53 protein-coding genes (2 of these 53 cut by a window edge) are annotated in these 57,147 nt (G+C 60.3%); 16 read left to right on the forward strand and 37 right to left on the reverse strand.

All coding sequences use genetic code 11. The annotated features are described in order from the left end of the window. Positions 1-1,520, reverse strand: the 5' portion of a protein-coding gene (gene cyoB, locus AS026_RS01225; RefSeq protein ID WP_025658241.1) for a cytochrome o ubiquinol oxidase subunit I. Its footprint begins 484 nt before the window's first position; 1,520 of the gene's 2,004 nt are visible here — the first part of the coding sequence; the start codon lies at positions 1,518-1,520; its stop codon lies off the left edge, out of view. 45 nt (positions 1,521-1,565) lie between these two features. Further along, on the reverse strand, positions 1,566-2,741 hold the full coding sequence (gene cyoA / locus AS026_RS01230; protein WP_062368419.1) for a ubiquinol oxidase subunit II: 1,176 nt from the start codon (positions 2,739-2,741) through the stop codon (positions 1,566-1,568). A 379-nt stretch (positions 2,742-3,120) separates the two neighbouring features. Here cyoA and AS026_RS01235 point away from each other — a divergent pair, with 379 nt between their 5' ends. Next, positions 3,121-4,452: an MFS transporter gene (locus AS026_RS01235; protein ID WP_062368420.1), complete on the forward strand. Its 1,332-nt coding sequence runs from the start codon at positions 3,121-3,123 to the stop codon at positions 4,450-4,452. Between the two features lie 936 nt (positions 4,453-5,388). Here AS026_RS01235 and AS026_RS01240 read toward each other — a convergent pair. The 10 genes from AS026_RS01240 to AS026_RS01285 all read right to left on the reverse strand — a co-directional run bounded on the left by AS026_RS01240 (position 5,389) and on the right by AS026_RS01285 (position 20,018). After that, positions 5,389-5,859, reverse strand: coding sequence for a cyclic nucleotide-binding domain-containing protein (locus AS026_RS01240; RefSeq protein WP_018856664.1), 471 nt, complete (start codon positions 5,857-5,859; stop codon positions 5,389-5,391). A 93-nt stretch (positions 5,860-5,952) separates the two neighbouring features. After that, the gene (locus tag AS026_RS01245) at positions 5,953-8,667 is read right to left on the reverse strand and encodes an ABC transporter ATP-binding protein (RefSeq protein ID WP_062368421.1); all 2,715 of its coding nucleotides are present in this window, start codon (positions 8,665-8,667) and stop codon (positions 5,953-5,955) included. Between the two features lie 195 nt (positions 8,668-8,862). Next, positions 8,863-9,996 (reverse strand): glycosyltransferase family protein, encoded by a 1,134-nt coding sequence (locus AS026_RS01250; RefSeq protein WP_062368476.1) that lies wholly within the window; start codon positions 9,994-9,996, stop codon positions 8,863-8,865. After that, a complete protein-coding gene (locus AS026_RS01255) occupies positions 9,993-11,240 on the reverse strand; it encodes a glycosyltransferase (RefSeq protein ID WP_100248107.1) in 1,248 nt (415 codons plus the stop codon). The genes AS026_RS01250 and AS026_RS01255 overlap by 4 nt, the downstream gene beginning before the upstream one ends. 11 nt (positions 11,241-11,251) lie before the next feature. Next, positions 11,252-12,460 carry a glycosyltransferase family protein gene (locus tag AS026_RS01260; RefSeq protein WP_062368475.1) on the reverse strand — a complete coding sequence of 403 codons (1,209 nt, stop codon included), beginning with the start codon at positions 12,458-12,460 and terminating at the stop codon, positions 11,252-11,254. 90 nt (positions 12,461-12,550) lie between these two features. Beyond that, positions 12,551-13,723: an ABC transporter permease gene (locus AS026_RS01265; RefSeq protein ID WP_062368423.1), complete on the reverse strand. Its 1,173-nt coding sequence runs from the start codon at positions 13,721-13,723 to the stop codon at positions 12,551-12,553. After that, positions 13,724-14,722: an ABC transporter permease gene (locus AS026_RS01270; protein ID WP_062368424.1), complete on the reverse strand. Its 999-nt coding sequence runs from the start codon at positions 14,720-14,722 to the stop codon at positions 13,724-13,726. A 3-nt stretch (positions 14,723-14,725) separates the two neighbouring features. After that, positions 14,726-16,636 (reverse strand): ABC transporter substrate-binding protein, encoded by a 1,911-nt coding sequence (locus AS026_RS01275; protein ID WP_062368425.1) that lies wholly within the window; start codon positions 16,634-16,636, stop codon positions 14,726-14,728. Beyond that, the gene (locus AS026_RS01280) at positions 16,630-18,522 is read right to left on the reverse strand and encodes an ABC transporter ATP-binding protein (RefSeq protein ID WP_062368426.1); all 1,893 of its coding nucleotides are present in this window, start codon (positions 18,520-18,522) and stop codon (positions 16,630-16,632) included. Before AS026_RS01280 ends, AS026_RS01275 begins: the two co-directional genes overlap by 7 nt. 152 nt (positions 18,523-18,674) lie before the next feature. Next, entirely contained in the window at positions 18,675-20,018 is a 1,344-nt protein-coding gene (locus tag AS026_RS01285; protein ID WP_062368427.1) for an adenylate/guanylate cyclase domain-containing protein, read from the reverse strand. 432 nt (positions 20,019-20,450) lie between these two features. On the opposite strand from AS026_RS01285, the gene AS026_RS01290 reads away from it, so the two are divergent. Then, positions 20,451-21,806, forward strand: coding sequence for a nucleotide sugar dehydrogenase (locus AS026_RS01290; protein ID WP_205634440.1), 1,356 nt, complete (start codon positions 20,451-20,453; stop codon positions 21,804-21,806). Here the strand turns inward: AS026_RS01290 and AS026_RS01295 are convergent. Then, on the reverse strand, positions 21,796-22,974 hold the full coding sequence (locus AS026_RS01295; protein ID WP_062368429.1) for a DUF3095 domain-containing protein: 1,179 nt from the start codon (positions 22,972-22,974) through the stop codon (positions 21,796-21,798). The two genes, AS026_RS01290 and AS026_RS01295, sit on opposite strands and share 11 nt — an antisense overlap. Positions 22,975-23,100: 126 nt before the next feature. Between AS026_RS01295 and AS026_RS01300 the strand changes: the two genes are divergently transcribed. After that, positions 23,101-23,580, forward strand: coding sequence for a class I SAM-dependent methyltransferase (locus tag AS026_RS01300; protein ID WP_062368430.1), 480 nt, complete (start codon positions 23,101-23,103; stop codon positions 23,578-23,580). Here the strand turns inward: AS026_RS01300 and AS026_RS01305 are convergent, their stop codons facing one another. Together AS026_RS01305 and AS026_RS01310 are read right to left on the reverse strand one after the other, a co-directional pair. After that, complete coding sequence (locus tag AS026_RS01305; protein WP_062368431.1) at positions 23,581-24,456, reverse strand: FkbM family methyltransferase; 876 nt, start codon at positions 24,454-24,456, stop codon at positions 23,581-23,583. It lies immediately after the preceding gene. Next, complete coding sequence (locus AS026_RS01310; protein WP_062368432.1) at positions 24,453-26,174, reverse strand: adenylate/guanylate cyclase domain-containing protein; 1,722 nt, start codon at positions 26,172-26,174, stop codon at positions 24,453-24,455. Before AS026_RS01310 ends, AS026_RS01305 begins: the two co-directional genes overlap by 4 nt. A 193-nt stretch (positions 26,175-26,367) precedes the next feature. Between AS026_RS01310 and AS026_RS01315 the strand changes: the two genes are divergently transcribed. Together AS026_RS01315 and AS026_RS01320 are read left to right on the forward strand one after the other, a co-directional pair. Next, positions 26,368-27,456: a glycosyltransferase family 4 protein gene (locus tag AS026_RS01315; protein WP_062368433.1), complete on the forward strand. Its 1,089-nt coding sequence runs from the start codon at positions 26,368-26,370 to the stop codon at positions 27,454-27,456. Next, positions 27,453-28,202, forward strand: coding sequence for a polysaccharide deacetylase family protein (locus AS026_RS01320; RefSeq protein WP_062368434.1), 750 nt, complete (start codon positions 27,453-27,455; stop codon positions 28,200-28,202). Before AS026_RS01315 ends, AS026_RS01320 begins: the two co-directional genes overlap by 4 nt. Here AS026_RS01320 and AS026_RS01325 read toward each other — a convergent pair. The 11 genes from AS026_RS01325 to pcaD form a co-directional block, all read right to left on the reverse strand. Further along, positions 28,199-29,029: an MBL fold metallo-hydrolase gene (locus AS026_RS01325; protein ID WP_062368435.1), complete on the reverse strand. Its 831-nt coding sequence runs from the start codon at positions 29,027-29,029 to the stop codon at positions 28,199-28,201. The genes AS026_RS01320 and AS026_RS01325 overlap by 4 nt on opposite strands. A 362-nt stretch (positions 29,030-29,391) precedes the next feature. Next, positions 29,392-30,108 (reverse strand): ABC transporter ATP-binding protein, encoded by a 717-nt coding sequence (locus AS026_RS01330; protein ID WP_062368436.1) that lies wholly within the window; start codon positions 30,106-30,108, stop codon positions 29,392-29,394. Beyond that, the gene (locus AS026_RS01335; RefSeq protein WP_062368437.1) at positions 30,089-30,853 is read right to left on the reverse strand and encodes an ABC transporter ATP-binding protein; all 765 of its coding nucleotides are present in this window, start codon (positions 30,851-30,853) and stop codon (positions 30,089-30,091) included. Before AS026_RS01335 ends, AS026_RS01330 begins: the two co-directional genes overlap by 20 nt. Further along, on the reverse strand, positions 30,850-31,860 hold the full coding sequence (locus tag AS026_RS01340; protein WP_062368438.1) for a branched-chain amino acid ABC transporter permease: 1,011 nt from the start codon (positions 31,858-31,860) through the stop codon (positions 30,850-30,852). The genes AS026_RS01335 and AS026_RS01340 overlap by 4 nt, the downstream gene beginning before the upstream one ends. A 2-nt stretch (positions 31,861-31,862) precedes the next feature. Beyond that, complete coding sequence (locus AS026_RS01345) at positions 31,863-32,726, reverse strand: branched-chain amino acid ABC transporter permease (protein WP_062368439.1); 864 nt, start codon at positions 32,724-32,726, stop codon at positions 31,863-31,865. Between the two features lie 98 nt (positions 32,727-32,824). After that, the gene (locus tag AS026_RS01350; protein WP_018856642.1) at positions 32,825-33,997 is read right to left on the reverse strand and encodes an ABC transporter substrate-binding protein; all 1,173 of its coding nucleotides are present in this window, start codon (positions 33,995-33,997) and stop codon (positions 32,825-32,827) included. A gap of 129 nt (positions 33,998-34,126) precedes the next feature. Further along, positions 34,127-35,176, reverse strand: coding sequence for a 3-carboxy-cis,cis-muconate cycloisomerase (locus tag AS026_RS01355; RefSeq protein ID WP_062368440.1), 1,050 nt, complete (start codon positions 35,174-35,176; stop codon positions 34,127-34,129). A gap of 63 nt (positions 35,177-35,239) precedes the next feature. Next, on the reverse strand, positions 35,240-35,854 hold the full coding sequence (gene pcaG / locus AS026_RS01360; protein ID WP_018856640.1) for a protocatechuate 3,4-dioxygenase subunit alpha: 615 nt from the start codon (positions 35,852-35,854) through the stop codon (positions 35,240-35,242). Beyond that, positions 35,854-36,603 carry a protocatechuate 3,4-dioxygenase subunit beta gene (gene pcaH, locus AS026_RS01365; protein ID WP_062368441.1) on the reverse strand — a complete coding sequence of 250 codons (750 nt, stop codon included), beginning with the start codon at positions 36,601-36,603 and terminating at the stop codon, positions 35,854-35,856. The genes pcaG and pcaH overlap by 1 nt, the downstream gene beginning before the upstream one ends. A gap of 10 nt (positions 36,604-36,613) precedes the next feature. After that, positions 36,614-37,018, reverse strand: a complete 405-nt coding sequence (gene pcaC / locus AS026_RS01370) for a 4-carboxymuconolactone decarboxylase (protein ID WP_018856638.1) — start codon at positions 37,016-37,018, stop codon at positions 36,614-36,616. After that, positions 37,015-37,824, reverse strand: coding sequence for a 3-oxoadipate enol-lactonase (gene pcaD, locus AS026_RS01375; RefSeq protein ID WP_062368477.1), 810 nt, complete (start codon positions 37,822-37,824; stop codon positions 37,015-37,017). Before pcaD ends, pcaC begins: the two co-directional genes overlap by 4 nt. Before the next feature lie 151 nt (positions 37,825-37,975). Here pcaD and pcaQ point away from each other — a divergent pair, with 151 nt between their 5' ends. Next, on the forward strand, positions 37,976-38,902 hold the full coding sequence (gene pcaQ / locus AS026_RS01380) for a pca operon transcription factor PcaQ (RefSeq protein WP_062368478.1): 927 nt from the start codon (positions 37,976-37,978) through the stop codon (positions 38,900-38,902). A gap of 68 nt (positions 38,903-38,970) precedes the next feature. Then, positions 38,971-39,399, forward strand: coding sequence for a lipocalin-like domain-containing protein (locus AS026_RS01385; RefSeq protein ID WP_062368442.1), 429 nt, complete (start codon positions 38,971-38,973; stop codon positions 39,397-39,399). Positions 39,400-39,510: 111 nt separating this feature from the next. Here AS026_RS01385 and pobA read toward each other — a convergent pair whose 3' ends face one another. After that, positions 39,511-40,683 (reverse strand): 4-hydroxybenzoate 3-monooxygenase, encoded by a 1,173-nt coding sequence (gene pobA / locus AS026_RS01390; RefSeq protein WP_062368443.1) that lies wholly within the window; start codon positions 40,681-40,683, stop codon positions 39,511-39,513. 113 nt (positions 40,684-40,796) lie between these two features. Between pobA and AS026_RS01395 the strand changes: the two genes are divergently transcribed. Next, on the forward strand, positions 40,797-41,684 hold the full coding sequence (locus AS026_RS01395; RefSeq protein WP_062368444.1) for a helix-turn-helix domain-containing protein: 888 nt from the start codon (positions 40,797-40,799) through the stop codon (positions 41,682-41,684). On the opposite strand, the gene AS026_RS01400 is transcribed toward AS026_RS01395, so the two are convergent. Continuing rightward, entirely contained in the window at positions 41,681-42,436 is a 756-nt protein-coding gene (locus tag AS026_RS01400; protein ID WP_062368445.1) for an IclR family transcriptional regulator domain-containing protein, read from the reverse strand. The genes AS026_RS01395 and AS026_RS01400 overlap by 4 nt on opposite strands. A gap of 183 nt (positions 42,437-42,619) precedes the next feature. Between AS026_RS01400 and AS026_RS01405 the strand changes: the two genes are divergently transcribed. From AS026_RS01405 to pcaF, 3 genes are read left to right on the forward strand one after another with little or no spacing between them, the layout of a single operon-like run. Continuing rightward, a complete protein-coding gene (locus AS026_RS01405; RefSeq protein ID WP_062368446.1) occupies positions 42,620-43,327 on the forward strand; it encodes a 3-oxoacid CoA-transferase subunit A in 708 nt (235 codons plus the stop codon). Continuing rightward, positions 43,324-44,028: a CoA transferase subunit B gene (locus AS026_RS01410; protein ID WP_025658275.1), complete on the forward strand. Its 705-nt coding sequence runs from the start codon at positions 43,324-43,326 to the stop codon at positions 44,026-44,028. Before AS026_RS01405 ends, AS026_RS01410 begins: the two co-directional genes overlap by 4 nt. Positions 44,029-44,040: 12 nt before the next feature. Continuing rightward, positions 44,041-45,246, forward strand: a complete 1,206-nt coding sequence (gene pcaF, locus AS026_RS01415) for a 3-oxoadipyl-CoA thiolase (RefSeq protein ID WP_062368447.1) — start codon at positions 44,041-44,043, stop codon at positions 45,244-45,246. Between the two features lie 66 nt (positions 45,247-45,312). Here pcaF and AS026_RS01420 read toward each other — a convergent pair whose 3' ends face one another. From AS026_RS01420 to AS026_RS01435, 5 genes are all read right to left on the reverse strand, one after another. Beyond that, on the reverse strand, positions 45,313-46,107 hold the full coding sequence (locus tag AS026_RS01420; RefSeq protein ID WP_018860247.1) for an SDR family NAD(P)-dependent oxidoreductase: 795 nt from the start codon (positions 46,105-46,107) through the stop codon (positions 45,313-45,315). A gap of 94 nt (positions 46,108-46,201) precedes the next feature. After that, positions 46,202-46,933 (reverse strand): glutathione S-transferase, encoded by a 732-nt coding sequence (locus tag AS026_RS01425; RefSeq protein WP_062368448.1) that lies wholly within the window; start codon positions 46,931-46,933, stop codon positions 46,202-46,204. A 28-nt stretch (positions 46,934-46,961) separates the two neighbouring features. Beyond that, on the reverse strand, positions 46,962-47,276 hold the full coding sequence (locus AS026_RS01430; RefSeq protein ID WP_062368449.1) for a hypothetical protein: 315 nt from the start codon (positions 47,274-47,276) through the stop codon (positions 46,962-46,964). A 114-nt stretch (positions 47,277-47,390) separates the two neighbouring features. Further along, positions 47,391-47,564 carry a hypothetical protein gene (locus AS026_RS42195; RefSeq protein WP_167354878.1) on the reverse strand — a complete coding sequence of 58 codons (174 nt, stop codon included), beginning with the start codon at positions 47,562-47,564 and terminating at the stop codon, positions 47,391-47,393. Between the two features lie 251 nt (positions 47,565-47,815). Beyond that, positions 47,816-48,067: a DUF2934 domain-containing protein gene (locus AS026_RS01435; RefSeq protein WP_062368450.1), complete on the reverse strand. Its 252-nt coding sequence runs from the start codon at positions 48,065-48,067 to the stop codon at positions 47,816-47,818. Between the two features lie 246 nt (positions 48,068-48,313). On the opposite strand from AS026_RS01435, the gene AS026_RS01440 reads away from it, so the two are divergent. The 5 genes from AS026_RS01440 to AS026_RS01460 all read left to right on the forward strand — a co-directional run bounded on the left by AS026_RS01440 (position 48,314) and on the right by AS026_RS01460 (position 52,618). Beyond that, complete coding sequence (locus AS026_RS01440; RefSeq protein ID WP_062368451.1) at positions 48,314-49,777, forward strand: phospholipase D-like domain-containing protein; 1,464 nt, start codon at positions 48,314-48,316, stop codon at positions 49,775-49,777. Between the two features lie 94 nt (positions 49,778-49,871). Next, the gene (locus tag AS026_RS01445) at positions 49,872-50,702 is read left to right on the forward strand and encodes an endonuclease/exonuclease/phosphatase family protein (protein ID WP_062368452.1); all 831 of its coding nucleotides are present in this window, start codon (positions 49,872-49,874) and stop codon (positions 50,700-50,702) included. Between the two features lie 262 nt (positions 50,703-50,964). After that, a complete protein-coding gene (locus AS026_RS01450; protein WP_425349746.1) occupies positions 50,965-51,918 on the forward strand; it encodes an alpha/beta hydrolase in 954 nt (317 codons plus the stop codon). Positions 51,919-52,031: 113 nt separating this feature from the next. Then, entirely contained in the window at positions 52,032-52,313 is a 282-nt protein-coding gene (locus AS026_RS01455; RefSeq protein WP_062368453.1) for a type II toxin-antitoxin system ParD family antitoxin, read from the forward strand. Continuing rightward, a complete protein-coding gene (locus AS026_RS01460; protein ID WP_062368454.1) occupies positions 52,310-52,618 on the forward strand; it encodes a type II toxin-antitoxin system RelE/ParE family toxin in 309 nt (102 codons plus the stop codon). The genes AS026_RS01455 and AS026_RS01460 overlap by 4 nt, the downstream gene beginning before the upstream one ends. Before the next feature lie 140 nt (positions 52,619-52,758). Here the strand turns inward: AS026_RS01460 and AS026_RS01465 are convergent, their stop codons facing one another. From AS026_RS01465 to AS026_RS01480, 4 genes are all read right to left on the reverse strand, one after another. Next, entirely contained in the window at positions 52,759-54,243 is a 1,485-nt protein-coding gene (locus AS026_RS01465) for a mechanosensitive ion channel domain-containing protein (protein ID WP_062368455.1), read from the reverse strand. 61 nt (positions 54,244-54,304) lie between these two features. After that, positions 54,305-55,456 carry an ABC transporter permease gene (locus AS026_RS01470; RefSeq protein WP_062368456.1) on the reverse strand — a complete coding sequence of 384 codons (1,152 nt, stop codon included), beginning with the start codon at positions 55,454-55,456 and terminating at the stop codon, positions 54,305-54,307. Beyond that, positions 55,453-56,670, reverse strand: a complete 1,218-nt coding sequence (locus AS026_RS01475; RefSeq protein ID WP_062368457.1) for an ABC transporter permease — start codon at positions 56,668-56,670, stop codon at positions 55,453-55,455. The genes AS026_RS01470 and AS026_RS01475 overlap by 4 nt, the downstream gene beginning before the upstream one ends. A gap of 1 nt (position 56,671) precedes the next feature. Continuing rightward, on the reverse strand, positions 56,672-57,147 hold the 3' end of the coding sequence (locus AS026_RS01480) for an HlyD family secretion protein (RefSeq protein WP_062368458.1). 505 nt of this gene lie beyond the right edge of the window; only the last 476 of its 981 coding nucleotides appear in the window; the start codon falls outside the window, past its right edge; the stop codon is at positions 56,672-56,674.

The raw sequence follows: 57,147 nt of genomic DNA on the forward strand, positions 1-57,147 counted from the left end.
AGGATGAACCAGATCTGCAGCGACGGATCTTCGAACTGCGACACGCGGCGCGTGACGCCCATCAGGCCGAGCACGTAGAGCGGCATGAAGGCGAAGTAGAAGCCGATCAGCCAGAACCAGAAGGACATCTTGCCCCAGAACGGATCGAGCTTGTAGCCGAACGCCTTCGGGAACCAGTAGGTGACGCCAGCCATCAGGCCGAACACCACGCCGCCGATGATGACGTTGTGGAAGTGGGCGATCAGGAAGAGCGAGTTGTGCAGCACGAAGTCGGCGGGCGGTACGGCGAGCAGAACGCCGGTCATGCCGCCGATGACGAAGGTCACCATGAAGCCGAGCGTCCACAGCATCGGCACTTCGTAGCGAATGCGTCCCCTGTACATCGTGAACAGCCAGTTGAACATCTTCGCCCCTGTGGGGATCGAGATGATCATCGTGGTGATGCCGAAGAAGGAGTTGACGCTGGCACCCGAACCCATCGTGAAGAAGTGGTGCAGCCACACGAGGTAGGACAGGATCATGATCACGCAGGTGGCGTAGACCATCGAGGCGTAGCCGAAGAGACGCTTGCCGCAGAAGGTGGCAACGACTTCCGAGAAGATGCCGAAGGCCGGCAGCACAAGGATGTAGACTTCCGGGTGACCCCAGATCCAGATGAGGTTGACATACATCATCGGATTGCCGCCGAGGTCATTCGTGAAGAAGTTCGTGCCGGCGTAACGATCGAGCGACAGCAGCGCCAGCGTCGCCGTCAGGATCGGGAAGGTCGCGACGATCAGGATGTTGGTGCAGAGCGCGGTCCAGGTGAAGACCGGCATCTTCATGAAGCTCATGCCGGGTGCGCGCATCTTCACGATCGTCGCGATCAGGTTGATGCCCGATAGCGTCGTTCCGACACCGGCCACCTGCAGACCCCAGATGTAATAGTCGACACCGACGCCCGGGCTATAGGCGGCTCCCGACAGCGGCGGATAGGCAAGCCAGCCGGTCTGGGCGAATTCGCCGACGAAGAGCGAGATCATGATGATGATCGCACCGGCGGTCGTCATCCAGAACGAGAAATTGTTCAGGAACGGGAAGGAAACGTCGCGGGCGCCGATCTGCAGCGGCACGACGAGGTTCATCAGGCCCGTGACGAACGGCATGGCCATGAAGAAGATCATGATGACGCCATGGGCCGTGAAGACCTGGTCGTAGTGATGCGGCGGCAGGTAGCCGGCGGATCCGTTGAAGGCGATTGCCTGTTGCAGACGCATCATGATCGCGTCGGAAAAGCCGCGCAGCAGCATGATGAGCGCCAGGATGACGTACATGATGCCGATCTTCTTGTGATCGACGCTCGTCAGCCAGTCGCGCCAGAGATAACCCCAAAGCTTGAAATAGGTAACAACACCCAGAAGCGCGATGCCGCCAAGTGCGACTGCCGCAAAGGTCACGACCAGGATCGGCTCGTGATAGGGGATCGATTCTAGGGTCAACCGACCGAAGATGAACTTCAGGAGGTCAGGATTGGAAAACATGGATGAACCCGTTCATTGATGTCGTATCGACGCAAAGCGCCAGGTCTAATTGCTGTTTGATTGCGCAGGCGCCTGGTCGCTGCCGGTGCCGTGGTCCATGCCAGGCATTGTGTGCCCGTCATGCTGCATTCCTGGCATCGTCTGCGTGTCGCCAGGCTGGCCGGCGCCGTTCTGAGCGTCTGCCGGCTTGGTTTCGCTGGCATCGGGGCTTTCGCCCGCAGGCGTTTCGTGACCGCCACCGGCCTGATCGGAGTGGCGGTTGTCGTAGAGCAGCTTCTCGCGATTTTCGGCGCTTTCCTTGCCGCCGCCACCCATCCGGTCGATGTGCATCATTTCGTTCATGCACATCTGACCGGGGGCCGCGCACATGTTGAGGATCGCGTTGAAGAGATCCTTGTCGACGGTCGAGAAGTAACGCACCGGCTCCCTCTCACTCGGCCGTTCGAGCTTGAGATAGGTATCCCTATTGAGCGCAGTTCCCTTTTCCCTGACCTGCGCAACCCATTGGTCGAAGCCCTGCTGGTTTACGCCATGGAACTTGAAGCGCATGTGGGAAAAACCCGCGCCGCTATAGTTGGCCGAAAAGCCGTCGAAGATGCCTTCCTGGTTGATGACGGCATGCAGCCTGGTCTCCATGCCGGGCATTGCATAGATCTGGCCCGCGAGCGCAGGCACGTAGAAGGAATTCATAACCGACGAGGAGGTGATCCTGAAGCTGATCGGAACATCGACTGGCGCTGCCATTTCATTGACGGTCGCAATCCCGAGTTCGGGATAGAAGAACAGCCATTTCCAGTCGAGTGCGACGACTTCGACGGTCAGCGGCTTGGTATTGGCCGGGATGGCGCGCTCGGCGTCAATCCGATCGAGCGGACGAAATGGGTCGAGCTTGTGCGTGCTGATCCAGGTGATGGCCCCGAGCGCGATGATGATGGCCAGCGGTGCTGACCAGATGACCACTTCGAGACGGGTGGAATGGTGCCATTCCGGATCATAGGTGGCAGCCGTGTTGGAACGGCGATAGCGCCAGGCAAACAGCAGCGTCAGGAAGATCACCGGAACGATGATCAGCAGCATCAAAACCGTCGACACGATAATCAGGTCGCGTTGCTGCATGGCGATATCGCCCGAAGGCGACATGACCACCAAATTGCATCCCGCCAGCGTCAGAAGCAGGGGCAGAATGAGGAGATGGCGGGAAAACTTTGGCAGTTTTTGCACGTCTCTATGCTCTTGTTGTTTCGTCCAGACCGCGACTAAAGCACCGTACCTGATAGCAACATGAGGTGTTTGGTCGCAGTGCAGCAGAAATGCCGCACTGCGGGATAAGGCACGTGGCGCAGGATGTCAAAATCCTGATGAAAATTCGAAGGATTCTTGCGCACAATCCATTTTGAAGGGCTAATATATCCGTACACGCCGATCATGCCAGTCTTTTGCAGACCGATTTCGCGGCATGACCGTGATTTTTCATCCACATCTGATTTTCAGGCCGGATGATGAACTATTTGCGTCGATCGGACTTGATAAGCGCAGTGGTTTGATCAAGATCGCTAGTGAGGCGCTTTGCCACAGGGTGCCTCAACGAGGGAGGCATTTAATGGCAGGTACAACACACTACGGACCATCGTCCACATCGATGGAGCAGGATGCGCGGCGAATTCATGCCGACAAGCCGATATCGGCCGGCAGTATCGCGATCGGCGTCGTCATCGGGCGCGCGTCCGAATTCTTCGATTTCTTCGTCTATGGCCTCGCATCCGTGCTGGTCTTCCCTCAGCTTGTCTTTCCTTTCGCGCCCGATCGCCTGACGGCAACTCTTTATTCCTTTGCGATCTTTTCGCTCGCATTTCTGGCGCGCCCGGTGGGATCGCTCGTGTTCATGACCATCGACCGCTTCTATGGCCGCGGCGCCAAGCTGACGATCGCATTGTTCCTGCTGGGGGGCTCGACGGCTTCGATCGCTTTCCTGCCGGGCTACAGCGAGATTGGTGCCTGGTCGATTGCATTGCTCGCCCTCTTCCGGCTCGGCCAGGGCTTTGCGCTTGGCGGCGCATGGGACGGCCTGGCGTCGCTGCTGGCGCTCAACGCGCCGCCAAACCACCGCGGCTGGTATGCGATGATCCCGCAGCTCGGTGCCCCGATCGGCTTTGCACTGGCAAGCGCGCTGTTTGGCTATTTCATCGCCAATCTTTCCAGTGAGGACTTCCTGAGCTGGGGCTGGCGCTATCCATTCTTTGTCGCCTTTGCGATCAACGTGGTTGCGCTGTTTGCGCGTTTGCGTCTGGTCATGACGCCCGAATTCGGCTCCGCACTGGAACAGCACGAGCTCGAAGCGGCACCGATCCACGACGTGGTGCGCGTCCATGGCCGCGACATCCTGCTCGGCGCCTTCGTGCCGCTCGCGAGCTTCGCGATGTTCCACCTGGTGACGATCTTCCCGCTGGGCTGGGTGTATCTTTACGGAACGCAGCCGATCGGCGGTTTCATGGTCGTGCAGATCGTTGGCGCCGTGGTCGGTCTCGTCGCGATCGTCGTCTCTGGCATGATCGCAGACCTCATCGGCAGGCGTGCGCAGCTTGCGATCTGTGCCGTGCTGATTGCGATCTTCAGCTTTGTCGGTCCGCTCCTGATGGCAGCCGGCTCCGGGGGACAGAGTGCCTTCGTGATCATCGGCTTCGGCGTCCTCGGCCTGTCCTTTGGCCAGGCGACCGGCTCGATTTCGTCGCGCTTCGGCAGAGGTTATCGCTATACCGGTGCGGCCTTTACCTCCGACCTTGCCTGGCTCGTCGGCGCCGGCTTTGCTCCGCTCGTCGCCCTGACCCTGTCCAGCCACCTTGGTCTGCCTTTCGTTGGCTACTACCTGCTGTCTGGCGCGGTCTGCACGCTTGCGGCATTGGCCTTCAGCAGGGCGCTCGAACAGCGCGAGTAGAGAAGATCCTGTTCAGTCCGGGTCTATCCCACAACTCTGAAGTAGGTTGTGCATTCTGCAAACGGGAATGGGGTAGCGCCAACCGCGTCCCCTACCATGCGCTCCGCCCGGCCCGCGACATGGCTTTCAATTTCGCGAACAGGCTTTCGATGGCATTGCGGTCGGGCCAGTAAGGCAGCAGAAAATATGAGTGATCCCAATGTGCGCGATAGCCTCGCGCACATTGGCTGTTTTGCGGACGACAGGTTGTCCATAACGACAACCTCGCCAATTTGAGGATCGCCGCCAACACTTGCTCAACATTCAAGCAGGAAGAGCCTGCCGTTCATCGCTTCATCCCAGAAAAACGGCGCGGTCCTGCCGATAAGGCGCAAGGGTCGGAAGGTCGTTAATCCCCAACCGCCGTGCTGCACGCAAGCGAGACACCCGCTCCCCTCGAGGTCCACGTCCCGCGCAAGCGGTCAATCAGGGGCCCTGGCGGTAACATGCTCGCTCATCCGACCACTTTGACGCATGGTCCGGCCAATTTGAAGTGAACGCCCGTCCAATCTGAAATCAAAGCGCGTCCGTTCTAAAGCACGAGCGGGCTTTCGCACCCGTCGAAGCCCTGGATCCCGGCCTATTGCATCGGCTTGCGGAATACGAAGGGCGGAGGATGATATTGGCGAGCGTTGACCACGATGTGCTGATCGCGATCCCGATCGGCTGAAGGTGTGAGCGATCCGCGACCAGCTCGTTGCAGCGCTTGTTTGCGAGGGTCGTTCGCTGTGCCGCGAACACCTCCCAGCAGCGTCTGGACACCTGCAGAATGCGCAAACTGCCGGGGCTGCAGATATGACCGGATTGAACAGGATCTGTTCAAAAGTCACGAAAAACAGCAAAGGCCTGCCTCAGGTTCCTGTAGGCAGGCCTTTGCCTTCAGAGATGATGAAATCGCTACATCGCGGCTACCTGCGGCTGCTTCGCAGCGCGCGCGGCGGTCAGCTCGGCCGTTGTATGGTTCAGACGGTCTGCCAAGACGCGCATGATCTCGACGGCCATCTCGGGGAAATCACTGAGCAATTTCAGGAAGTGTTCCTTGCTGATGCGCAGCACTTCCAGGGGCGAGGTGGCGCGTATCGTCGCGGTACGCGATACGTCGCACAATATGGCGATTTCACCGACGATGGAGTTGGGTTCCACATCGGCGACCTTGATGTCGCCTGCAGGTGAGTGGACAAGAATGTCGGCCGTTCCGGACAGGACGACATAGGCGGCATCGCCCGGATCTCCCTGATGGAAGAGGTCCTGCCCGACGTTGTATGTCATGCGATCGGAAGTGAAGGCCAACAATTTGAGTTTTGCAGGTGCAATTCGGGAGAAGATCGGCACCCGCCGCAGCATTTCAACTTCGTCTCTCAATAACATATGCGTACTACCCCCGTCGCGCTTTCCGGTGCACGACGCTTGACCGTGGCACCTCGCAAAAGGGCACCATCTTTATTGTCCCTCTTTAGGATATTACGATAACAGTTCCTTGAACATACCGTTTTGTTCGGAAAGCTCCGGAAAGTTGCCTGCCTCGGCCAGCGCACCGCGGTCAAACAGCAGGATTCGATCAAATATTTCCGCAAGTTTTGCGTTCGAAAGCACCCAGATGATGGCCGGCTGTTCGCCTTCCTTGTGCAATCCCTCGACCACATTTCGGGTAATCTGATCCTGAACACGCTGGTCGAGCGCGGATAACGGCCGGTTGAAGACAAAATAGTCAGACCGTTTGAGAAGCGCACGGGCAAGGTTCAGCTTCTGCCGTTGCGCCATCGTCAGGCGCTTGCCGCCAGAACCGACATCAAACTCAAGCCCGATCGACAAGACGTCGTCGAAGAGTTCGAGAGAGTCGAAGAGGTCGCCCATGATGGCCCGGATGCGGTCGGACGCGTCAGCCTGCTGATAGGCGATGCGGCCGAACAGGACGTTGTCCATGAGGCTTGCCGAGGAGATGAAGTCCTCCGGATCATACCGCTCGATGACGGCGGAAAGATCGTCCGGGATATTCTCATGGAACTGTTTGCGGGCGCTGACGATCTTGGCCATCAGCGCGTCGGTCAGAAGACCGAAACGGTGCCGAGGCTCGATATAGGCAAAGCTGAGACGGATGATTGCGGAGCGTTCTTCGGGCGTTGCATCATCAAACCGTCGGCTCTGCAATTTCTGCAGGAGTGCCTGATAGGTCGGGATATCGTCCGCCGTCATGAAGGTCAGCTGCTGGAAGAACGGGTGATCCGGCGGCAGATCGTGGAAGAGTTCGACGGCATTCTCCGCAATCTCCAGACCCATGGCGTAGAGATCGTCGCTGAGGCCGGTGTCGCGGAAGAGCGCCTGGAAATAGGGGTGGGCCGCCAGCCGGCGATTGTTCATCATCGGCCGTTTCATCGAGCCGAAGAGCAAATTCTCGCCGACGGTGGCTTGCGGATTGAACGCATCGAAATCGAACGGCACGACGATATTGCCGAGCTCCGACTCCTGCATGCGCTTGCGAAGTGCGGTACGCAGATCGACGATGTGTCCGGCAAGCGTCACATGCACGCTCGTGTTGACGGTCGATCGAAGCGCCAGGTCGAGAATGTCCTGTGAGATGAGGACCGCATCGAGCACCGGACGGATCGCCGTCAGGATATCCTCCGGGCCGGTTGCGCCGGCAGCCTGGTAGTCCACCCAGTCGCTGTTGATATCCATTGTCGGGTTGCCGGCCTTGACGGCCTCCTCGGCATGCCACTTGGCTTCAAGAGCCTCCTTGCCGTCGTACTGCGGGTCGCGCATGGGGGCATGCTTCAAGCCGTAAAGCAGATTGTCCCTGAGCGTCCCGTGGAAGAAGTAGGCGTCGGCTGATGCGTAGGACATGCGCCGGCCGGTAATGGATTCGGGCAGATCGAGAAGGTCATGGCCATCGATCGTCACGCGGCCGGAATCCGGCCATACAAGCCGACCGAGGGCTTCCGCGAAGGCTTCGGCACCACTCGAGTTCGGGCCGACGACCGCGACCGTTTCGTTGGGCTTGATTTCGACCGAGACGTGGTCGACCAGCCGCGCGCCGCTGTCGTCGCTCACAGTCAGGTTTGTGACCACCAGCGGAGCCGTCAGGGCGCCGATGGTTTCTGACGAAATGTCCTGTATCTTGCCGTCGATCAATGGCTCGACATTGAACTGCTCGTAGACCTGCTGGTACTTGACCTGCACATCCTGGCGCATCTGATCCCAGTCGATCAGTTCCTTGAGCGGCCCCGGAAGATCCTTGTAGGCGCTGATGACCGCAACGAGCTGACCGATGTCCAGTCGGCCCTGCAGCGCGAGATAGCCGCCGATTGCGTAAAACAGGAATGGAGTGACCTGGGCCAGGAAATTGTTCAGGAACTTGACCAGGAACTTCCACTGGTAAAGGTCATAGCGGATCGAGAAGATCAGCCCGAGCCTGGTGGCGATGTCGGCGCGCTCGAAATTCGAAGTGTCGTTGCCGTGAATCGTGCCGATGCCATCGACGATTTCGCCGACACGTCCGGACAGCTCGCGGGCTGTCAGCTGACGCTGGCGGCCAAGCTCGAGCAGGCGCTTTCTCATGCGCGGGATCACCACCGCCTGCACGCCGACGATCGCCGCGGCGATCATCCCGAGCCAGAAGTTCTGCACGATGATGAAGGCGAGCGCCGTCAGCGCCTGCCCGCCGAGCAAGGCCGGCGAAACGAAGGCATCCCCCGTGAAGCCGCCCATCGGTTCGACTTCATCCTTGATCATCGTTGCGATCTCGGCGGACTTGACGCGCTTGAAATGCGACGGCGGGAAACGGAGTACCCGATCGATCAACTCGAAACGGATGCGGCGCAGCATGCGCTCGCCAAGCCGTCCCTTGTAGGTGTTGATGTAGAATTTGAAGAGGCCGTTCAAGACGACCAGCGCGAGGAAGACGAGGCTGAGCCCCATCAGCATTTGCAGGCGGTCAAGCTGGAGGCCCTTGAAGAACTCTACCTCGCCGATAACAGGAAAGGTGTAGGACAACCGCATGAACGTCTGCGTTGCACCTTCGCCCTCGAAGCCCAAGCCCTGAATCGGTCCGTTGACGATCTGCTTCGGCAGGTCGAAGGACAGAAAGTAGGGGATCATCGAGACTGCAACGACTGTCAAAATCCAGAGCTGCTGCAGCCGCGTGTTCGACCAGATGTAACGCGCGAGGCTTTTTTCCATTGCTAACCGTCAGTTGCCTGGGAAATCTGGGGGCAGTGAACCTGCGGCGAAGCGAAAGGGAATGCCGAAAACAGGATCATGCAACCGGACCGCCGTATCTCATAACGAAAACAAGGCGCATCGGATTTCCATCGTCATGCCGATTCTCGCCGGGACGTTGTTTATATCACATCATTTTCGCAAAGTGCGAGGCTTTCACCCGATCATGGAACGAATGATTGATGCCGTTTTGCCGGCCCCCCCGAGATCGAGCAATGCCGAGGCTGCCCGCGGTTTTGCGAGCGCCGCGCTGACCGCATTGGCAACGATTTCGGACGTCAGACCGGCCTCCGGCAGGATCTCGGCGAGCCCGAGTGTCCTCAACCGTTCCGCGCGGACCGTTTGTTCCGTCTCTCCACCGGCAACGAATGGAATGAGGATCATCAGGCAGTCGGTCTGGAGCAGATCGCCAACGGTGTTATAGCCCGCCTGCGAGATGGAAACGCGCGCGCCGCGAAGCAGTGATGGGAAATCCTTGCGAAACCGGGTCAGCGTAACGTTCGAGGGCGTTGCCTTCGAAAGGCTGGCGAAGTCCGCCTCGGGCAGGTTCGGCCCGCTGATCAGGAGCCACCGCAGGTTCGCCGGCAACATCGCGGCCGCGCCATGGGCCGCGCGAAGCAGGTCGAGGCCGACCGCTCCGCCACCAGCGGATGCAACAATGTCGAAGGTCTCTTCAGGATCAGCCGCCCGCGGGGCCGCCACCAAGCCGGTATAGAGGAGCTTGGAGGCAATCTCCGCCGTCAGGGGAAAGGTATCTTCCAGGCGAACGAAGCTCGGATCCCCGTGCACCAGGACGCCGTCGAAATGATCTCTGACCAGCGCCACGGTCTCCTCGTCGCGCCCGGGCTTCCGGTTCTGCTGCAGGATATCGCGCACCGAGCTGAAAAGCTTCGGCCGTGGATGCGCTTCCTCGATTGCATCAAGAAGCGGGAGCAGCTCGAACCGCATCTGCCGGCGGCCAAAAGGAAACGCTTCGATGATGACGACGTCGGGCGCTGTATCATGGAAGGCTTCGAGCAGCAGATCCCGGCGTTTGCTCAGGAACGCCTCGTCGGCGGCAACACCATTGCTGTCCGCAAGTCCGGAAAAGCCGGCATTGCTTGCCACGACCGCTGGAAGAGCCACCGTCCTGATGCCGTCTCCCGGGAATCCCGGAACCGGCAGCCCTCCGGTAACGACAGTGACGTCGAACCCGTCGCTGACAAGCGCGCTCGCGATGCGGCTTGCCCGGGCAATATGCCCGATGCCAAGCAAATGCTGGACATAGAAAAAGACCCGGGGCGAGTTCATGAGGCTTTCTGCCATTCCTGTTCAAACAGATGGCCGAGCTCGGTGATGCTCACCTCGTGGTCGAAATGCTCGCGCACGCGTCTTTCGGCCGCATCTCCCAGCCGCGACCGCAAGGCAGGATCGCGGATCAATGTCTCGAGTGCCGCCGCAAACGCCGCAGGATCCTCGGGTGGCACGAGCCTGCCGTTTTCACCGTCGACAAGAAGCTCCGGCACACCGGACACCGACGTCGAGACGCAGGGCAGGCGCTGGCTCGATGCCTCCACCAACACATTCGGCAGGCCGTCGCGATCGCCATTGGATGCAATCCGGCAGGCCAGTGCGAAAACATCGGCCTGGCGGTAGTGATCGAGCACGTCTTCCTGTGCGAGTGCGCCCTTCCAGCTGATCCGATCCGTCAGATTGAGATCCGCAGCAAGTGCCTTCAGCTTCGGCAGCTTGTCGCCGCCGCCGATATGCTCGAAACGCCAGTTCAGGTCGCCGGGCAAAAGTGCGAGTGCCTTGAGCAGCGTCTCGTAACCCTTCTTCTCGACGGCACGGCCAACACTGAGAATGAGGACAGGGTCCGCCGGATTGCTGCCGTCGCGCTGCGATCGCTGGCCGCCGAAATGCCCGAAACGCGCCAAATCGAGGCCGTGATAGCTCAGATGCACGGCGTCCTTGCGGGGGGTCAAGGTGCGCATGTGCTCATAGCCGCTTCGCGTGCAGGTCACCGTCCAGCGGGCGCTGCCAAGCTTCTCATGCAACTCCCAGTCCGGCGATGTCCAGATGTCCTTGGCATGGGCCGAACAGGTCCAGGGTACACCGGTGAGAATGCTCGCATATTCGGTCACGGAGGCAGGGGTATGGATGAAATGTGCGTGCAGCCACTCGCCGCTATCCGGCCATTCGCGCGCGAGCACCATCGCCTGTCCAAGCCGCCTGAAGCGGTTGCGAGAAATGTCACGTGGGAGGTCCTTGAGGAAGCGCTGCCAGAGAGCCTTGATCCCGGGCCGCCGGAAGCTCGCAAACAGCCCCTTCAGCACGCGGATCGGCTCTTCGTGAAGATACTCGGGCAGATAGACGACGCGTGCCCTGATCTCGTCATGCACGGGATGCCGCTTCTTGTCGGTTGGCCGGCGCATCGAGATCAAGGTCAGATCAAACCCGGCCTTCTCCAGGCCGAGCAGTTCCTGGGCGATAAATGTCTCCGAAAGGCGCGGGTAGCCTTTCAGCACAACGAGAATCTTACGACGCTTCGACAAGATCTTGTTCTTCACTCGGCCCCGACGACGGACAGATGCGGGCCCCGGCCATCCAGCCAATGCCCGACCGTCTGCGAAATGTGATCGAGGCCCTGCAACTGCAAGGTACAGCCGCTCTTGGACGGCGGTGCGCGTTCGGGCAGTCGTTTCAGGGCCTCGGACATCACTTTGGGATCTGCCGACTGGTCCGGCAGCAGCATGTCGATCAGGCCAAGCTCACTTGCTCGCCTGGCGCGCAGTAGCTGCTCTTCGCGTGGCTTCACCCTGGGAACAATGAGTGCAGGCTTGTCGAATGAAAGGATTTCGCAATAGGTGTTATAGCCACCCATGGCCACAACGCCGGTGGCGCCCACGATCAGCTCTTCCATATGATTGTCGAACTCGATCACCTCGATGTAGGGAATGCGGGACCCTTTGGCCACCAGCTTTGAGCGCTCGGCAGCCGGCATATAGGGGCCGAGCACGACAAGCGCCTTTTGCTGCAGGGTAGGGTCTTGCTCATAGGCGTTCATGACATCGTGAACGAGATCGGAGCCATCGCCACCACCGCCGGTCGTGACCAGGATGTAATTGTCCGAGCGCGCATTGATCGAGGTCTTGCTCGTCGAGACACTGCGCTGCAGAAATCCGACGAAATCCATCTTTCGGCGCACACTTGCCGGAACGTCAAGGCCGATCAGCGGATCGTAGAAATCAGGCGGTCCATAAACCCAGATGGAATCGTAATACTGGTCGATCTTCTGCATGATGCCGTTCCGCTTCCATTCGGCATCAAGCAGGTGCGGCGCATCCATGATTTCGCGCAGGCCAAGCACCAGAACGGTGCCCTGCGCCTTCAGATAGGCCAGCGTATCCTCGACCTCACCTTTCAGACCCATCGGTTCCTTGTCGACGATGAAAATGTCGGGCTGGAAGGTTTCGGCGGTGTGTCGAATACTCGACTCACGCATCTTCAGCGTTTCATGCAGATCGATATGGCTCGCCATCGACGTATATTCGCCGTTGCGAAGCTTGATGACGCTCGGGATCTTCACGAAGTCGACGCGCGCCCGGTAGTCGAACGCGCCGGCAATCGTGGCTCCGGAGATGATCAGAATATTAAGCCCGCGATAGTCCTCGACGAGCGCATGCGCGATCGCGCGGCAGCGGCGCAAGTGGCCGAGCCCGAACGTGTCGTGGCTGTACATGAGGATACGGGCATCTTCCAGGCGCCGTGCCATGGGCAATCCTTCTGCGCTGTGGATCATACGAGCACCGCCGGTTTTTTGCTGGCCGTCAAAAGACAAAGCAGTGCTCCGCCGGGCTGGCCGCTATTTGTAGGGATCTGCCGCATCGCGCAAGCCGTCTCCCAGAAAGTTGAACGCCAAAATCACCAGAACGACAGGTATAATCGGAAAAAGCAACCATGGATAGAAGGCGATGACGCTTACGCTCTTTGCTTCCGTCAGCAGAATGCCCCAGCTGGTGATCGGCGGGCGCAGACCGAGGCCAAGGAAGCTGAGCGCCGTCTCACCGAGAATCATGCCGGGAATCGAGATCGTGGCAGAGGCGATCAGGTGGGACATGAAGCCTGGAACGAGATGTCGGCCAATGATGCGCGGCGTGCTGGCGCCCATCAGCTGGGCAGCCTGGACATAATCTTCTTCACGCAGGGCCAAGAGCTTCGAGCGCACGGCTCGCGCAAGACCAGTCCAGTCGATGATACCGAGGATGACCGTGATCCCGAAATAGATGACGATGGGGCTCCACGTGACAGGCATGATCGCCGCCAGCGCCATCCAGAGCGGAAGGCTTGGCAGCGACTGAAGAACTTCGATGAGGCGCTGGACGATCAGATCGAAGATCCCGCCCCAATAGCCTGCCAATCCGCCGATGACGATCCCGAGGCAGAAGCTGATGGCGATACCGATCAGGCCGATCGTCAGCGAAATGCGGGCGCCGTAGAGAATGCGCGACAGCACATCACGGCCGAGGCGGTCGGTGCCAAGCAGGAACATCTGCCCGCCGACAGCCGGGCAAACCAGGTGAAGATCCGATTTGACCAGTCCCCAGAACTTGTAGGCATCGCCGCGGCAGAAGAAGCGGATCGGCTGCACCTCATCCGGCTTGTCGGAGTAAAGCCGATGGAGGGTGTCGAGATCGAGCGACATGCTGCGCCCGTAGACGAAGGGGCCGACGAATTTGCCATCGTGGAAGAAGTGCACGCGCTGTGGCGGGGAATGGATGAAGTCCACATTCTTGGTATGCAGCCCATAGGGCGCAATGAACTCGACGACGATAATCATGGAGTAGAGCGCAAGCAGAAAAATACCGGAGGCAAGGGCCAGCCGGTGCTGCTTGAACTTCCACCACATCAACTGCTTCTGCGAGGCAAGGTGGATGCGCGATTGCGCAGCCGTCATCCCCTCGGTCGCCATGGGATCGAAGGGTGCGGTCGAAACATAATGCGGCATCGGGGCGCCGGGCGGTGGCAAGGGCGACATCTATTTGGTGCTCCTGCCTTGCAGGCGGATACGCGGATCGAGAAAGCCAAGTGCGATATCGGAGACGAGCACCCCGATGACGTTGAGGAAGGCGAGGAACATCAGGAACGAACCCGCAAGATACATGTCCTGGCTCTGCAGGGCCTTGATGAGCATGGGGCCTGTCGTCTCGAGCGACAGCACGATGGCGACGATTTCCGCCCCTGAGATGATCGAAGGCAGGATCGATCCGATATCGGCAACGAAGAAGTTGAGAGCCATGCGCAGCGGATACTTCACGAGCGCGCGAAGCGGGTGAAGCCCCTTGGCACGGGCGGTGACGACGTATTGTTTCTGCATCTCGTCGAGCAGATTGGCGCGAAGCCGCCGGATCATGCCGGCCGTCCCCGCAGTGCCGACGATAATGACCGGAATCCACAGATGCGAGAGAATGGACCGCGCCTTTTCCCAGCTCATCGGTTCGTTGAGGAACCGCTGGTCCATCAAGTGGCCGATCGAGACGCCGAACCAGATGTTGGCGAAGTACATCAGGATCAGGGCCAGCATGAAGTTCGGGATGGCGATGCCGAGCAGGCCGAGAAAGGTCAGCCCGTAGTCGCCCCAACTATATTGATGGGTCGCCGAATAGATCCCGATCGGAAAGGCGATCAACCACGTCAGCAGGATCGTCGTAAAGGAAACAAGCATCGTCAGCCAGAGACGATCGCCGACGACTTCCGAGACCGGCAACTGGTATTCGAACGAATAGCCGAAGTCCCCGTGCAGCATGCCGCCGACCCAGAAGAAGTAGCGGACGATCTCAGGCTTGTCGAAACCGTATTGTATCCGGAGTTCTTCGATTTCCTGCAGGTTGGCACTCTCGCCCTGCGCACGCAGCTCGGCGATCTGGCTTTCGAAAAAGTCGCCCGGCGGAAGTTCGATAATGGTGAAAACCAGCGCCGAGATGATGAACAGTGTCGGCACCATCGCGGCAACGCGCCAGAGGATGTATTTCAGCATCCCTCAAGCCTCCTTGAACCAGAAGGCATCCGGCATGTAGAGGCCGAGATAGGATGTCGGATCAAAACCATAGAGGGCCTGATCCGGCACGTTCTGCAATCTGGCGGATCTGACGATCGGCTGCAGCGTACTGTTGATGAGGCCGATCGAGAAGACCTGCTGGGTATAGAGCGCCAGCATCTGATGCCAGATCACCTCTCGCTCCTCGAATCTCGTAGTATCGCCCCACTGTTTGAGAAGGGCGACGAGCTGCTTCACTTCCTCCAGGTCCGGCGCGCTGCCTTCCTGCCCTGCCGACAGGTGATACATCCCCCAAAGCGGCCATTGCAGTTGATCGTCGACGGTTGGTGCAAGCTGCCCCGGAGACATGTCCGCGGTCGCAACGCCATTCTCGATGCCGTACCAGATCGACATCATGATCGTGCCGCTCATGGCGCGGCTGCGGAAAACGTCGCGTTGCGAGGTGCGGGTGTAGAGAGCAAGACCGACCTCAAACCAATGATCACGCACCAGTTCCAGAACGTCCGTGTCGAGGTTGCTTTCGCCAGCGGTCTCCACGGTGATTTCGGCACGACGACCATCTGGCAACAGGCGAATGCCATCGGCGCCACGGTTCGCCAGCCCGAGCTCGTCCAGGAGCTTGTTTGCCTGATCGGGATCATAAGCAATGAAGGCTTCCGCATATTCGGGTCTGAAGAGGGGGCTATCGGGCAAAACGGTATCAGCGCTTGCCTTGCCGAGACCATAGAAGGCAACCATGTTGATCTCATGCCGATCGATCGACATCGACAGCGCCCGGCGGAAACGAGTTTCCCGGAACAGTTTGCGCCAGACCTCGTCGGCGCAGTTGAGGTTCGGCAGCAGCGCCACGCGCGATCCGCGCACCTGCTTCCACAGGTTGACCTTCACGGGGAACCGCTTTTCGGCATCCTTGAGGAAGGTGTAATCGTTGAAGTCGACGCCAGTGGCCTGCAGGTCGGATTCACCGGCGCCCGCCTTGGCGGCGATGATCGAGGATGAACTGACGTTGAGGATGAACTTGTCGATGTAGGGGAGTTGCACCCCGTTTTCATCGATCCGATGGAAAAACGGGTTCCGCACGAACACGAATTGGTCGGCCGGCAGCGGCGTCGTGTTGCGCCAGGGATCGAGCGTCGGCAGGTCCGGATTTTCAGGACGCGAGGAACGCGACATCTTGATGTGCAGATCCGCCCACTTCTTGACGCGGTTTTCCTTCATCAGCGCCGAAATACGGAAGTCGTCCTGGTATTTCTTGTGAAACTGCTTGAGATAGTGCCCCGGCCCGAAGATCACGAGCGGCAGCGGACCGGCAAGCGCCGGCAGGAACATCGGATTGGGTCGCTCCCAGGTGTAGCGAACTGTCAAAGCGTCGAGCACTTCGAATTTCGGCAACGTGCCGTGAGGCCGCAACTCGAGCGCGCCACCACCAGGTGTCAGATCCTTGTTGAGGATCACGTCCTCCCACCAGTAGCGGAAATCGTCCACCGTAAAGGGTGCGCCGTCGGACCAGCGGTGACCTTCGCGCAGATGGAAGGTGAAGACCGTGTCATCCTTGGATTCGAAACCCAGGAGAATATCCGGCTGGAACATCAGATGCTTGTCGTAACCGACCAGGCGCGAGTAGCCATAGACGGTCATGTAGCGGATATCCTTCTGGCTGCCGATGATCGTGCGCACCGTCCCGCCATAGACGCCGGGCTGGCGCCCCGTATCCTTCATCTTGACGATCCGCGGATGCGTCGGCAGGCGATCCACCATGGGAGGAATGCGCCCTGCGCGCAGCCAATCCCTCAGGAATTCGGGTTCGATATCGCGATCCGCCGCCGCCTTGACAGCCGAGGGCAGCACTGCCGAACCGATAAGACCACCGAGAAACGTGCGCCGCGTTACCATGAGCGAAGCTCCTTTGCGTCTGCACCCTTGCGGGCACGCACAAGATGGCCGTTGCCGAGATCAGCGTAGGCGAGCTCGGACGCATCATCATGCTCCGCCGTAAAGGTAATGCCCCAGTTCTGCTTGTCTGCGGCGCCGTTCCTTCTCAGCTCCTCGAAATCGAGCGGCCGGTTGAGGTCGGGGAAGGGGACCGCCGCCAAGAGCGACTTCGTATAGGGATGCACCGGATCGCGCAGAATGATCTCGCGCGGGGCAATCTCGACGATGCGCCCCTTGCACATCACCGCGATGCGGTCGGCCATGTAGTCGACGACCGCCAGATTGTGCGAAATGAACAAATAGGTCAGCCCGAGATCCTTCTGCAGGTCCTTCAAAAGGTTCAGGATCTGTGCCTGGACGGAAACGTCGAGCGCCGACACTGGCTCGTCGAGAATGATGAGCTTTGGCCCGAGTGCCAGCGCGCGCGCAATGCCGATGCGCTGGCGCTGCCCGCCGGAAAAACTGTGCGGATAGCGGTTCAGATAGCGCCGGTCGAGGCCGATCGCACCCATCAGCGCCTCTACCCTCTGCTTGCGCTCGGCGCTATCTCCGCGGTCGTGGATCTCCAGCGGCTCGCTGAGGATATTGCGCACGGTCATGCGCGGTGACAGCGACGAGACCGGATCCTGGAACACCATCTGTATCTTGGTGCGCAGCTCCTGCAGATCGTCGCCCGAAACAGACAGGACATCGATGACGTCCTTGCCGTCATTGAAGATCACCGAGCCACCATTGGGCGTCACGGCCCGCATCAGGATCTTGCTGACGGTCGTCTTGCCGCAGCCGGATTCGCCGACGAGCCCCAGGCATTCCCCCCGGCGGATGTCAAAGCTGACATCGTCGACAGCATGAACGACCGCAGCTTCGCGCGTTCCAAAAAGGCCGCGATTGCGGGTCTTGAAGGTCTTGGAGAGGTTATTGACGGAAAGCAGGATCTCCGGCCCTTCGGCCTTCACCTTCTTCTTGCCGATCAGGGACTCGAGGTTGACAGGCACGTCGCGCAGCGCCTTGAGACGTTCGCCGGGCTTCATGTCGAAATGCGGCACGGCAGCCATCAGACCCTTGAGGTAAGGATGCTGCGGATTGCGGAAGATCGACTCGACCGGTCCCGCCTCCATGATCTCGCCATGATAGATCACCACCACCTCGTCGGCCATGTTGGCAACGACGCCGAGATCATGCGTGATCAGCAGCATCGCCATTCCGAGCTTGTGCTGCAGGTCGCGCAGCAGCTCCAGGATCTGTGCCTGGATGGTCACGTCGAGCGCCGTCGTCGGCTCGTCGGCAATCAGGAGCGCCGGATTGCAGATCAACGCCATTGCGATCATCGCGCGCTGGCGCATGCCGCCCGAGAGCTCGAAGGGGTACATGTCGAACGTGCGCTTCGGATTGGCAAAGCCGACAAGACCCAGCATCTCCTCGGTCTTTTCGCGTGCTTCCTGCTTGTCGGCCTCCGTGTGGATGAGGAGCGCTTCACTGATCTGATTGCCGACGGTGTGGAGCGGCGACAGCGAGGTCATCGGCTCCTGAAAGATCGTCGCCATGCGGCGGCCACGCAGGTCACGCATCTCCTCGCTGTCGCGGGAATAGCGGAGAATGTCTGTCGTCTTGCCATCCAGCGGGTCGGTAAAGAGGATCTGCCCCTCGGCCGTTGCGGGATTTGGCAGGATGCCCATGATGCTCTGGCTGATGACCGATTTGCCTGAGCCGGATTCTCCGACGAGCGCAGTGACCTTGCCCGGCAAAATACGGATATTCGCGTTTTTTACGACGCGCAGGCGATCGCCGAAAACCGAGAAGGAAACGTCGAGGTTCTCGATGCGCAACAGATCCGAGGCGGACGCCATACCAATGAAATTCCCCAGTTTTTCTATGTTCCCGTTAAGGCACACTATCGTACCGCAATCGGGGTGTCCAGTTGATGACGGACACGTGAAAACCCTGGCATTTTACAGGCTGGGGAAGATTAAATCTCGGCTAAATCGGTCTGCCAGCATCCTTACTGAATGAATTCCTCCACGGCTGGCCTTTTGGCCTGCTTTCTAGCATCGCGATGAAGCAGGATGACCTGTTCCGCCTCGGAAAGTGCGGCCGGTGCGACCTCGCGGAAATTCTCCTCGACATGCAGGACGGGCGCTGGCACATGCGGCTGCAAGACCGTGACTTTTTGGCGGATGCCGCGGAGCTTTTCCTCGCCGAGCGTGCGCCACTCGCCGCCGCAGTAGCCGGCAAAGGCCTGGCTTGCGATGACCTCGCTCGAATATTTCTTCGTCAGCGATTGCAGGCGCTGAACCTCGTTGACGGCCGAGCCGAACGCCGAAAAAGTCAGGCGATCCTTGAGGCCGACATTGCCGAACATGACGTTGCCGACGTGCAGGCCGATCCCGTAGGAAACCTTGGTCAGGCCGGCATCCAGTCGCTCCCGGTTCAATTCCGCGACACGAGCTTGCGCCTGGTGGACCGCGGAAAGGGCTGCCTGACAGGCAATCTTGGATGGATCCTTGTGTCGGCCACAGGGATAGACGGCCAGGAAACCGTCGCCGAGGAAGCTCAGGATCTCGCCGCCATTGCGGTTGAATGGCGCAGCGATCGCGTCGAAGAACTGGTTCAGCGTGTCGATGTAGGCCTGCCGCCCCTCTTTTTCGGCATACACGGTCGACTGGCGCATATCGCCCATGACGAGAGCCGCACGGATCGTCTCGCCGTCTCCACGGCGGATCTGGCCATTCAACACCCGCTTTCCCGCATCGCCGCCGAGATAGGTGGTGAGCATGTTGTTGGCGAGCTTGCCTAAGACCGCCATCTTCGCGGCAACGGCAAGATGGTTCTGCATGCGCAACAGCGCATCGATCATGTCGTCGGAGAAACCGGCGTGGCTATCCGTCGACCATGAGCCCATCATGCCCTGGACGGAGCCATCGCCGAATGGCTGGACGAAAGCCAGATAGTCGGTGATGCGCTCATCGCGCAGATCGAGGAAGACCGGGAATTCGGCCGGGCCATCGGCCGGTATACGGCGACGGATGTGCTGGAGGTTGTTGTCCAGGAGATAGTAGTAGGGGCTCTGCAGGAAGCGGTCCGGCTTCTGCCCGGCGGCATGGCGATAACCCTCGATCGTGACACCGCTTGCGCGTCGCCATGTAAAGCTCAACGCGTCGTAAAGCGGGTGCAGCATCGAAAACGTCAGATGCACGCGCGCGATCGGCAGCCCTGCCGCCGCAATACGCTCGCAGAACCCGCGAACGATGTTTTCGAGGTCATCTCCGGCCAGCGACGAATTCGTCAGCCATTCAGCGACCCGATCCAACAAAATAGAGGAGACGCTGGATTCGATCGTGCCCATTCTTGGTAGTATCCTCATAAAGCACGTCCATTCCCGAAAAGCGTCGGCAACCCGGCCTGCAGCAACGCCGTGCGCAGGGCGGGAAGGAGGATGGACGAGCGGTAATATTGTGTCAACGATCTGCCGGGAGCCCGGCAGCGGCACCTGTCAAACCCTTGATAAAGTGGGCAGGACAGGCAGTCCTTTCTCGTGGTTCGTTATTCGATGTAAATAGGCACGGGGCCAATCCCAAACAATGGTATCTGCGCATTTTCTGACCCTGCAGTGAAATCTCTTGGCGCATCCGCGCCTTTTTGGTCACACTGGTCGGGACTGCGGGAGGATCGAGGCACAGCCGCAGCGCGCGTTTTCGCGGTTGTGTCGGCGGGCATTGCCCTGGCGGCGGGTTTCAATTGGTGCGCTCTTACATTAGATCAAGGTACCTTCAGCACTATGATGAGACCTGCCTTGGCGAGTTCCTCCACCTACGACCTCCTTTCAAACAAGATCGAAACCCGCAATGCCCGAGCCGGTGTCATAGGCCTCGGCTATGTCGGCTTGCCGCTGGCAATCGCCATTGCCCGCAGCGGCTTTGCTGTCACGGGCTTTGACATCGACCCCAACAAGATCGTCTCCCTGGATGCGCGGCGTTCCTATATCGATGCGGTCGCAAGCGACGACCTCGCTGCCGAAATTGACGGCCAGCGCTTTTCGGCCACGACGGATTTTGCCGGGCTTGCGGCCTGCGACGTCATTGTCATCTGTGTTCCGACGCCGCTCACCAAGCATCGCGATCCTGACCTTTCCTTTGTGGAGGCAACCTCACGGTCGATTGCTGCCCATCTGCGTGCTGGCCAGCTTGTGGTGCTGGAATCGACGACCTATCCGGGCACCACGGATGATGTCGTCAAGGTCATCCTGGAGAAAACCGGCCTGAAATCCGGCCGCGACTTCTTCATCGGTTTCTCGCCCGAGCGTGAGGATCCGGGCAACCAGCACTACCACACGGCGACAATTCCGAAGGTTGTCGCCGGCGATGGCGCAGAGGCCCTGGCGCTGATGAAGAGCTTTTACGGCGCTGCGGTCAAAACCGTCGTTCCGGTGTCTTCCAACGCCACTGCAGAAGCCGTCAAGCTGACCGAAAACATCTTCCGGTCGGTCAACATCGCGCTCGTCAACGAGCTGAAGACCGTCTACGCCGCCATGGGAATCGATGTCTGGGAAGTGATCGACGCGGCCAAGACCAAACCCTTCGGCTACATGCCCTTCTACCCGGGCCCGGGCCTTGGCGGCCACTGCATTCCGATCGATCCCTTCTACCTCACCTGGAAATCCCGCGAATACGAGCTGCCGACGCGCTTTATCGAGCTCGCTGGCGAGATCAATTCGGCGATGCCGCGTTATGTCGTCGGCAAACTTGCCGAAACACTCGACATCAAGGCCGGCAAGGCGCTCAGCCGCTCGCGGGTCCTGATCCTTGGCCTCGCCTACAAGAAGAACGTCGCCGACATTCGCGAGAGCCCTTCATTGCGCCTGATGGAGATCATCGAAGAGCGCGGCGGCAAGGCCGACTATCACGATCCCCATGTCGGTGAGATCCCCTCGACGCGCGAATATCAGCATTTGAAAGGCCGGAAATCGGTCGATCTCACGCCCGGGGCCCTGGAAGCCTACGATGCAGTTCTTGTCGCAACCGACCATGATCAGCTCGACTATGCGGTGATCGCAGATCGTGCACCGCTGATCATAGACACCCGCAATGTCTTCACGCGCCTCGGGCTGTTTGCCGACCACATCGTCAAGGCGTGATATTGACTGCCGACAGCGTCTTGCCGGTGATCTGGCTGGCAGCGACGGCGTAGCCGCCGCTGGCACCGTCGATAAAGTGCACGTGGTCGCGTGACACCGGCGTCGGGACGAAACAGGTCATCAGCGCCGAGGACTGCCGGTGCAGGCCGTAACGGGCAATGCCCTTTGCTTTCGCCTCTTCGAGGAGCGCCTGGATACGGGCGAGATGGCCGGCATCGACGTCGATCGTCATCTTCAGCCCGTCGTCGAACTTGCGGAAATCGGAATTTCCGGACACGTCTTGCGTGTAGCGCCGGGCATCGAATCGGCCAAGCTTGATGCCCAGCCTGTGCAGGGCGATCACGAGAGCGATCTGTAGCAGGATGATCAGCTTCCGCAGCAGTCTCTTTCCCGGCAGTGCGGTTGCCCGTGCCTCACGATCGACGCCCTGCATCGAAAAGGCAAATTCAGGGCCATCCACGGGAATCGGGTGGCCGCCACGGCCCTGTTCTGAAGAGATAGCCACCACCTCCATCACGAGCTTGCGAAACTCCGGGCTGGGGCGCCCGCCCTCGGCCGGTACGGCGATAATGGAGACGATCTCGCCATTATGCGCCGCAATCGGGCTCCACCGACAGGAGAGACCGGTCAGATCCGGCCGCGTCCCGGGCGGTGCAGGCTCGACGCCGTAGCGTCCGGCCTTCATCTGGCGCTCGGCCCAGCTGGCTCCGCCGCCGGCAAACATGGCATAGGTTACGAAGGGGCTGGCGGCGTGACGGGCGACGCGAACGTCCAGGCCTTCCTTGCGAATATCGGCAAGCGGGACGACCGCAATGCGCAGCGTCAGGCCCATTTCCTCCTCTACCCATCGCTGCGTTGCAGCCAGTGCACTTCGCGCCGCATTCTCGAGGTTCCCCGGCAGCGCAACCACGGCACCATCGCCGCCAAACACGAACGGATAGTCGCCCTTGTCAACCGCATTCAGGACGGCTGAAATGACGCTGACGCCCGCCATGTTGACGTCCTTGTAGCGGCCGGCGGCGATCGCCTGCGTCGAACCGACGATGTCGGCAAGGGCCAGGAACCAGCCGTCGGGAAGCGGGTGATAATTGCTCGTATCGGTTACCCGCTCGAAATCGGTGAAAACGGGTACGTCGGCAAAGAATCTTTCATTCGAGATGTCGTTCATCTGAGAAACCTAGCACAGACCCATGCTGTCACTGCAACGCCATTTTCCCATCTACGGCAATCGACTTCATACAGTTTCATGTGCTAGCACCGCTTTCGAAAAACGATTGAATGGACAAGAACATAGATGAGCCGCCTGGACAGCTTCATCCGCCGATTGACGGCTCAGCGCGACATATTGAATGCGATCGTCGAGCTGGTGAACGGCACCGAGGGGCCGGTTCTGGAATTCGGCCTTGGCAACGGCCGCACCTATGATCATCTGCGCGAGCATTTTCCGGATCGTCGCATCATTGCCTTCGACCGCGACGTTCGCTCCTATTCGTCTTCGACACCCCCGGCGGAGAATATGGTGACCGGCGATATCCGCGAATCCGGCCAGGCCTTTCTGGGAATCGGAGCAGCACTCGCCCATGCCGATATCGGCACCGGGCATGACGATATCGATGCCGTCACCTTGACCTGGCTGCCGCAACTCATGGTGGGCGTGCTTGCCAAGAATGGCATCGCCGTCAGCGGTCTGCCGCTGGATCGCCCGGAACTGGAGCCGCTCGAGCTACCGGCGGGGGTCAAGGAAGGCCGTTACTATCTCTATCGGCGGAAATAATCAGGGAAGAAACAAGACGTCGTACTGTTCGATGCTGCCCGGCAGGTTGACGACCTTCATCTCCTGTTCTTCCTCCTCGAAGAAGACCAGGCAATCCTCGTAGTAGCCGGCGAGCGTCCTGATGAAATCGCGGGTCTGTTCCGGTCCGTAAAAGAGCGGCGTGAATTCCATGTAGAGCGGCACGCGGCGCGACAGGAGCGGTGCCATCGAGGCGCAGGCGACAGGCTCATAGCCCTCGATATCCATCCAGACGAGGCCGATATCGAGGGGATCGATGGAGAGCTCATCGAGGATCTCGGTCACCGGTCTGACCGGGACGCTCGTTTTCTGGTCGCTTGTACTTTTCCGGTACGCGCTGCTTTTGCCGTGATTGTCGGCATTCATGAAGAAGTCGATCTCGCCAGCCGTCGCCCCGGCGGCACAGTTGACCAGCGTCACCATTTGATCGAGCCTGTTCTGGCGGATATTGGTCTGCAGCAGGGGGAAGTTGCGCGGATCGGGCTCGATGCTGACGATGTGATCATAGGCGCCGCTCAGTGCGAAATAGACGGTCTGCGTCCCGATGTTGCCGCCAATCTCCAGAAGATAGCGCCCGTGCATGAGCCCGCGCTCACGCAGCACCGCAATCAGGCGGTCCACATGCTCGCGCTCGAAGTGCCCCTTTCGAAAGACCTTGCGCCCAATGTAGTCGGACGGCGAGAAGGTCATCAGATGATCGCCAGCATCGACCGTCATCGACACGACGCGCGGCCCGATGCTCTCGATCAGCAACCGCCTGCCGGTGCGAGTATTGAAGAACCTTTTTGCGACAGCGTTGCGCGCCTTTCGCAGCCGTTTCTGCCAGAATTTGGTGTTGAGCCAGCCGCGGCTCGTCATGCGTCTTTTCCTTCGATCAGTTCAGCGGCCTTGTCGCTCGGAATCACATAGACTTTCAAGGGCAGTGCGCGACCGCGCACGCTGATTTCACGGCTTTCCACACCCGCCGTGTCGGCCCCGGAAAGGCTTGCGACCGCGTCGGAAATCACGATGGCTGCATCGAATTCCTTGGCTGCGGTCTCCAGCCTGCTTGCAACGTTGACGGTGTCGCCGATCGCGGTGAGGCTGCGCACCCGGCCATAGCCGAGCGTTCCGACGACGGCGGGCCCTGTGTGAATTCCGATGGCAATGTGAAGCGGCATGGATAGTTCGTCCGAAAGCTCGACGCCGAGCCTTTCAATGTCGCGCACGATGGCCGCTGCCGCGGCAAGCGCCTGGCGACATGCCTCTTCAGGCGCGCTGCCGATGCCGAAGAGCGCCATGGCGCCATCACCGATGAACTTGTCGACACGGCCGCCTGCCTTTTCAACGGCGTTTCCAACCAGGGCGAAATAGCGGTTGAGCAAAAATACGATGTCGAAGGGCAGACGCATTTCCGTCAGTGACGTGAAATGGCGAATGTCGCAGAAGAGAACCGTAATCTCACGCTCGCGTCCCGGGCTGGTTTCCTGCGTGTTGGCCGGCAATGTCGCCTCCGGCGCCGCGACGAGCAGTGGTGCGACGGTTACATCGTGATTTGGCCGCAGCTGGCAGGCAAGCCGCACATCGGGTGCTGCCTTGATCCTCTTCAGCGTCGTTTGCTCGAGCTTGTCGGGCGGCGGCAGATCCTCGTATCGGCCAAGGATCTGGACGCGGCAGGTCGAGCATTGCCCCTTGCCGCCGCAGACGGAATAGTGCGGCAAACCACCGAGCCGGCTTGCCTCCAGAACCGTAAAGCCGCGCGGCACGCTGATCGCCTCGCCACCCGGATAGCGCACTGTGATCTGATTGACCCGCTCCCTCCACCGTCGCCATGTCCGCGCGCCGATGACGATCAAAAGCGCGCCCGAAAACGAGCCGTAGAGGCCGGCGCGGATCATGGTGAGCTGGCGCTGTGCCTCAGTGTTCGAGTAATAGCGCGTGTTGAGATTCTCGAGATAGCGATTGGTGTTGACCACTCCCTCGTAGGCCGGCTCCGCGATCGTCCTTCCCATTTCAATGAAGCCGAGTATGCCAAGCACCGGCAAGAGGATCGCGACCGCGAGAAGCATGGCGGCGATGGTGTCGTACCAAGGCCGGTAGCGAAGCCAGAAATGCAGGCCGATACACCCATGGATCCAGACGGCAAGCAGTGCGATGATCTGGCGCCATCCGTTGCCAGGAGAGGTAATCCAGAGCAACCGAACGATCGTCTCGTAGTCGTCCCGGTAGTGAAACAGCGTGTGGGCGATCCGCGTGCCGATGACATGGTCGATCAACAGCAGCGGGATCGCGATCCCGAGCACGATCTGGGTCATCTCGCCCGCCGGCATGACAAGGCTGCGGCGCCTGTAAACCGCCCTCAGCACCAGCGTGATGTGAACGAGGACGGCGCCGTAGAAGACGAGGGTTCCGACAGGATTGCGCCAGATCGCCAGGAAAAGCCTCCGTCCATCGTCGGCTACCGGGACGGAGATCAGACCCAGCGCATGGTTGGACAGATGCAGCAGGACAAAAAGAAACATGACGAGGCCGGAACCAAGCCGAGCTCTCCTGATCGTCCGCTCTGAAAAAATACTGGTGGCAGCGACCGTCGCCATTCATTCCCGTTCTTGAATACCAAATGACAAATACAATAGAGAGGACGGAATTGAGGTGGAATTGCCGCCGTCTCTGATTGTGATCGCCTTTCACATGCTATCAGCAAAACCTAAGGAAGCCGACAATAGCGGAATTTCTCGTGGCAAGCCCAGACATCGATTGTAAACAGTGTGTGTCCACGGAGGCGCTTTGATGCGGGTTGCATTCTATGCTCCGTTGAAGTCCCCGAACCATCCCGTTCCCTCAGGTGACCGTCTGATGGCGCGGCTCATCATGAAGGCTCTGGAGCTGGCCGGACATTCCGTCGAGGTCGTCTCGGAGTTTCGCAGTTTTGCTGCGACCGCCGAGGATGCCGCCGGGCTATGGCCGGCGGCACAAGCGGAACTGCATCGTCTCCGCAAGGATTGGTCAGGCGGGCTGCGCCCGGACCTCTGGTTCTCCTACCATCCCTACTACAAGTCACCCGATTTCTTCGGACCGACGCTCTGCCGGGAGTTCGCCATTCCCTACGTCACGGCCGAGGCATCCTATTCGGCGAAGCGGGACGCCACCGATTGGGCACCGCTGCAGAAACTGGTTGTGGACGGAGCCCGTAGCGCGGCCGTCAACATCGCTCTTACGGAACGCGACAGGGCGGGGCTGGCAGAAGTCCTGCCTGAAGGCTCGTTCGCCGTACTCAAGCCCTTCATCGACACTGCGCCTTTCGAGACCGCCTTGCATCAGGCAAAGCCACAACGGCTGATCGCCGTCGCCATGATGCGCAGCGGCGACAAGATCAAGAGCTACACGATGCTGGCCAAGGCGTTGAGGCTGCTTAGCGATCGTGCCTGGACACTGGCGATCGCCGGTGATGGGGTGATGCGCGCCGACGTGGAGCAACTGTTTGGCGCCTTCGAACCGGGCCGTATTGAATGGCTCGGAGAGCTGAATGTCGGACAAATCGCTGCTGAACTCAGCCGCTCCGGCATCTATGTGTGGCCGGGTTGTGGGGAAGCCTATGGGCTTGCCTATCTGGAGGCGCAGGCGGCCGGGTTACCGGTGGTCGCCCAGAGGACGGCGGGCGTTCCGGAGGTGGTCATCGACGGCACGACTGGCTATCTGACGGCCGAGGGCGATCTGCCTGGCTTTGCTGCGGCAATCGCGGCTTTGCTCGACGATCCCGGCAGGTGCTCGACAATGGGTGCAAATGCGCGCCAATTCGTCCTGGAAGAACGTTCGCTCAAGGTCGCGGCGAACACCCTCGACACCATTTTGCAGACTTACGTGAGACGAGAAGCATGACCGACGATCAGATCTGGCTGCCCCTCCGACAGGAACTCGACCGCTGGCAGCAGGCAGGTCGAAGGGCACGGCTCTGGTTACGCGACGACGACGCGATCGAGCCGACCGAAGCACTCGAGAGCCTGCTCGCGATCACAGGTCAAGCTTCCGTCCCGCTGACCATCGCCGTCATTCCAGCCTCGACTGGCGAAGCACTGGCAAAGCGCCTGTTGCGCGAAAACCATATCCTTGTCGCCGTTCACGGCTGGTCACATGCAAACCATGCCGGCCCGGAGGAAAAGAAACAGGAGCTCGGCCGCCATCGGCCGGCGGACCTCGTGCTCGGCGAATTGCGCGATGGCCTTGTCACCCTTCAAGGCCTTTACGCGCCCAGGCTCGTTCCAATGCTCGTGCCGCCCTGGAACAGGATTAGCGCCGAGCTCATCCCGCTGCTTGGAGCGCAGGGTTTTGATGCGCTGTCGATATTCGGCAGGACCACGGCTGACAGCCCGATCCGCCTGTTGAACACGCATGTCGACGTCGTAAACCAGCGCGGACAGCGTGGGAACCGCCCGCATGCCGATCTGGTCGCGGAATTGGTTGCGGAGTTGAAGGCGCGCTTTTCCAGGGACGATGAGCCGGTTGGCATTCTCACCCACCATCTGGTGCACGGCCCGTCGGAGTGGAAATTCCTGACCCGCCTCTTTGAGGAGACCGGCAAACATCCGGGCGCCGCCTGGATGTCGGCGCGCGATCTGCTGGACTAGATTTCGAGGACCTGATTATCCCTTGCGGCGAAAGCTCCTGGAAATGCGGCCTGGGCCTCCTGTTCCATCTGCTCGAGCTGCGTGTCGGTTCGCGATGGAGCATGGTGGAACAAGGCAAACTGCCTGGTACCCGCCATTTTGGCCAGTTCGATGCCATGCTGCCAGGTGGAATGGCCGAAGCCCTTGAAGCGCTGCATCTCGTCTTCGTTGTAGGTGCAATCATAGACGGCGAGATCGACGTCCTTCATCATTTCAAGCGCAACCGGATCGTAAACGCCGGGGATATGCTCGATATCGTAGATCAAGGCGACGGAGCGCCCCTGCCATTCAATGCGGTAGCCGATCGCACCGCCCGGATGGTTCAGCATGAAAGTCTTGATCTTGACGCCGGGCCGCGGCTCCAGCATCTGGCCGGCGTGAAAGTCGCGGAAACTCATCGTCGCCTGGCAGATGTCGGTCTTGACCGGGAACCATGGCGGGCTGATGAACTGCTCGATCATCTCGCGCGTGCTCATCTTGCCGTCGAGATGGCCCGACCAGATTGTCAAGTCGATCGTCGGATAATAGATGGCCTTGAAGAAGGGCAGGCCGATGATGTGGTCGTAATGGCAGTGGCTGAAGAACAGGTCGACATCCCTGACATCCTCGTTGAGCATGGCAAGCCCGGCTTCGCGTACGCCTGATCCGGCGTCGAAGATCATCCGGTGTTCACCGCAGCGGATTTCGATACACGAGGTGTTGCCGCCATAGCGATCGAATTCGGGGCCCGAGACCGGGATGCTGCCGCGAACGCCCCAAAACTTTACCTGAAACAGATCTTTACTCATCGCGTCTTCAAAATGGGCCGACCTCTCTGCGCCATGGTAATCATACTTTGACGAACAAGCGAAGCGTTGAGTTTTGTCGGCGACCCGTATCCTTCGTGCCGTTTCTACCAGCTGCGAGCAGAATGGTAGATATTTCTAAGCAATCGGTTTTCACGCCAGAACGCAACTGCTTATGGTTTGTTTTCTGTAAACGGACGATGACGCCTGACAAGATGGGAGACGGCATGGCCCGCATTGCTTGTCTATTAGATGGTTTCTCGACTGCGGGAATACAATTGAGTGCTTCTCCGTCAATAGTATGAGAGCGCCGCGGGCGGTTTGGCCACGGGGCAGGACGACGATCGTGCCCCCTGTTTGTCCGCCTAATGCAGACCGCCAACGCCAAGCAAGCGCTCGACAGCCGCGTGGTCATCCGACAGCGCCTTTGGCGTACCGGCCCAGGCAAGGCGCCCGCGCTCCAGCACGATCACATGGTCGGCAAAATCAAGCGCGCTCTGGATGCGTTGTTCAACCAGCAGGATCGTCATGTCGCCGGTCTTCGCGAGCTCGGCGAACGCAGCCATGAGCTCCTCGCAGATGACGGGTGCCAGGCCCTCCAGCGGCTCGTCAAGCAGAAGCACCGACGGACGACCAAGGATCGTGCGTGCCGTCGACAGCATCTGCTGTTCGCCGCCCGAAAGCTGGTTGCCAAGATTGCGGCGTCGCTCCTTCAGGCGCGGGAACATGCCATAGGCTTCCTCAAGCGCACTCTTCGGCCGGCCCTTGAGGCCGACGAAGAGGTTCTCCTCCACCGTCAATGTCGGAAAGATGCAGCGCGCCTGGGGAACATAGCCCAGTCCCTTGCGCGCGCGTGACGCACTTGGCATGGCCGTCACGTCGGCACCACCGATCCGGATCGTGCCGTCGTAGCGTTTGGTCTGCCCGGCGAGCGTCGCAAGCAGGGTGGTCTTGCCCATTCCATTGCGGCCTAAAACGGCAAGGCGCGCGCCTGATGGAACGGAGAATGAGATGCCTTCGAGAACACGTGTCGGCCCGTAGCCGGCGGACAGGTTTTCGACCTCAAGCGGCGTGGCTGGCATTGGCATAGCTCCCGAGATAGGCCTCGCGAACGCGGGCATCCTTGGTAACGTCGGCGGGCGATCCATCGAAGATGATCGTGCCTGCCGCGAGGACGACAACGCGCTTGGCGAAACGGAAAACAAGATCCATGTCGTGCTCGATCATCAAGACAGCAAGATCGGCGGGCAGGTCGGCAAGCGCCTGCTCGATGCGACCGGTGTCGCTCTGGGGAACGCCGGCGGCCGGCTCGTCAAGCAGGAGCACCTTTGGCCGCAGGGCCATCGCAACGGCGATTTCCAGGAGCCGCTGCTGGCCGTACGCAATCTCGTTCACCTTGCGATGCATGAGGTGGGCGATCCCCAGCGTACTGAGCAGCTCGCTGACTTCATCCATCACATCGGGCATGGCAAGAAAATTCCCGAACATGCGCCCCGTGCGTCCTTGACGCTGGAGGATGGCAAGGGCGACATGCTCGGCCGACGTCATCTCGAGGAAGAGCCGGGTAACCTGGAAGGACCGCACCAGGCCGCGCTTGACACGGCCATTGGCACCAACTTTGGTGACAGTCTCGCCCGCAAGCCGGACATCGCCGGAATCGGGCTGCAAGTTGCCGGTCACAAGATTGACGAAGGTGGTTTTGCCCGCACCGTTCGGTCCGATCAGCGCCACGCGATCGCCCGGCGCCATCGACAGCGAGACATCGTTTGTCACGGCAAGGCCGCCGAAGGATTTCTTCAGGTTGGCAACTTCGAAGACGGCGTTCATTGTCCCGCCTCCTTCCTGCGGTTAAAGAAGGCTGCGGCGGAGCCGTAGAGCCCCTTCGGCGCGAAAAGGACAACGGCGATCAAAAGCGCGCCCACCATCGTCAACCAGTGGAATGGATTTGCCGCCGAGACATAGTCCTCGAAGAGCATGAAGATCACCGTGCCGGAAAGCCCACCGAACAGTGAGCCCGTGCCACCAAGAACGAGCATGACCAGTGACTCCGCCGACAGGGTGAAGGAGAGACTGTCAAGGCCAACGACCTGTGTGGTGATGGCGTTAAGTGCCCCACCGACGCCGGCGACCGCACCCGAGATCACATACATCTTCATCAGGGCAGCCTTTGGCGAGGCCCCCATGGCCTTAATGCGCAACGGATCCTCCTTTATGCCACGGCACAACATGCCGAAGGGCGAGCGCACGATGAGACGCAGAAGCACAAAGACGATGAGCAGCAGGACAATCGCAAAGACGTAGGCGGTATGGCCGTAGAGATCGAATTCGAAATATCCGAGGATCGGGTCGGCAGAGATCCCGGACAGACCGTCACTCCCACCGGTCCAGCTGGACGCCTTGTTGGCGAACTCGTGGAAGAGATGGATGAGCGCGATCGACAGGACGAGTTGCGGCAGGCCATGGCCACGCAGGATAATGACACCGCTGATCAGTCCCGCGACAGCGCCGCCAGCGATGCCCGCAAGGGTCATCAGCAGCGGATCATTGATGCCATAATGCGCCGAGAGAATACCTGCGGCATAGGCGCCCGAACCAAAGAGGGCCGCGTGTCCAAGCGTCGCGACGCCGCAATAGCCCGTGACAAGATCAAGCGAGAGAACAAGCAGGGCGACAGCGACGATGCGGGTAAGCAGCGCAAGATTGTCAGGAAACAGGAAGTAGCCGATGACGGCAACGATCAGGATCGCCACAGCGCCTGCCGCATCACGGCCGAGCGATCGATGGGGGCGGGCGGAGGCGGAAACGCCTGCTTCGGTGTTCATGACGGCAGCCATTTCTATTTCGTCCTTCCCGCCAGACCGCGCGGGAAGATGCAGATGATCGCAATGACCGCGAGGTAGAAGAAGAATTCACCGAATTCCGGCATCAGGTAGCGTCCTGTCGTATCGATGCCGCCGAGCAGGAGGCAGGCGATCAATGCGCCCGGGATGGACCCGGCACCGCCGACCGAAACGACCACGAGGAAGGTCACCATATAGCGCAGTGCGTAGTAGGGTTCGACCGGCAGCAGTTCGGCGCCGACAACCCCGCCGAATGCGGCAAGGCCAACGGCAACGGCAAAGCTTAGCGCATAGATGATCTCGGTGCGTACCCCGAGTGCTGCCGCCATCGACGCATTGTCGACGGAGGCGCGCAGCTTCACGCCAAAGCTGGTCCTTTCGATCGCATACCAAAGTCCGCCGGCGACTGCGAGACCGCACAGGATAGCAAACAGGCGGTGAACAGGGATGGTTCGGAAGCCAAGGTCCGCCGAACCCTGCAATCCCGATGGCAGCGGGATCGTCTTCAGCGTTGGACCAAACACGTAGTTGGCAATGCCGATGATGCAGAAGGTAATGCCGATTGTCATCAGCACCTGCGTCAGCTCTGGCGCCCCATAAATCCGCCTGTAGAGAAAGCGTTCGACAGGAATTGCGATGATGACGGTCCCAACGACAGCGGCAATCACCGCAACACCGTAGCCAAGCCCGAGATCGCGCGCGGCATAGGACGCGATGTAACCGCCGATCATGGCGAAGGCGCCGTGGGCGAGATTGACGACGCGCATCAATCCCATGGTTACCGACAGACCGATCGAGATGACGAACAGCACCATGCCATAGGCAAGCGCATCGACGGCTATGCTGAAGACTGTTTGCATGAGGCTATCCCGATGCTGTTGGAGCGGGCCGGCATTGCGGTGCTGAGAGCGCGCTCGGCGCCGCAAGCATCCCGGTCCGCTGCAGATGTCAGAGGTCGCTACTTCGCAGCCGCAAGGCCAGGGTCGCCCTGCTTTTCGAACGTCTGGACTTCCTTGTTGTAATAGGTGCCATCATCGGCCTTGGTGACTTCGCGCAGGTAGATGTTCTGCGTGATATGGCGGCTTTCCGGATCGATCGAGACCGGACCGCGCGGGCTGACCCACGTCAGGCCCTTGACTGCCTCGACTGCCTTGGCTGCATCCTGCTTGCCGCCGGTCGCCTCGATCATCTTGTAGATGACGTTCATGCCGTCATAGGCACCGACAGCCGGGAAGGACAGTTCCGCCTTGCTGCCAATTGCCTTGGCTGCAGCCTCGACAAACGCCTTGTTCTCCGGCGAATCATGCGAGACGGCATAATGGAATGTTGTCTGGATGCCGAGAGCAGCATCGCCAAGTGCCGGAAGATCGGATTCCTGCGTCAGGTCACCTGGCGCAAAGAACTTGATACCGGCAGCCTTGAGGCCGTTTTCATTGTAGGCCTTGACGAAGCCGAGCGTCGTCGGACCGGATGGCAGGAAGGCGAAAACGCCCTGCGCGCCGGAATCCTTGATACGCTGCATGATCGGGCTGAAATCGTTGGTCGAGAGCGGCATGCGGATCGCCTCGACGACCTGACCGCCTTCCTTCTCGAAGGCCGCCTTGAAGGCATTCTCGGCGTCGACGCCCGGACCGTAGTCGCTGACGACGGAGATGACCTTGCTGACGCCGGCGTCATGGGCAACCTTGGCGATCGGCGTCGAGGTCTGCCACGTGGTAAACGAGGTGCGCACCACCAGCGGGCTCTTGGTGACGATTGCCGATGTGGCCGCGTTCATGATGACGAGCGGCGTATTCGCCTGCTTCAGGATCGGCGTCACGGCCATCGCGTCAGGCGTGAAATAGAATCCCGCGAGGTACTGGACCTTTTCCTTGACGACCAGCTCCTGCGCCAGCGCCTTCGACTGCGCCGGATCGGCCGCGGGCAGATCGCGATAGATCACTTCGACGGTGTTGTCGCCGACCTTGTTGCCGTTGATCGCCATGTAGGCATCGATACCGGCTTTGAAGTTCTTGCCCTGCAGGGCGAACGGACCAGAGAACGGCCCGACGACGCCGACCTTGATGGTATCGGCATAGGCCGCTGTGCTCATGACGACTGCCGCAACGGCGGCCAGAACAAACCGTTTCATAAATCCTCCCATTGACGATGGCGCACTCCCACGCCGCCGCTTTAGTTCACAGCTAAAGCCTTGGCGATAGTGTCTCATTCAAAACGGTAATGTAAAATGAAATAAACGGCAAAAATCATACCTCGAGGGTTATGATTTGTGCCCAATTCGCGTGATATTGCCGGCCAGTTCCAGAGCCAGGCGAAGCGAAGTGGCCGTCGCCATGACCATTTGCGGCAGAATGAGCCATTCCAGCGTCCACGCCGCGCCCGATCGCTCCTGTTCGTGCACCAGCGACTGATGCATGCCGGAGAGTTGGGTCGCATTGAAGCGCGCCAGAGCAACGAGCGTTTCGGCTGCGACCGGGTTTTGCTTGTGCGCCATTGCGGACGAACCGCCACCCCCTGACAGTTCGATCTCATCGCCCGCCTGCGCCAGAAGAGCGACATCCTGCCCGAATTTGCCAAGGCTGCCACCGATCAGCGACAGCAGATTGGCGAAATCCGCGACGACCCCACGTTGGCTTTGCCATTGCGGCGTGTCTGAGAGGCCGAGCTCCTGGGCCAGGGCTGAGCGCACGGCTGGGGCAAGATCCTGAAGCTTGTCCAGAGTACCGGCTGCCCCGCCGAACTGCAGGGGAAAGCCCTGTTCGGTCAGCCGGTCCCGATAACCGGCAAGCGGTGCGCGCCAGGCGCGAAGACGATCAGAGACTGTGATCGCGATCGCAGCCTGCATGCGGGTCCGCCCCATCAAAGCGCTTTTCCCGAACTGCGCATCGAGACTGTCGAACACCTTGGCAAGCTTCGAAAGCCGATTTGAAAACAGGAACGCGATTGCCTTCAGGCGAACCATCAGGCTGGTATCGATGACATCCTGGCTCGTGGCGCCGAGGTGAACGCAATCAAAGTACGGCTCCCCGACTGCCTCGCGCAGCTGTTTCACGAGATCGGCAACGACAACCCCGTCGCGGGCCGTGGCCGTTCTCAGATTGAGGACATTCGGCTCAAACGTTGCGCAGACCGTGCCGATATGGCGTGCCGCTTCATGCGAAATCAGACCGTGCCCGGCCTCGGCCCTGGCGAGTGCTGCTTCGAACGCGAGCATGGCTCGAATATCCGCCGCCGCGGAGAAATACGAAGCCGTCTCCTCGTCGCCGAGCAGGCCAGACAGAAACGGGTGATCAAAGGCTGAGATGGTCATCGGTGTCTTTCTTGCTGCGACCGACAACTGCGCCTGCAATGGCCTTAACGCAAGTCCCTGCGGTCAGATATCGAGGAACACGGTCTCCCTGTCGCCCTGCAGCCGGATGTCGAAAGTATAGGTCGATCCGTCACGCTGGGCGATCAGCGTGTCGACGCGTTCCCGGTGCTCGATGCGCAGAAGCAGCGGGTCGGCCTTGTTGGCTTCGGCCTCCTCTGGAAAATACATGCGCGTATGCAGGCCGATGTTGATGCCGCGTGCGACGATCCAGAAGGTGATATGTGGCGCCATCTTGCGGCCGTCCTTGAAGGGAACGCGGCCCGGCTTGACGGTGTCGAAGGTGAAAACGCCGTCTTCGGCGCGTGTCGGGCAACGGCCCCAGCCGGTAAAGTTCGGATCTGCCGTGCCACGCATCTCCGACGGGCTGTTATAGAGGCCGGCGCCGTCGGCCTGCCAGATTTCGATGACTGCATCGCGTACCAGGGCACCGGCACCGTCAAAAACGCGGCCTGTCACCGTGATGCGCTCGCCAAGCGTCTTGTCGTTGACCATCACCGTTCCGAGGTCATTTTCATAGACGCCCTTGATGTCACAGAAGTTCGGGGTCAGGCCGATATGGACATAGGGGCCTGCCGTCTGTGAGGGCGTTTCCTTGAGATAGCCGAGTTCCTGAACCATCAGTTCCCCTCCATGCGATTTTCGAACATCGTCGAGCGGCGGCCGCGCAAAACGATGTCGAACTTGTAGGCGCGCGCATCCATCGGAATCGTGTTGCCCCAGTCGAGCGGCGCAATCAATTGCTCGATGGCGCGTTTGTCGGGGATCGTGCCGACGATCGGACATTTCCAGATCATCGGATCACCCTCGAAATACATCTGCGTGATCAGACGCTGGGAAAAGCCATGGCCGAAGATCGAAAAGTGGATATGGGCCGGGCGCCAGTCGTTGACGCCGTTCGGCCAGGGATAGGCTCCCGGGCGAACCGTGCGAAACGCATACTGACCATATTCATCGGTGATGCAGCGCCCGCATCCGCCGAAGTTCGGATCGATGGCGGCGAGATAGGTTTCCTTCTTGTGCCGATAGCGCCCGCCGGCATTGGCCTGCCAGAACTCGACAAGGGCACCGGGTACCGGGCGTGCACGTTCGTCGAGCACACGGCCGTGGACGATAATGCGCTCGCCGATGGCACTTTCGCCCGGCCTGGCGAAATTGTGGATCAGATCGTTGTCGAGCTCACCGATGACGGAGTGGCCGAAGACCGGCCCTGTGATTTCCGAGATCGTTCCGTCGAGCGACAACAGCGCGCGCTGCGGCGAACGCAGGACCGAGGTCTTGTAGCCTGGAGTGAAGGCAGGCGCATGCCATTCGCGGTCTCGCGCGAAGAAGGCGCCGGTTTCGGGCTTGCGGTTGGGAAGATCGGACATCCTATGCCTTTCAGGCCGCCTTGCCGGCGTCCATCTGTTCGAAAACATGCTTGGCGATCTTGATGGCGTGATTGGCGGCGGGAACGCCGGCATAGATCGCCACGTGCAGCAACGCTTCGCAAATATCATCGCGCGAGGCGCCGGTGTTGGCGGTGGCGCGGACATGCATCGCCACCTCGTCGTCCTGGCCAAGTGCTGCCAGAAGCGCGATCGTCACGATCGACCGCTCGCGGCGCGTCAGTGTCGGGCGCGACCAGACATGTCCCCAGGCCGCCTCCGTGATCAGGTCCTGGAACGGCTTGTCAAACGGGGTCGAGCTTGATTCGGCGCGATCGACATGGGCATCGCCCAGCACGGCACGGCGCGTCGCCATTCCCTGCTCGAAACGCTTCGACGGCTGGTGGAGTTCACTCATGGGCTCTTTTCTCCATGCAATGCGAAATCGATGAATGCGCGGATGATTGCCGTCAGCGCTTCCGGCTGTTCGACGCAAGGGATATGGCCCGCATCGCGTATGATCTCGAAGCGGGCGTTCGGAATGAGCCTGGCCGTCGACTTGACGAGATCGGGCGGCGTTGAGCCGTCCTGATCACCGACAATGCAGATCGTCGGAACGCTGATCCTTTTGGCCACGTCCGTGTAGTCGGCATCGCGGATTGCCTCGCAGGTGGCAAGATAGCCTTCCACCGGCTGGCGCATGAGCATGTTGCTGTAGCCGTGATAGGCCGTGTTCTCCGGTCGCCGGAAAGCCGGCGTGAACCAGAGCTTCATGACGCCGTCGACAATGCTCGCAATACCCTTGCTGGCGACGGTTGCAATCCGTGCATTCCAGCTTTCGGTGGTGCCGATCTTGTGCGCCGTATCGCACAGGATCAGTCCCTGCACCATGTCGGGCCGCGCCTTGTAGAGCGCCTGAGCAATCAATCCGCCCACGGAAAGACCGCAGATGAAGGCCTGCTTGACCGCAAGAAGATCGAGCAGGCCGGCAAGATCGGACGCATGATCTTCGATCGAATAGGGAACCTGACCGACATCGGAAAGCCCATGGCCCCGCTTGTCGTAGACAATGATCGCGTAGTCCCCGGCCAGTCGCACGATCACGTCGCGCCAGATGCGAAAATCGGTGCCGAGCGAGTTTGCAAAGACGATGACCGGCTTGTCAGCTGGGCCGCTGATCAGCTGGTAGTGGATCGCGATGTCATTGATACGGGCAAACTGCACGGCAAATCTCCTCTCCGTGCCGGTCTCCATGCAAGTCGCACTCGACTTGACGAGAGGGTCCGACACAGACCCTGGTTCAAATTGGATGTTTAATCTGGTTAGGTAAAATGATATTTCGTGGCATTTCGATAACTCCGGAGTTATGAAATTCATGATCGACAGTCGGGTGAAGTTTCGTCATCTACAGACATTTGTCGAGGTCGCGCGACAGAAAAGCGTGATGAAGGCAGCCGGACTGCTCAATGTCAGCCAGCCGGCGGTGACGAAGACGATCCGCGAACTGGAGGAGGTGCTTGGCGTTGCGGTCTTCGAGCGCGACGGGCGCGGCATCAAGATCACCCGCTATGGCGACGTTTTTCTCCGCCATGCGGGAGCAGCGCTCACGGCCTTGCGCCAGGGCCTTGATTCGGTATCCCAGGAGCGTTTCGGCGAGGCGCCGCCGATCCGGATCGGCGCCTTGCCGACGGTTTCGACGCGGATCATGCCGCGTGCCATGGAGCTTTTCCTCAAGGAAAACACCTGGAGCCGCATCAAGATCGTGACGGGAGAGAATGCGGTGCTTTTGGAGCAGCTGCGCATCGGCGACCTCGATCTCGTCGTCGGGCGGCTTGCCGGGGCGGAAAAGATGGCCGGCTTTTCCTTCGAGCATCTTTACTCCGAACAGGTCGTCTTTGCCGTGCGTGCCGGCCATCCGCTGCTGAAATCGCGCCAGTCGCTGTTTGCGAAGCTCAGTGAATATACCGTGCTGATGCCGACGCGCGCCTCGATCATTCGCCCGTTCGTGGAAAGCTTCCTGATTGCCAACGGCGTCGCCAGTCTGCCGAACCAGATCGAAACGGTCTCCGATTCATTTGGCCGCGCCTTCGTGCGGTCGAGCGACGCCATCTGGATCATTTCCACGGGTGTGGTCGCAACCGATATCGCCGACGGCCTCCTGGAAGTCTTGCCGATTGACACCAGCGAAACAAAAGGACCGGTCGGACTGACAATGCGCACGGACGCCATTCCCTCGCTGCCGCTCTCGATCCTCATGCAGACGCTGCGGGAGGCGGCGATGGAGGTTGCCGCCAAGACCTAGCGACCCTGTTGCGGATACGGCCCGCGTGGTATCGTCCAGCTCGTGCAACTGCGCGTGGGAGCCACATTATGGGAAGTGCAGCCGCATTACATGGAACATGGAGAATGGTATCCTGGACGCGCCGTGCTGTTGCGACCGGGGTGGTTACGAATGCGATGGGGCCCGACCCCGTCGGGTATCTCTCCTATCATCCGGATGGCCGGGTGATGGCTGTGGTCGTCAGCCGCGAGCGACCGGCACTCAAGGGCGAAGTGCCGACGGACGCCGAAAAGGTCGCGCTGTTCGATTCCATGCTCGCCTATGCCGGAAGCTATACCTTCGAGAATGGACGCGTGGTGCACCATGTCGATGCGAGCTGGAATCCGGCCTGGGGCGTCAGCGACCTGATCCGGCCGTTCTCCATCGACGGCAACAGGCTTGTCATCAGCGGCGCCCCTGGGGTCGATCCAAAGAACGGCGAGGAAGTCGTCTACGAACTCGAATTCCGCAAGGTCTGACGCCAGCAAGCCTGCCAGCCGACAGGGGTCTCGATCGATGGGCGAGCAGCGGTGGGACGCATTAACCACCGCCGCTCTCCGTGCACCCTTCCGTGGATGGCGGAAGGGAAGCTAGTAGGGAAGGCCGACGTAGTTTTCCGCAAGCGCGGTCGAAGCTGCGCGTGAATGCGTCAGATAGTCGAGTTCGGCTTCCTGAATCTTTTGGTCGAAATCACCGGTATCGGGGAACCGGTGCATCATCGTTGTCATCCACCAGGAGAAACGGACCGCCTTCCAAACGCGGGCGAGTGCCTTTTGGGAATAGGTGTCGATGCCTGCGTTCGAACGATCCTGGTAGTGTTCGATCAGGCCCGAGAACAGATAATGCACGTCGCTCGCGGCGAGATTGAGGCCTTTCGCACCGGTCGGCGGAACAATATGGGCGGCGTCGCCGACAAGGAACATGCGGCCAAAGCGCATCGGCTCGGCAACGAAGGAGCGAAGCGGTGCGATCGACTTCTCGAAGGAAGGCGCGGTCACAAGCGCATCGGCATGATGCGCAGGCAGGCGGCGGCGAAGTTCGTCAAAGAAGCGGTCATCGCTCCAATCCTCGACCTTTTCATCGAGTGGACACTGGATGTAGTAGCGGCTGCGATGCTCCGAGCGCATGGAACAGAGCGCAAATCCCCGCGGGTGGTTGGCATAGATCAGCTCATGGTTGACGGGAGCGACCTCGGCCAGAATTCCAAGCCAGCCGAAGGGGTAGATCTTCTCGAATGTGCGCAGCGACCTTTCGGGAACCGCCTTGCGGCTGGCGCCATGGAAACCGTCGCAGCCGGCGATGAAATCACAGTCGATGCGGCGCGTGACACCATCCTTTTCGTAGGTGACGTGAGGGGCCGATCCATCGAAATCGTGCGGCTTGACATTCGCTGCCTCGTAGATCGTCAGCGCGCCGCTGGCCTCGCGTCGCTCCATCAGGTCGCGGGTGACTTCCGTTTGCCCGTAGATCACGACGCGCTTGCCGCCGGTCAGACCGAACAGGTCGATGCGATGGTCGCGCCCGTCGAAGGCAAGGGAAAAGCCATCATGAGGGAGACCTTCGGCATGCATGCGCGCGCCAGCCTTTGCCTCATCGATGAGCCCAACGGTTCCTTCCTCCAGCACGCCGGCACGTACGCGGCCAAGGATATAATCCTTGGCAACGCGGTCCAGGATGACGTTGTCGATGCCGGCTTCCGTCAGCAACTGGCCAAGCAAAAGTCCCGAAGGGCCGGAGCCAATGATGGCTACCTTGGTGCGCATGGTGTCCTCCCGCACTTGTCTTTTGTCAAATCTTGACCGGGCAAGGCGCCATCAACAATGGACAAATCCATCATGAAATTGCACAAAGCGAACATCGGGTGACGGAGGCAGGAATGGTAAGGATTGTGCCGACCTACGAGCTCTACGGCGAGAATACCGGCAAAAAGCCGGAGTTTTGGCTGCACTGCGAAACAATTCCCGCCCGCAGCAGCCTGCATCATTTCGAGATCCGGCCACATCGCCACGACAGTTTCTTTCAGATATTGTACATCGATAGCGGCTCCGGCGAGGCAATGTTCTCAGGCGCCTGGCACCCGATCGAAGGTCAGTCGGTCATTACCGTTCCCCCCGGCCTCGATCACGGTTTTCGTTTCTCCAGGGACATCGACGGCTTCGTCATCACGGTGTTGAGCTCGCATCTGAAGGCAATCCCCGGCGACCGCAGCCGCCTCGGCGAGTGGATGGCATCGCCGCATCTGACGAGGCTCGACATGGATGATGAGGAGGCGCGCTACGTGGCTGCCTGCCTGCAGCGGCTCGGACGCGAATTTGCGCAGCGCAAGAGCGGGCGCAACGACCTGCTCGAGTCCTATCTGACGTCGGCATTGTTGTTGACCGCGCGTCTCTCCTCTGAAAGACAGGACGACGAGGCGGCCGCCGACGAGAATGAACGTCGCATGGAGCTGCTGCACGGCCTGATCCAGCGGCATTTCAAATCGCACCAGCCGGCAGCTTTCTATGCCAGGGCGCTCGGCATCTCGCCGACCCACCTGAACCGGATCGTGCGCGCCACGAGCGGTTACGGTGCGCATGAGTTGATTGCCCGAAAGCTCCTCGATGAGGCAAAACGCGAGTTGGTCTTCACCTTTGGCAGCGTCCAGGAGATCGCTTACCGGCTCGGGTTTTCAGACCCCGCCTATTTCTCGCGCTTCTTCCTCAAACAGGCTGGCCAGACGCCTCGATCATGGCGCATGGCGGAGCGTGCGAAGCTTGGTGTCTAGCGCAGCACGAGGCGGAGCGCCTTCTGTGTCTCTCGAAGGAGCGGCAGGTAGCGAGCCGGCATTTCCGCGGCTGGTGCATGTGCGGCCGGTGCGCCGATATTGATTGCCGCCACCGTCTGCCCGCGATCGTTCTCGACCGGAACTGCAATGGAGCAGAGGCCGATTTCCAGTTCCTGGTCGATCACGGCGTAACCCTGATCGCGCACACGCCGAAACTCCGCCATCAGTTCCTCGACGTCGGTCTTGGTGTTTGGCGTATTTTGCTTGAGGTCGGTGCGGGCAAGGACAGCCCTGGCCTCGGCCTCCGGCAGCGCTGACAGCAGGACGCGACCCATCGAGGCACAGAAGGCGGGAAGGCGGCTGCCCGGCGTCAGGTTGATCGACATGACACGCCGCTGCGAAGCGCGGGCGATATAGACGATCTCTGTGCCATCGAGCACGGAGGCGGATGCGCTCTGCCCGGCTTTTTCCGACAATTGATCGAGATGCGGCTGGATGAGGACGGGCAGGGGCGTTGCCGAGAGATAGGAGTGCCCGAGCCGCAGGATCTTGGGCGTCAGGGCGAAAAACTTGCCGTCATATTCGGCATAGCCGAGTTCGGCCAGCGTCAGCAGCGACCTGCGCACCGTGGCGCGGTCGAGGCCGGTCAACTTCGCGGCGTCAGCGATCGAAAGCCGCTGGCGGGTCTCCTCGAACGCCTCGATGACCTTCAGTCCTCTGGCAAAGCCGCTGACAAAATCAGTTTCGCGCATGGTTCCTCCTTTGATCGCGGGCTTATTGCTGGATCCCGGTCAGAATACTGTGGCCGCATTGTTTTGTGCGATATACGAACAAATGTCAAATACCGCACAAAATGCCTTGCCCGCCCTGCCGTCGCGTTTTATCCATCGGTGAAGGGCGCAGAGGAGCATCTCGCCGGCAAGGAGTGATCCAGCATGGACAAGACTATCGGGAGCACGGCTGAGGCCATCTCCGAAATCGGAGACGGAGCGACCGTCATGATTGGCGGCTTCGGCGGGTCGGGCGCACCGATCGAACTGATCCACGCCCTGATTGACAAGGGGCCGAGGAACCTCACGGTGATCAATAACAATGCCGGCAACGGCCGCATCGGGATTGCCGCGATGATCGACGCCGGCATGGTGAGGAAGATGATCTGCTCCTTTCCGCGCTCGTCCGACCCGCGCGCCTTCACGGACAGGTATCTTGCGGGAGAGATCGAGCTGGAGCTGGTGCCTCAGGGAACGCTTGCCGAGCGCATCCGCGCTGGCGGCGCCGGCATCCCGGCCTTCTACACGCCGACGGGCTACGGCACCGAACTTGCCGAGGGCAAGGTGATCGCCGAATTCGACGGCCGGCATTATGTGCAGGAGCGCTGGCTGAAGGCGGATTTCGCCATCGTCAAGGCCCATCTTGGCGACACCCACGGAAACCTCACCTACAACAAGGCGGCGCGCAACTTCAATCCGCTGATGTGCATGGCGGCGGGCAAGACCATCGTCCAGGTTTCCAGCATCGTTCCCGCCGGCGGCATCGACCCCGAGCATGTCGTCACCCCCGGCATCTTCGTCGACCGTGTCGTCGAGGTCGCCAATCCCGCCCAGGAAGAAGAGCTCGTTCGAGCCGGAGTGGTCTATCAATGACCGTCGATATCAGCATCATCAACACCCGCGAAGACATCAAGCTTTCCAATGCCAGCATCGCATGGCGCGCAGCCCAGGACATTGCCGACGGTGCCTATGTGAACCTCGGCATCGGCTTTCCGGAAATGGTGGCACGCTATCAGCCGCCAGGCCGCCAGGCGATTTTCCATACGGAAAACGGCATCCTCGATTTCGGCGAGGCACCGCCCGCCGGAGAGGAGGACTGGGATCTCATCAATGCCGGCAAGCGGCCGGTGACGCTGAAGCCCGGCTCGGCCTTCTTCCACCATGCCGACAGCTTCGCCATGGTTCGCGGCGGCCATCTCGACGTCGCGATCCTCGGCGCCTACCAGGTGGCTCAGAATGGCGATCTCGCCAACTGGAGGGTCGGCGCCAAGGGCGTACCGGCAGTCGGTGGCGCCATGGATCTCGTGCACGGCGCCAAGCAGGTCTGCGTCATCACCGAGCACGTCACCAAGAACGGCGAGCCGAAGCTTGTCGACAAATGTACCTTCCCGCTGACCGGGGTCGGTTGTATCACCCGCGTCTATACGAGCCATGCCGTGATCGACATCGTGGAAGGCCGTTTCGTGTTGCGCGAGAAGCTTGCCGCCATGACGGTCGAGGAATTGCAGGCGATGACCGGCGCGCCTCTCTACATCGACGGTCCAGTTGCCGATCTCGTCGTTCCGGAACTCTAAGGGAGAAGCCTGATGACCGAAGCCTATATCTGTGACTATATCCGCACCCCGATCGGGCGCTTCGGCGGTTCGCTGTCAGCGGTTCGCGCTGACGATCTCGGCGCCGTGCCGTTGAAGGCGCTGATTGAGCGCAACGGCAATGTCGACTGGGAAGCGGTTGACGATGTGATCTTCGGCTGCGCCAACCAGGCCGGCGAAGACAACCGCAATGTCGCTCGCATGTCCTCGCTGCTGGCGGGCCTGCCGGTCTCGGTGCCAGGTACGACCATCAATCGTCTCTGTGGTTCTGGCATGGACGCCATCATCGCGGCTGCCCGCGCCATCAGGGCAGGCGAAGCCGAACTGGTGATTGCAGGCGGCGTTGAAAGCATGTCGCGCGCGCCCTTCGTCATGCCGAAGGCGGAAACGGCATTCTCCCGCCACGCAGAGATCTACGACACGACGATCGGCTGGCGTTTTATCAATCCTTTGATGAAGAAGCAGTACGGCGTCGATTCCATGCCGGAGACCGGCGAGAACGTCGCCGAGGACTACAAGGTCTCGCGCCAGGATCAGGACGCCTTTGCGGTTCGAAGCCAGGCCAGGGCCGCGACCGCGCAGGCCAATGGCCGGCTGGCAAAGGAAATCACCTCCGTCACCATTCCCCAGCGCAAGGGCGATCCTGTCGTCGTGGAGAAGGATGAGCATCCGCGCGCGACGACAATGGAAGCGCTTGCCAGGCTTGCCACACCCTTCAAGAAAGAGGGCGGGACAGTGACAGCGGGCAATGCCTCCGGTGTAAATGACGGCGCTGCCGCCCTGATCATTGCAAGCGAAGCTGCTGCCAGAAAGTATGGACTGACACCGATCGCCCGCATTCTGGGCGGAGCGGCTGCCGGCGTGCCGCCGCGCGTCATGGGTATCGGCCCGGTTCCGGCATCGCGCAAACTGATGGCACGGCTTGGCATGACGCAGGATCAGTTCGACGTCATCGAACTCAACGAGGCTTTCGCCTCGCAGGGTCTGGCGGTTCTGCGCGAACTCGGCGTAGCCGACGATGACGGCCGTGTGAACCGCAACGGCGGCGCCATCGCGCTTGGCCATCCGCTCGGCATGTCCGGCGCGCGCATCACGGGGACGGCTGCAATGGAACTGCGGGAAGCCCGTGGGCGCTACTCGCTGTCGACCATGTGCATCGGCGTCGGGCAAGGGATTGCCATCGCGCTGGAGCGCGTCTGATTTTCATCGCAAAACGAAAACGGCGCGGAGATCGTCCGCGCCGTTTTTCTTTGTGCAAGCCAACGCTTACGGCATCAGCTGGCCGCCATTGACCTCGATGATCTGGCCGGTGATGTAGCCGGAAAGCGTCGGCGATGCCAGGAAGAGATAGGCGCCGACGCAATCCTCCGGCGTTCCGACGAAACCCATCGGAATCGTCTTGCGCTGCAACTCCATCTGTTCGTCGTTGGTGTAGCGCTCATGGAACGGCGTGCCGATGACGCCCGGCGCCACCGCGTTGACCCGAATGCGGTCAGGAACGAACTCCTTGGCATGGCCGCGCGTGATCGTCGAGACGAAGCCCTTCGATGCCGCATAGAGCACGGCACCATTGCCGCCACCGTTGCGGGCGGCGATCGAGGTCGTGTTGATGATGAAGCCGCCCTGCTTCTTCAGCCATGGATGGGCCGCGCGCGTCGCAGCGAGAACCGAGCGGGCATTCAGATCCATGACCTTCATGTAGTGCTCGTCGGTATATTCGGCGGTTGGCTTGCGGCCGAGCATGCCGCCGGCATTGTTTACCAGCCCGTCGAGATGCCCGAAGGTTCTGGCCGTCTCTTCGACGACACGCTCCGTCTCGCCCTCCTTCGACACGTCGCCATGAACGAGATGCACGGTTGCGCCGGCTGCCCTGATTTCGTCGGCAAGCGCTTCGGCGGGCTCCCGGCTCGCATTGTAATGAATGCCAACCTTCATGTCCTGCGCGGCAAAGGCGCGGGCGAGCGCTGCACCGATACCAGTCGAGGCACCGGTGATCAGCACCGCCTTGCCGGCGAGGTCGGGGATTTTGATGGATGCAAGCAATTGAGCAAGATTTGCCATGGCAGCGATAGCCTCCGGGAATGTGACGGGACGGTTTGGGGCGAGTTGCAGGGAGCTTATCAGCCTCCCTCAAGCCGGGGCAATGCCATATCCGCTATGGCGCGAGATCAAGTTCAGGATAGTGCCGAAAAATTCCGTCCTCGTTGAAGGCAAGCCGGCGGTCCGACTGCAGGTAGGCGGTAATGTTCGGGCGCCCGGTGACGGCATCGTGCAACGCGATCAGCCCCGGATAGTCGGCCGCATAGGCTTTCATCGCTTTTGGAAAGGCATATCGCAAGCCCTCGATGACCTGAAACAGCGACAAGTCGACATAGCTCAGAGCATCGCCAACGATATGGTTCGGCCCCTCAGGGTTCTGTTGCAGCACCTGCTCGAAGTAGCCGAGGAACTTTGGAATGCGCTCGCTGATAAAGGCGGCGGAGCGGGCTTTCGCCGCCTCCTTCTGATCCTCATAGTAAAGGGAGGTGGCGATCGGGTGATGCGTGTCGTGCACCTCGGCCACCAGGTCCGTGATGGTCAGCTGCAGGCCATTGGCGACGCAGCGCAGTTTCTCATCTTCCGGCGCGAGGCCAAGTTTTGGGCCAAGATAGGAGAGAATATTGGCGACATGCGAGACGATGAGCTCGCCGTCCTTCAGAAACGGCGGCGCAAAGGGAATGTGGGGCTCGCGCTTGCTCTTCATCAGGTCCAGCATCGCTCCGGTTCCCATCGCGGGCCCGGATTGCCTGGCGACGTCGACATAGTCCGCCTGGGCTTCTTCCAGGGCCAGACGGACAAACTCGCCGCGGCCTTGAATGCCATCCCAATAGTACAGTTCATATGCCATGAGGCCCCTCCCGGTGGCTTGCTGGAGATCAGTGATGCGCGTGCTGCGCGTTGCGTTTGCGCGTCGCTGCTGCTTTCTTGGCCGAAGCCGAGCGCTCGGCAGCAGAACGCGCTGCGGAGGCGGCGCCGCCCTTGCGCCCACCCTTTTCCGATGCCTCGTGGGTATCTTGCTTGCCACGACCGGAGCCGGACTTGTTGCCGCCACCGCTTTCCTTGTTGACCGTCGCCCAGGCCCGCCGTTCGGCCTCCTTGGTGGAAACGCCACGGTCTTCGTAGCCTTCCTCGATATGTTCGGCTTTTCTTTTCTGCTTGTCCGTGTAAGCGGATTTGTCGCCTCTTGGCATGTCTGGCTCCTTTTCTGACAGAGAAAAGGGCAACCAACTGACGCTCGAAAAGTTCCAACGTTCTAGCAAACCCAAAGGGGCAGAAGCTGACGGAAAGTGCGCCGACGAGGTCGCTTACTTGCGATAATATTTGCGCGACAACGACATCATCTTCTCAAAGGTGGGAAAATGCAGCGGTATGGCAGAATGTGCATCCGGAAAGAACAGTGCAACGAGATTGTCGATCGCATAGACAAGGATCAGGGCGAGGGCCAGATAGGCTAACGCGGCGATGACAAGAGCGGTCATTTTACCCTCAAGGCGCGATGCGGAGGCGGCAATCCGCTACGACAAATCTATCAACTTCCAAATTCGATTTTAGTTCCAGCGCCGATTGTCGCCGCAGCATTTTTTCCGCGAGGTCGGCGTCATGCGCAGTCATGCTTATTCTTCCCTTGACGCACCTTTCGTGCCCATTGGAAACCAATAGGGCAGAAGCAATGCAATCATGTGACGAAGGGCGTCATGGTGATGCCCTTCGCAACAATGGAAGCAAGCGATCAGGCCGATTTGCGGCCAGCTGTCTTTCTTGGGGCGGAGCCCTTTAAGGCGCCATTTGCGTTGGAAGCAGAGGCGGTGCGTTTGCGCGTCTTCACTTCCTTGCCATCCGGGGATGCAGCAGACCCTTCGAGCGCTTGGCGTTCGGCACGGGCCTGTTCCCAATGTTTGAAATCTCGTCCCGTTGGACGCCCTTCCTCTTCCCAAAGCGCATAGGCACGCTTCCTGATCCACTCTTCGCGAGTTTCTGTCATCGCCGATCTCCAGTCAGTGAGGCCCGTAATCTAACGCGATACTGGCCTCAGAGTTCCAGAGTAATCGTGCGGGTTCAAGCAATTTTTGACACACTGCAAAAATAAATCCCGCATCGCAGCATTCGGCTGCTGCGCGGTGCACGCTTTTTGCTTGCCGAACACAGTTTTTGCGCCGGCAAGGCCGGACGCTTCATGCCCATGAGTGCGCAATTGAACACTGCAGCTTTGTGTTTATAGTTCAACGCAATGTTTTATCTCATATCGACCTACTGGCCGCATATTCTATTCGTTGTTTCGCTCGCCATGGGCGCCGCGGCAGCAATCCACGCGGCCATGACAAAGGAAGAGGTCCGCGCCGCAATCGGCTGGGTCGGGGTGATCATCCTCTCACCGATCGTCGGTGCTGTGCTCTATGCGATCGCCGGTATCAATCGTATCCGGCGCGCCTCGCTGAGCCTTCGGCGCGATGCGCTGATCCCCGACGCGGACCTCGATGAGCTCGAAAGCTTCGACGCCGACACGGATATCGTCATCAGCGGCTTTGGCCGGCGTTTCGCTGCCCTCCAGACACTCGGCGACCGCGTCGCCCGCGTTCCGCTGGCAACCGGCAACACGATCGACATGCTGGAGACCGGCGACGACTGCTATGGCGCAATGAAGGCGGCAATCGACAGTGCGGCTCGCAGTGTTCTGCTTGAGACCTACATCTTTGACCGCGACCCGATCGGATTGAGGATCGGCGATTCCCTTATTGCTGCAGTCAAGCGGGGCGTCGAGGTGCGCGTGCTGATCGATGCGGTCGGCGCCCGCTATTCGGTGCCGAGCATACTCGGATATCTTGCAGATGGCGGCGTCACGGTCTCGGTCTTCAACGGCAACGTTATCATGGGGTTGCGTTTGCCCTATGCGAACCTGCGCACCCACCGCAAGATCCTCATCGTCGATGGCCGCATCGCGCTGACCGGCGGCATGAACATCCGGGCAGGCTTTACCCGCGAAATAGCAGGGGAGGGCTTTGCGCGCGACACCCATTTCAGTGTTACCGGGCCGGTTGTTGCCGACCTCTTCAATGTTGCCGCCGAGGACTGGCGCTTCACGACGGGCGAGATCCTGCAAGGGGAAGCATGGCGAACCGCGATGCCCGAGCGCCAACCGGGGGATCCCGTCTTCATGCGCGTCGTGGCGTCCGGGCCCGACAGAAGCATCGAGACGAACCACAAGATGCTGATGGGCGCCTTTTCCATTGCGCGCAAATCGATCCGCATCATGTCGCCCTATTTCCTCCCGGACCGAGAGCTGATCAGCGCACTGGCGACCGCCGCACGCCGTGGCGTCGAGGTTGATATCGTCGTTCCCTCCGTCAACAACCTCGTCCTGGTCGACCGGGCGATGACCGCCCAGTTCGACCAGATCCTCACCAGCTATTGCCGCATCTGGCGCTCGAGCGGCGCCTTCAGCCATTCCAAGCTGCTGTCGATCGATGGGGTCTGGTCCTATGTCGGATCATCCAATCTCGATCCGAGATCGCTGCGGCTGAATTTCGAGGTCGACCTGGAAGTGCTGAATGAAGGCTTTGCCAACGAGATTGACGAGCATATCGACGAGGCCATCAAATCGGCGTCGCCGGTTACTTTGCAGGGGCTGCGTGCGCGACCTTTCGCTGTCCGGCTGCTCGAGAAGGTTCTCTGGCTCGGATCGCCTTATTTGTAGCGGATTTCTTCGGCCTAAAGGCGTGGCAAGTTTCAATAGCCGGCCTATACTCCGGATCAAACCACTTCGACCAACGGAGCGCGAGCAAACTCCGATGCATGCCAAAAAGGACAGTCTGCCCTCAAACATCCTCGCATCGATCCGCAATCGAAAAAAGCGACTGGATGCAGCACATTCGGAGAAGAAGGCGCGCTCGGACGGCACTTTGATTGCCTCTTACAACGTTCACAAATGTGTCGGCAATGATCGTCGTTTCGATCCGGAGCGCACCAGCCGGGTCATCCACGAAATCGATGCCGATGTGATTGCGCTTCAGGAAGCCGACACCCGGTTTGGCGAGCGTACCGGCATACTCGATCTCGGCCGGCTGGAACGGGAGACCGGACTGATCCCGGTGCCGGTTAACGGCATGGCCAAGGCTCACGGCTGGCATGGCAATGTCGTGCTCTTCAAGCGTGGCCTCGTCCGTGACGTACACCAGATCAACCTTCCCGGGCTTGAGCCGCGCGGCGCGCTTGTCGCCGAACTCGATCTCGAACACGGCGGGGCCTTGCGCATCATCGCCGCCCATTTCGGCCTGCTTCGCCATTCGCGCGCACAGCAGGCCAAAATGCTGGTCGAACTGATGGCCGACAAGCGTGAGGTCCCGACAATCCTGCTCGGCGATCTCAATGAATGGCGGCTCGGTGACCGTTCATCGCTGCACACGTTCCAATCCGCCTTTGGCCCGCAGCCGCTCGCCGTGCCGAGCTTTCCCGCACGACTTCCCGTACTCGCGCTTGATCGCATCATGGCAAATCGCAAGGGGGTTGTGACAGCGGTCGAGGCGCACGACACGCCGCTTGCCCGCATTGCCTCCGATCACCTGCCGGTAAAGGCCGTGGTCAATCTGAAGCGCGTGGAAGAACTCGCGGCCAAAGCCTAGCTGGCATACGACAGAGGCATTACTTTCACACGCCGAAAAGGGTCGCCTCCTAAACCATGGCGAGCTTGACAGGGCCCGTGGTCGTGGCAGGTTTCACCTGTCTCGACAGATGTCCTGAATCGGAGGTTTCGCGGTGCTTGTGATGGAGATTTTGCGGCGGCGGGTCGACATATCGCGCGGGCTTGCGTCCGCGGCGATCATGCGCTCAATAGCGGGATTGACCAAAACATGTCTGGTCGCAAGCCTTGCCGTCGCCTTCTCGATGTCGCCCACCAGCGCCGGGGATACGCCGGTCCAGACGCAGGTTTCGAAGGACCAGGTCCGCAAGCTCGTCGAAACATGGAAGCACTATTATGCGAAGGCCGACAGCCTTCGCGATCGGCGCAACGCGTTCGAAGACATGATGGAGGCCACCCCCGAGCCGACGCGCGTGCAAATCAGGCCGGTAGATGCCGATGGTGTCGATGCGCAACTCATCTGGCCGGCAAGGCTGCATCATCCGATCGGCAAGCGCGCCATTCTCTATATCCACGGCGGCGGCTTCTATGGCGGTTCGTTGCGCACGCACCGGGCAATAGCGGGCGCACTGGCCAAGGCGGCGTCCGCCGACGTGCTTCTCATCGACTACAGGCTTGCACCTGATAACCCCTATCCCGCACAAATCGACGACGCGCTGACAGCCTACCGGTGGCTGCTTGGTTCCGGCTATGAGGCCAGCAATGTCGTCGTCGTCGGCGAATCCGTCGGCGGAAACCTCGCGATCGAAGCCACGCTCAGGCAGATGCGGGTCAAGGGACCGTTGCCTGCGGCTGTCGTGGCGATGAGCCCCGTTACGGATCTGGCTGCAACAGGCGCATCGCTGACGGCCAACGCCAGTACCGATCCACTGATCGACACCGCTCAACTCGATCTCATGCGCAAGGCTTATCTCGGAACACGCTCTCCCACTGATCCGATGGTGTCGCCCCTCTATGGCGACATGACCGGGTTTCCACCATTGCTTGTCCAGGTCGGTTCGGGCGAAGCATTGCTGGACGATACGCTAAGGCTGGCTGAAAAGGCCCGAAAGGTCGGAGTCGACGTCGAGACCGAAATCTGGCCTGGCATGATCCACCAGTGGCAACTCTTCCCGTTCTGGCTCGATGACGCAAGGCAGTCGAACCAGCGTGTTGCGGAATACGCGATCAAGCATTTCGCCGACAAACCACGGCCATAGTCTTTGCGGTATCGTCAAGATGTCGATGAGGTGCAGCACATATTTTCAATCTGCTCGGCCCGATGGTATGAATTATTCATACCCCGTGATATGATGAACGCTGGAGATGTATCATGGCTACCATTCAGAAAAGAACCATCAGCCTGCCGGGCGATCAGGCAGCGTTTATCGACGCGAAGGTGAGCGCGGGTGATTATGCTTCGGCGAGCGAGGTGATCCGCGCGGGTATCCGTGCGCTGAAAGAACGCGATGAGGCAGTCGGGCGCTGGCTCCAGCATCAGGTAGCCCAGAGCTTCGACGCGATGAGGGCCGATCCCGCGCGCGGTGTCAGTGTTGATGATGCGTTCGCCAGCGTGCGCGCCCGTCATGCGGAGCGGGTGAAAGACCAGACGTGAAGTGCCGCACGGTCATTCTATCACCGGAAGCACAGGCCGATCTGCTGTCCCTCTATGCGTGGATTGCGGATGCAACGTCCCCCGACATCGCGCTTGGCTATATCGACCGGCTGGAAACCTATGTGCGCGGCTTCGATGTCGCCTCCGAGCGCGGAACGTTGCATGACGATATTCGTCCCGGCCTTCGCACGGTTGGATTCGAGCGGCGTGTGACTATCGCGTTCACCGTAACAGACGAGCAGGCCATCATTCTCGGCTTCTATTATGGCGGCCAGAACTGGCAGGGTATTCACTTCGAGCATTGATCAATGTTTGCGAAAGCGAGAGATCGGCTCATTGGGCTCCGCCAGAGCGGGTTTCTTGCTCGCCTGCAAGAAGAAAAAACGCAGCCAGAACAACGGGTCCGCAGAAACGACATCAGCTAGCAGATGTGCAATATGGCCCTCTAGGACAATTGGAAAATCTGTCGGATTCTCGCGGCAAACGTTGTTGCCTCATTGCCGCGCGCTATCGATCCCGTCGTCTGAAGCCGCTCTGCCTCAAGTCGCCGCGACAGGATAAGGCCCAATTCGTCTGCAAGCGCAGGGCGGTCCTGCATGAGCGCGGCAAGCCGTTCCTGCTTGATTTCGTAAGCGACCACGAATGTCAGCGCCTTGACCCACCCCGGCGCCGACGCACCTGTCAGCATCCCTTCCTCTCCGAAACAGTCGCCCGGCGAAAGACGCAATAGCTCAATCTCGCGATCGCCCTCCTTTCGGATGATCGCGACGACACCATTGCGTATCAACATCAGTGACGTGAACTGGGAACCTTGCTCAGCGATGATTGCATCCTTGCGATAGGTCTGACGCGTCATGCTCGCGGCCAGCGTTTCTTTTTCGTCTTCAGTCAGCGGTGAAAAAAGCGGTATGGCGTTCAAGAGACGCCAAGCGGTGCCAGGGTGCTGCAGATATGCGGCATCCGGCTCCTGGAGGCCGCCGCCTGCAGTTGCCGGCATCGCAAGCGGCAGTCCGGCCGCCTTGCAATGGCGGAATACGAGGTCGTAGATCTCGTTGGTTGCGACCGCGACCTGCGTCATGTCTCTCACGCGACAACTGAGTTCCACGTCGACAGCCTGGCCGTCGATGCCCTTGATCGTGACCGATGGCACGGGTGACTTTAGAATGCTGTTCGAACTGAACAGAACAGTCCGCATCACATCTTCGACGGTACTGGGCGGTGCAGGCGCGACCCTCACCTTGATCGAGAGGCCGTGGCTCTCGTCGGGACTGCTAAGGTTGGTCAGGTTCGCCTTCGCCAACCGGCTATTCGGGATGGCAATGAGGTCGTTCGTACCGCTGAGCAGATGTGTGGCCCGCCAGTTCGTCTCGATGACACGTCCCTCGACGCCGTCATCAAGCACGATCCAATCACCGACAGAATAGGGACGGCCGAGATTCATGGCGATACCAGAGAAGACGTCGTTCAACGTGCTTTGCAATGCGAGACCGAGGATGATCGCGAATACGCCTGAGGTCGCAATCAGCGTGCCGACAGGAACGCTGAACACGTAAGCGATCAGGGAAAGACCGGTTCCCAGATAGATGAGACCGATGACCAGATCCTGTAGGAGGCGCGCTTCCCGTGGTTTGCGTTCAAAAATGAGGAAAAGGCGCACCGAACTGATCAGCACCATCGCTCCGCCGATCCACCAGACGGCCTTGGCGAGCCCGATGAAAATCCGCCGTGATACATCTCCGGCCTGGGTATCCGGCGCATAGGGCTGGATGCCGTGGTAAAGGAGCAGCGCCGTCAGGGCGATCAGGAATACGATGTGGGCAATCAGCCGCCAGACGGGGTGCCCGCGAAGTACCAGCCGGCTGACCAGCAGGCCCAGAACGGCGAGAACAAAAAGCTGGACGATCGGATCGGTCCAAAAGGCGGTATTCATCGCTTCATCGTCCCATGTCGGACAAGTCCTGGCGCCGGACCCGGTCCTGGATTGAGCACTGTCATGACACGACCATCGACCGCCTGCTCCTGCTTTCAAGCAGGATCGCGATGGCTGTGTAAACGGCCGCCAGCGCCCACAGTACCAGGAAGGGTTGGCGAACATCCGGAATGGAGGCGCCCATCTGTGAGACAGCAACCATTCCATTTATTGCCGAGGTGCTTGGCAGCAATGTTGCCACGGCATGCAGGAAGGGAGGGATTGCTTCTGTCGGCCAGGAAAAGCCCGCCAGAAACAAGAACGGTATCCCCAGGGCAGCCGACACCAGTTGCACGGTCAGCGGATCCCGAAACAGGCCGGCCAGCACCAAACCCAAAGCGCTGACGGCAAGCGCGAAGGGTAGGGCGAAGACGAATATTGAGAACGGCGCTCCCAGGCGCGGAATATTGTAGAGGTAGGGGAGCGCGATCAGATAGAATGACATGATGAAGGCTTCGAGGATCAGATAGGCGAGCAACTTCCCGCCAACGACCTCGGCTGGGCCGGCGGCCGCTGCGATTTCGGCGCTGAGCTCATCGTTTCTGTAGGTGCCAAGCAACCCGACGCCAATCAACAGCGTCTGCTGAAGGATCAGAACGAAGGCCGCGGGGAGAATGTAGGTTGCATAACCGCCCTGAGGGTTGAAGAGCGTAACCGCGGTCAACGGCATCGGGTCGGCGGCGGCCGCCGCAAGCACGGGATCCACCCCGGCGGCAATGAGTCTTGCCGTCTCCACTTCGGCGCCCATGCTACGCGCGACGGCGGTCACGCCGCCGGACAGGCGCTGATAGATCAGGAAGTAGCTTGCATCGGCATAGAGCGCGATTGGCGATTGGCGGTGGTGCAGCAGATCCCGCTCGAAAAACTGAGGGATGATAAGCACGCCGTGGAGGTTGCGCCGGTAGATATCTTGCGTTGCGCTGGCCTGATCGGGAAAGACCGCCCGCACCGCGACGTCGGCTGAGGCGTCCACGCGCCGGGCAAGTTCACGGCTGCTATCTGTCCCGTCGAGGTCGACGACCGCGATCGGCACATCCCGCAATGCTTCCGTGCGGTAAGGCTGAGGATAAAACCCCGCGTAGATGACGGACGCGACGATGAGGACCGCAAAAGCCGGCTTCAGCGAGAAAATACGCGCCACTTCGATACGGCAGACTGTCAGAATCGCCCTCATTCCGAGGCTCCTTCGACTGTCGTCTGCTGGATGGGAAGAGGCCGGCGACGTGTGCGGATGACCTCCAGTCTGAGGGCGGTAAGGCTCGCGAACAGCAACACCATGAAAAGAAGGACGGCAATCGGCGTCCAGGAGAGATAGAGCGGCGTCCCTCTTATGGTTTGGTCAATGCGTGCCATCAGATACCAGGTGCCCGGGATCATCTGCCCCCAGTTATAGGCGAAAGCATTCATGCCGATCCTTGGAAACCCGATCCCCATGAACCCGAAGGCCGGCGCCATCAGCAAAGTACCGATGCTGATGGCGCTGGCCATCGGTCGAAGCAGCAAGGCAAGCAGCACGCCGATGAACTGGTCGGCGAGAATGAAGAGGATGCCAGCCAGGATCAGCAGATAGCGATTGCCGCGCAAGGGCATGCCGAGGACGCCGAATAGGACCCAGTCAGCGATGCCGAGGACCACCAGGAAAAGCAATGTGTAGGGCAAGATCTTGCCAGCCATCGCCGGCCATAACCCGCCGCCCAAACGCCTGAGGACGCGGAGACGATGGGAGGTCTCGACATCGAGCCCCACGGCGTAAGCCATCGTCGTGACGACGATGACCTGCAGGACGCTCGGCAGCAAGGCTGCAAGCAGAAAATGTGCGTAATTGAGGGTCGGGTTGAACAGCGGGTTGACCTGCACAGGGATCGGCGCCAGTGCGGCCTGTGCCGCTTCGAGCGGTTGCCCCTCCGCCGTGCGCAGCGACAGGCGAATGCCTGCGGCAACCGCCGGCACGGCCGAATTGACGCCACGCAATACGAGATTGCCTGATGTCATTGTTTGCGTGTTGTAGAAGAAGACAACTTCCGGCCGGCGTCCGCCATAGACGTCGCGCTCGAGGTTTCGCGGCAGCATCAACAGACCGCGTACGTCGCCCGACAGGATCAACTGGCGGCCTTCGGCAAGATCGGTGACACGGCGCGTAACGGCCGTATCCGGCGTCGCGTCGACCGTGCGGATGATTGTCCTCGAGAGGTCCGTGCCGTCCAGATCGAGTACCGCGATGGGCAACCGCGTGGCAAGCCCGGCGCTGAAAACGACGGCAAGCACTCCCATGAGCAACAGTGGCAGGACGGTGGTCAGGAACAGGAGGAGCCGACGCCGGGAAAACCGGTCAAATTCCCTCCTGAAAACAACAAGGAAGCCGGGGCGCAGCCGCCCCTTCGCCATCATGTCAGTGCCCCGCGGGTGGCCATGACGCGATCGCACTCATGCCAGGGCGCAAGCCCGGCACCGGGTTGACCGGGTTCGCCCGCACCTCGAAGGTGCGCAGGTCGAAATCGCCGGTCGCCCGCGTGGCTCGCCAGGTCGCATACTGGCCCTGTGCATTGATCGTCGTGACCTTGACGGGAATCTTTGCGTCACCCATGGCCGGCACGGTAACGTCGAACCCGTCGCCGACCTTCAGGCCCTTCAACAGGTCCTCGCGCAGATTGAATGTGAACCATGGGTTCTCGAGGTCGATCAGCGAAAATAGCGGAGCGCCCGCAGAGAAATTCTCGCCGAGTTCGGCCACCCGCGTCGTCACCTGGCCGGAGATCGGTGCATGGATCGTCAATTCCGAAATGTCGACCTGCTGCTGCTTGAGCGACGATCTTGCCCGCTCCACCTGGGTTGCTGCGAGTGCCTTTTCCTCCTTGCTGGCTCCCG

It is taken from the genome of Rhizobium altiplani (genome assembly GCF_001542405.1).
GTDB lineage: Bacteria > Pseudomonadota > Alphaproteobacteria > Rhizobiales > Rhizobiaceae > Rhizobium > Rhizobium altiplani.

Coding starts and splice junctions, on each gene's coding strand:
- AS026_RS01235 (WP_062368420.1), top strand. CDS start 3,121: ATGGCAGGTACAACACACTACGGACCATCGTCCACATCGATGGAGCAG.
- AS026_RS01240 (WP_018856664.1), bottom strand. CDS start 5,859: ATGTTATTGAGAGACGAAGTTGAAATGCTGCGGCGGGTGCCGATCTTC.
- AS026_RS01245 (WP_062368421.1), bottom strand. CDS start 8,667: ATGGAAAAAAGCCTCGCGCGTTACATCTGGTCGAACACGCGGCTGCAG.
- AS026_RS01250 (WP_062368476.1), bottom strand. CDS start 9,996: ATGAACTCGCCCCGGGTCTTTTTCTATGTCCAGCATTTGCTTGGCATC.
- AS026_RS01260 (WP_062368475.1), bottom strand. CDS start 12,460: ATGGCACGGCGCCTGGAAGATGCCCGTATCCTCATGTACAGCCACGAC.
- AS026_RS01265 (WP_062368423.1), bottom strand. CDS start 13,723: ATGTCGCCCTTGCCACCGCCCGGCGCCCCGATGCCGCATTATGTTTCG.
- AS026_RS01270 (WP_062368424.1), bottom strand. CDS start 14,722: ATGCTGAAATACATCCTCTGGCGCGTTGCCGCGATGGTGCCGACACTG.
- AS026_RS01275 (WP_062368425.1), bottom strand. CDS start 16,636: ATGGTAACGCGGCGCACGTTTCTCGGTGGTCTTATCGGTTCGGCAGTG.
- AS026_RS01280 (WP_062368426.1), bottom strand. CDS start 18,522: ATGGCGTCCGCCTCGGATCTGTTGCGCATCGAGAACCTCGACGTTTCC.
- AS026_RS01285 (WP_062368427.1), bottom strand. CDS start 20,018: ATGGGCACGATCGAATCCAGCGTCTCCTCTATTTTGTTGGATCGGGTC.
- AS026_RS01290 (WP_205634440.1), top strand. CDS start 20,451: ATGATGAGACCTGCCTTGGCGAGTTCCTCCACCTACGACCTCCTTTCA.
- AS026_RS01295 (WP_062368429.1), bottom strand. CDS start 22,974: ATGAACGACATCTCGAATGAAAGATTCTTTGCCGACGTACCCGTTTTC.
- AS026_RS01300 (WP_062368430.1), top strand. CDS start 23,101: ATGAGCCGCCTGGACAGCTTCATCCGCCGATTGACGGCTCAGCGCGAC.
- AS026_RS01305 (WP_062368431.1), bottom strand. CDS start 24,456: ATGACGAGCCGCGGCTGGCTCAACACCAAATTCTGGCAGAAACGGCTG.
- AS026_RS01310 (WP_062368432.1), bottom strand. CDS start 26,174: ATGGCGACGGTCGCTGCCACCAGTATTTTTTCAGAGCGGACGATCAGG.
- AS026_RS01315 (WP_062368433.1), top strand. CDS start 26,368: ATGCGGGTTGCATTCTATGCTCCGTTGAAGTCCCCGAACCATCCCGTT.
- AS026_RS01320 (WP_062368434.1), top strand. CDS start 27,453: ATGACCGACGATCAGATCTGGCTGCCCCTCCGACAGGAACTCGACCGC.
- AS026_RS01325 (WP_062368435.1), bottom strand. CDS start 29,029: ATGAGTAAAGATCTGTTTCAGGTAAAGTTTTGGGGCGTTCGCGGCAGC.
- AS026_RS01330 (WP_062368436.1), bottom strand. CDS start 30,108: ATGCCAGCCACGCCGCTTGAGGTCGAAAACCTGTCCGCCGGCTACGGG.
- AS026_RS01335 (WP_062368437.1), bottom strand. CDS start 30,853: ATGAACGCCGTCTTCGAAGTTGCCAACCTGAAGAAATCCTTCGGCGGC.
- AS026_RS01340 (WP_062368438.1), bottom strand. CDS start 31,860: ATGGCTGCCGTCATGAACACCGAAGCAGGCGTTTCCGCCTCCGCCCGC.
- AS026_RS01345 (WP_062368439.1), bottom strand. CDS start 32,726: ATGCAAACAGTCTTCAGCATAGCCGTCGATGCGCTTGCCTATGGCATG.
- AS026_RS01350 (WP_018856642.1), bottom strand. CDS start 33,997: ATGAAACGGTTTGTTCTGGCCGCCGTTGCGGCAGTCGTCATGAGCACA.
- AS026_RS01355 (WP_062368440.1), bottom strand. CDS start 35,176: ATGACCATCTCAGCCTTTGATCACCCGTTTCTGTCTGGCCTGCTCGGC.
- pcaG (WP_018856640.1), bottom strand. CDS start 35,854: ATGGTTCAGGAACTCGGCTATCTCAAGGAAACGCCCTCACAGACGGCA.
- pcaH (WP_062368441.1), bottom strand. CDS start 36,603: ATGTCCGATCTTCCCAACCGCAAGCCCGAAACCGGCGCCTTCTTCGCG.
- pcaC (WP_018856638.1), bottom strand. CDS start 37,018: ATGAGTGAACTCCACCAGCCGTCGAAGCGTTTCGAGCAGGGAATGGCG.
- pcaQ (WP_062368478.1), top strand. CDS start 37,976: ATGATCGACAGTCGGGTGAAGTTTCGTCATCTACAGACATTTGTCGAG.
- AS026_RS01385 (WP_062368442.1), top strand. CDS start 38,971: ATGGGAAGTGCAGCCGCATTACATGGAACATGGAGAATGGTATCCTGG.
- pobA (WP_062368443.1), bottom strand. CDS start 40,683: ATGCGCACCAAGGTAGCCATCATTGGCTCCGGCCCTTCGGGACTTTTG.
- AS026_RS01395 (WP_062368444.1), top strand. CDS start 40,797: ATGGTAAGGATTGTGCCGACCTACGAGCTCTACGGCGAGAATACCGGC.
- AS026_RS01400 (WP_062368445.1), bottom strand. CDS start 42,436: ATGCGCGAAACTGATTTTGTCAGCGGCTTTGCCAGAGGACTGAAGGTC.
- AS026_RS01405 (WP_062368446.1), top strand. CDS start 42,620: ATGGACAAGACTATCGGGAGCACGGCTGAGGCCATCTCCGAAATCGGA.
- AS026_RS01410 (WP_025658275.1), top strand. CDS start 43,324: ATGACCGTCGATATCAGCATCATCAACACCCGCGAAGACATCAAGCTT.
- pcaF (WP_062368447.1), top strand. CDS start 44,041: ATGACCGAAGCCTATATCTGTGACTATATCCGCACCCCGATCGGGCGC.
- AS026_RS01420 (WP_018860247.1), bottom strand. CDS start 46,107: ATGGCAAATCTTGCTCAATTGCTTGCATCCATCAAAATCCCCGACCTC.
- AS026_RS01425 (WP_062368448.1), bottom strand. CDS start 46,933: ATGGCATATGAACTGTACTATTGGGATGGCATTCAAGGCCGCGGCGAG.
- AS026_RS01430 (WP_062368449.1), bottom strand. CDS start 47,276: ATGCCAAGAGGCGACAAATCCGCTTACACGGACAAGCAGAAAAGAAAA.
- AS026_RS42195 (WP_167354878.1), bottom strand. CDS start 47,564: ATGACCGCTCTTGTCATCGCCGCGTTAGCCTATCTGGCCCTCGCCCTG.
- AS026_RS01435 (WP_062368450.1), bottom strand. CDS start 48,067: ATGACAGAAACTCGCGAAGAGTGGATCAGGAAGCGTGCCTATGCGCTT.
- AS026_RS01440 (WP_062368451.1), top strand. CDS start 48,314: ATGTTTTATCTCATATCGACCTACTGGCCGCATATTCTATTCGTTGTT.
- AS026_RS01445 (WP_062368452.1), top strand. CDS start 49,872: ATGCATGCCAAAAAGGACAGTCTGCCCTCAAACATCCTCGCATCGATC.
- AS026_RS01450 (WP_425349746.1), top strand. CDS start 50,965: ATGTCGCCCACCAGCGCCGGGGATACGCCGGTCCAGACGCAGGTTTCG.
- AS026_RS01455 (WP_062368453.1), top strand. CDS start 52,032: ATGGCTACCATTCAGAAAAGAACCATCAGCCTGCCGGGCGATCAGGCA.
- AS026_RS01465 (WP_062368455.1), bottom strand. CDS start 54,243: ATGAATACCGCCTTTTGGACCGATCCGATCGTCCAGCTTTTTGTTCTC.
- AS026_RS01470 (WP_062368456.1), bottom strand. CDS start 55,456: ATGAGGGCGATTCTGACAGTCTGCCGTATCGAAGTGGCGCGTATTTTC.
- AS026_RS01475 (WP_062368457.1), bottom strand. CDS start 56,670: ATGATGGCGAAGGGGCGGCTGCGCCCCGGCTTCCTTGTTGTTTTCAGG.